Raw genomic sequence first — 57,050 nt, 5'->3', positions numbered from 1 at the left:
GAAGTTGAACGCGTCGTCGCCGTCGAGCTGCGACAGCGCCTTCAGGAACACGCGCTCGAGCAGCGCGCGGCGGCGGTTCTGCAGCGTGTCGAACAGCGCCTGCTCGTTGGCGTCGCGCACGTGCAGGCGCGTGTAGGCGTCCAGTTCGTCGTTGCTCTGCTTGAGGAGCGTATGCAGTTGCGCGATTTCCGCCTTGGCCGGCTGGCCCGCGCTGATAATCTGCGCGATGTCGCTCATGCGTTCGCGCAGCACGAGCATCCGCTCGGAGCTGGTCTTCAGGTGCAGCAGCGACGCGGTATCGTCGCGGTACATCGCCTCGAGCGAGCCATTGCTCACGTAGAGGCCGGCGATGCATGCGCCGACCACCAGCACGAGCAGCACGGTATAGCCGGCGATGGTCGCGACGAGTCCGCCACGGATGGTGAATTGTTTTCGCATGACGTTCCCTTGCGCCGACCACGCGCGGCCAGCGGCGGATGTGGATTCCGGATCACGAAAGACGAGCGCTGCATCGCAACACGCGGCGCGTGGGCTACGAACGGGTTAACGGCAGGGCCGGCGGGAAGGTTTTATCTGCACGCGACGCGAATCTTGACGATTGCGACAAATTGGGCGCGGAAGATGCGTGCAGCCGGTGCGTTCGCTGTCGAGCGAAGCGGTGCTGGCGGAGCGCCGCGGGCGGAATTCGGGCAACTGCGGACGGAAAGCGGAACCTTCGGAGCGCGCGCTGCACCGCTACCATCGGCTATCCGTCGTTGGCCAGCCTTGAACGAATCCCGTCAACCGGGAAGTCGCGCTGGTGCGTGGCAATCTGCCATGTGTTTCCCCACGGATCCTTCACCATCGCGCGCCTGTCGCCGTACGGCATGTCGGCTGGAACTTCGAGCGAGATCGCATTCGCTGCCATCGCTCGCCGATAGGTCGAATCGGCATCCTCGACATAGACGTACAGAAACGCCGGAATCGGATCGCGCAGACCGTCTCCGCCGCTGATCATCACGACGGAATCGCCGATCCGGATTTCGGCAGGCAGCCCGGCGCGGAATTCGCCCTGTGCGCGAAACACCGTCCGAATGAATTCGATCAGGTTCTCCGGATCCCGGACGACGATTCGAGGCGTGATGGTATGCCATCCATCAGGCTGAAATTTGGTCATGTCGCGCTGCCTCCGACGAGATTTCCCGGGGTATTGTCCTCCGGGCGCCGAAGGTCTGCAAAGGGAGAGGCAACGGCCGATTGCGTTCGTCGGCAACCGGCATGGTTCAGTCGCCTGTCGGTTCCACGATCTTGCGAAATAAGCATTCCTATTCGTACCGCCTCGACTTCTCCTGATTCTCGTTACCGCGACAGATTCGATCACGGATGGCCCGGCGAGCCTCCAGCGTCGTTTCGGGCAGTTGGTGGCGATGCGGGTGCGCGGCACGCGGCGCCCGGCACCGCTACGTTTTTCAGTAGCAATCGACACCGATCTCGTTGACCATCGATGTGCGCGGTTCAATCGGCGCGCTAACCGCTAGAATTGCGGTTTTAGCCCGGAATACGCCCATGTCTTTTGCCTCGCTTGGCCTGATCGATCCCTTGCTGCGTAATGTGCAGGACCTCAATTACCAGACACCTACGCCGGTGCAGGCCAAGGCGATTCCTGCTGTGCTCGGTGGCAAGGACGTCATGGCCGCGGCACAGACCGGCACCGGCAAGACGGCGGGGTTTGCGCTTCCGCTGTTGCAACGGCTGGTGCAACACGGCCCGGCGGTGTCCAGCAACCGCGCACGTGTTCTGGTGCTGGTGCCCACGCGCGAACTGGCCGATCAAGTGCTGCAAAGCTTTATCGATTACGGCAAGGGCCTCGACCTGCGATTTCTGGCCGCCTACGGCGGTGTGAGTATCAACCCGCAGATGATGAAGTTGCGCAAAGGCGTGGATGTGCTCGTTGCCACGCCGGGCCGTTTGCTGGATCTCAATCGCCAGAACGCCGTGCAGTTCGATCAGGTACAGACGCTGGTGCTGGATGAAGCCGACCGCATGCTGGATCTGGGCTTCGCGCGCGAACTCGACGCCGTCTTTGCCGCGTTGCCCGCCAAGCGCCAGACGCTGCTGTTCTCCGCCACGTTTTCGGACGAAATCCGCACGATGGCGGCGGGCATTCTGCGCAGCCCGGTCAATATCAGCGTCAGCCCGCCCAATGCCACGGCCAGCAAGATCAAGCAATGGGTGGTGCCGGTGGATAAAAGGAACAAGCCCGACCTCTTCATGCACCTCGTGGCCGAGAACAACTGGGAGCACGCGCTGGTGTTCGTCAAGACCCGCAAAGGCGTGGATTACCTGGCGGCCATGCTGGATGAAGCGGGTTATGCGATCGACACCATCCATGGCGACAAACCGCAACCCGCGCGCCTGCGTGCGCTGGAGCGCTTCAAGACGGGCGAAGTCAATATGCTGGTCGCCACCGATGTGGCTGCGCGCGGGCTGGATATCGACGACCTGCCGCTGGTGATCAACGTTGATCTGCCGATCGTGGCGCAAGACTATGTGCACCGTATCGGCCGTACCGGCCGCGCGGGCGCCAGCGGCGTGGCGGTGTCCCTGGTGTGTGCCGATGAAGCGCCGCAACTGGCCGCGATCGAAGCGCTGATCCGGCAAACGCTGCCCCGTGAAGAAGAGCCGGGTTTCGAAGCCGAACACCGCGTGCCGGAAACCAGCGCTACGGGGCAGATCATCAAGAAACCCAAAAAGCCCAAGAAGCCCAAAGTGCCGCAAGCTGCGTCGGGCGCCATGCAGGCGCCCGGCAAAAAACCGCGCCCGCAAGGTGGCGAAAACAAGCGCAAGCCGGCGGCGCAGCGTGCTGTAGCCGCGGGGAAAGGTACAGGTTCGTCCAGCGGCAACCCATTCAGCGCGCAGAAGCCACGCAGCAAACCCGCCGGCAAACCGGCTGCGGGTTCACGCAAGCCGGCTGGCAAACCCGCTGGCGGCCGCGGCAAGCGTCAACCCTGATTCGTTGGGATGAGTCACGCCAGCCTCGCAACAGGCCGGCGGTTTGCGGCCCCCGCTGGCAGGCCGCGGCGCGGCTTCGGCGCGCATCGGGTCGACGGATAACGGCACACTGTATCCAGGATTCGCAACAACTTCGCGGCCGAACGGACGTTGAAATCGTGCGCAGCGAGCGCCCGATCGAGGCCGTCTCCGGCGAATGTGCCCGCTTCTCACACGAAAGCCGTCATTTGATCGGCATCGCGAACTACCGCTTAGGGTCGTTCGGAATCACCGACCGGCTTAGGCTCTTCCTAACCTGCGCGCCATGCCAGGCATGGCGCGCAGCCACGCAGGGCCACATCGCTTCACCCGCAAGACGGACCGCCCGGCAACACAGTTACAAGATAATTATTGACGCTGGCACTACCCGGCGGTTAGTGTGTGCATCGAAGTTCAAGAAGTTCGATTGCTGTTCATCAATTGCTCGCTCCTCAGCGGTATTCGTTGTCCTCTCCCTCCTTGACGCTTCATGCGCTCTTCAACAGAGCAAATCTCCGTATTTTTTTCTCAAGGATTCTTCATGGATACCGGTATCGTCAAGTGGTTCAACGACAGCAAAGGCTTTGGCTTCATCACTCCGGACAAGGGCGGCGACGACCTGTTCGCACACTTCTCCGAAATTCGGGCCGACGGCTTCAAGACGCTGGCTGAAAATCAGAAGGTGAGCTTCGAAACGAAGCAAGGCCCGAAGGGTCTGCAAGCGGCCAACATCCAGCCGCTGTAAAGTTTGAAGAACCCGGCCTCCCGAAACGGACGCCGGGTTGCAGCGACACCCTCGCGGAGCCTTTTTCTCCCAAAGTTGGCGCGATCGCTCTTAGCTGCATCTGTTTATTCAGCAGCTTGCCAAGCGCCACACGCCTCGTTGCACTTCATTCTCCCCTCTGGCTGCAAGGCCCTTTTTTCGCTTTCCGACTGCTTCAGATTCAGCTCGCAATGGCTTTGAATCGGCGCACCCGTGCATATTTCGCACGGCACGCGCGCATTCGCACATCATTATTAAAATTAAAATGCAGAACAAACGAATTCAACAATACAACGGCTATGCCGTCCAACCCTCGGCGCATCGTTTGCCCGACGGTAGTTTTTCATCCAACCTGCTGCTCGAACGCACCGATAGCTCGCGCGCCGAAGGCCGCTACCAGTTCTATTCGCTCGATTACTTCACGAGCGAAGCGCAGGCGCTGCAGCACTCGACACGCTGGGCACGCAACTGGGTCGACACGCGCGGTTGAAGGCAGCGCCCCAGTGCCGGACGCCCAACGCATCTGACGCACCAGGGCGCGCTCGACAAAGCGCGCCCAAACATCACTCGAACCGATCGGAAGTCGACCTAAAGAACGCGCTCCAGCGCGTCGGCGAACCTTGCAACCGCACCTTCGACGTCATGCAGTTTTTCCAGGCCGAACAATCCGATGCGGAAGGTCTTGAAATCTTCAGGCTCGTCGCATTGCAGCGGAACGCCGGCCGCGATCTGCAAGCCGACATCGGCAAATTTCTTGCCGGATCGAATGCCGTCGTCGTCCGTGTAGCAGACCACGACACCCGGCGCCTGAAAACCTTCAGCCGCCACGCTCCTGAAACCCTTGTCGGCCAGCAGCGCACGAATGCGCTTGCCGAGCTCGAGCTGCTCCGCTCTCACCTTGTCGAAACCGTATGCGTCGGTTTCCTTGATCACGTCGCGCAGCGTCGCGAGACTGTCCGTGGGCATCGTCGCGTGGTACGCGAACCCGCCGTTCTCGTACGCTTCCATGATCTGCAGCCATTTGCGCAGATCGCACGCGAAGCTGGTGCTGGTGGTCGCATCGATTCTTTCGCGGGCGAGCGGGCTGAGCATGACCAGTGCGCAGCAGGGTGGCGCACTCCAGCCCTTTTGCGGCGCGCTGATCAGGACATCGACGCCGCTGGCCTGCATGTCGACCCAGACCGTACCGGACGCGATGCAATCCAGGACGAACATGCCGCCGACGGCATGCACGGCGTCGGATACCGCGCGCAAATACGTATCGGGCAACATCATCCCGGATGCGGTTTCGACATGCGGCGCAAAGACCAGATCCGGCTTGTGCTCCCTGATCGCGGCGACCACTTCGTCGATCGGGGCCGGTGCATAGGCAGCCTGCCTTCCCTGTTCGACCGGGCGCGCCTTCAGCACCGTCGTTTCGGACGGAATGCTGCCCATGTCGAAGATCTGCGACCAGCGGAAACTGAACCAGCCGTTGCGGATGACCACACACTTCTTGTTCGTCGCGAACTGCCGGGCGACGGCTTCCATGCCGAACGTGCCGCTGCCCGGGACGACGACGACCGACTTCGCGTTGTAGACCTTTTTCAGCGAAGCGGAAATGTCGTGCATGACGCCCTGGAAGAGCTGCGACATATGATTGATCGATCGGTCGGTATAGACCACGGAATATTCGAGGAGCCCGTCGCGGTCGACATCGGGAAGTAAGCCTGGCATGGTCGTCTCCGATACAAGATGAACAATGGCGTCGGGGCGAGCCGTATCCGTGACGGGGTACCGCTGCACCGATGCAAATTCGTTTTTTTCTCGATGAAAGCCGATTCTAACGAAGGCCGCCTGCAACTTGGCGCATATTTTGTCTGGTCTCTCGCGCACGCTTGAAGTTGCGCGGCGGCGGCCGGAGCGAAGCGCCGGCGGCCTGCGAAACGGCGCGCCCCCATGCGCGCGCAGCGACGGTATTGAACGGGAGATCGAGAACCACCGAGACGCCGGCCTGCAACACGGCGCGGACGTGATCGGCGATCACATTCTTGATGCGCGTTGCACATCGAACATAGTCGTCGATCGACAGAATCTCGCCCGGATAAAGGCGAGCAAGCGGGTTTGAGGCCAAGGCCGCGCGACAACGCGACCACACCATTCTTCCAACGCGTCCGCGTCACGCCGCCCCACCACTCTCCTTCGGAAACACCCCCTTGCTCATCGCATCCAGTTGCCGGACGATCTCCGAACGCAACTCGGCCGATACCTCGACGCTGTCGAGCAATTCCGAAATCCACAGCCCGTCGGCCGCAAGCCGGCAGATCATCAGCGTCGCCGCCCGCTCCAGCGGCACGGGATCGGGCCGCGTCCATTCCCGCATCGGCACCGACCATCGCGCGCGCGTCTCCTGCTCGGTAATCATCGACGCGACCAGCACGCGCAGCACGTCGGTACTCGCCGCCGGATTGGCCGCGTCGAGCACCGCGTGCAGATAAGCCCGCGCCGCCGCGCCGTCGCCGCCGGGATCCGCCGCCGTCCGCGCGGCCATTTGCGCGGCGAACCGCTCGGTCGCCTGCCCGAACAGCGCATCCAGCAGCCCCTGCTTGTTCGCGAAGTGATATTGCAGCGCGCCTTTCGTCACGCCGGCACGCTCGGCCACCGCATCGAGCGTCAATGCAGCCACGCCGTGATGCGTCGCAATCTCGGATGCGGCCGCCAGCAATTGCGCGCGCACCTGATCCGGCGCTTTTTTCCGCCGCACGCCGGCAGCGGCGGCAGCCACCGGAGTAGATGATCCTTCGAATGCCCGTGCAGCGGCCGTTCCAGCCGGTTCGACAGGCGCGGACACATCGTGTGGCGCGGGTTCAAGGCGTTTTTTCATGGTGCGGATGTTAGCACCCGAGGGTCTCGATATAAACATTCCGGCTGGATGGTATGATCCGCCGCATGAACAAACCCGCCCCATCCCCCTGGTCCGCGCTCGACACCGCCATCGCCCGTGGACGCGACGCGCTCGTGCGTCTTCAGCAGCCCGACGGCAGCTGGTGCTTCGAACTCGAATCCGACGCGACGATCACCGCGGAATACATCCTGATGATGCATTTCATGGACAGGATCGACGACGTCCGCCAGCAGAAGATGGCGCGCTACCTGCGCGCGAACCAGCGGCTCGACACGCATGGCGGATGGGATCTGTACGTCGACGGTGCACCGGACGTGTCGTGCAGCGTGAAGGCATATTTCGCGCTGAAGGCGGCCGGCGACAGCGAACACGCGCCGCACATGGTCCGCGCGCGCGACGCGATCCTGAAGCTCGGCGGCGCGGCGCGCTCGAACGTGTTCACGCGCATCCTGCTCGCGACGTTCGGCCAGGTGCCGTGGCGCGCGGCGCCGTTCATGCCGATCGAAATCGTGCTGTTCCCGAAGTGGGTGCCGATCTCGATGTACAAGGTCGCGTACTGGGCGCGTACGACGATGGTGCCGCTGCTCGTGCTGTGCTCGCTGAAGGCGCGCGCCCGCAATCCGCGCCACGTTTCGATCCGCGAGCTGTTCGTCACGCCGCCGGACCAGGAGCGTCACTACTTCCCGCCCGCGCGCGGCATGCGCAAGCTGTTCCTCGCGCTCGACCGCACGGTCCGCCATCTCGAGCCGCTGATGCCGAAGCGCCTGCGCCGGCGCGCGATCCGCCACGCGGAAGCGTGGTGCGCGGAACGCATGAACGGCGAGGACGGGCTCGGCGGCATCTTCCCGCCGATCGTGTACAGCTACCAGATGATGGAAGTACTCGGCTACCCGGACGATCATCCGCTGCGGCGCGATTGCGAAAACGCGCTGGAAAAGCTGCTGGTCACGCGGCCCGACGGCAGCGTGTATTGCCAGCCGTGCCTGTCGCCGGTGTGGGACACCGCATGGAGCACGATGGCGCTCGAGCAGGCGCGCGGCGTGGCAGTGCCGGAAGGCGGCGAGCCGGCCGGCGCGCTGCGCGAACTCGACGAACGGATCGCGCGCGCGTACGACTGGCTGGCCGGGCGCCAGGTGAACGACCTGCGCGGCGACTGGATCGAGAACGCGCCGGCCGATACGGCGCCGGGCGGATGGGCCTTCCAGTACGCGAACCCGTACTACCCCGACATCGACGACAGCGCACTCGTCACCGCGATGCTCGATCGCCGCGGCCGCACGCATTGCGACGCCGACGGCACGAACCCGTATGCGCCGCGCGTCGCGCGCGCGCTCGACTGGATGCGCGGGCTGCAATCGCGCAACGGCGGCTTCGCGGCCTTCGACGCCGACTGCGACCGCATGTACCTGAACGCGATCCCGTTCGCCGATCACGGCGCGCTGCTCGATCCGCCGACCGAAGACGTGTCGGGCCGCGTGCTGCTGTGCTTCGGCGTGACGAAACGCGCGGACGACCGTGCGGCGCTCGCGCGCTGCATCGACTACGTGAAGCGCACGCAGCAGCCCGACGGCAGCTGGTGGGGCCGCTGGGGCACGAACTACCTGTACGGCACGTGGAGCGTGCTGGCCGGCCTCGCGCTTGCCGGCGAGGACAAGTCGCAGCCGTACATCGCCCGCGCGCTCGACTGGCTGCGCGCACGGCAGCACGCGGACGGCGGCTGGGGCGAGACGAACGACAGCTACATCGACACGAAGCTCGCCGGCACCAACTCCGGCGAGAGCACGTCGAACTGCACCGCGTGGGCGCTGCTCGCGCAGATGGCGTTCGGCGACTGCGAATCCAATTCGGTGAAGCGCGGCATCGCGTATCTGCAGTCGGTGCAGCAGGACGACGGTTTCTGGTGGCACCGCTCGCACAATGCGCCGGGCTTTCCGCGCATCTTCTATCTGAAGTATCACGGCTATACCGCGTACTTCCCGCTGTGGGCGCTTGCGCGTTATCGGCGGCTTGCGGGTGCTGCGTCATCGCCGGGCTCGACCGTGCGCGGTACGATGGCAGTGGAAACAACCGACACGGCAGTCGCCTGAGCGACGCCGCGCCGGCGCGCTCCACTCCACCCAACTCGACGAAGCATGCCGATCATGATCGACGTTTCATCCATTACCGACGCACTCACCCCGAGCGGCGAGCCGACGCAGTACCGCGTGTCGCCCGAGAAGCTGATTTCGGGCGATCCGCTGCAAACGCTCACGCCCGGCTTCGCGAGCCCGTGCGGCCGTTTCTCGACCGGCATCTGGGAAAGCACGCCGGGTTGCTGGCATGTCGCCTACACCGAAGCGGAATACTGCGAGATCCTGGCAGGCACGTCCGTGATCACCGACCTGGAGGGCAACAGGAAGACCCTGCGTGCCGGCCATCGTTTCGTGATTCCGCCGGGCTTTCGCGGCACGTGGGAAGTCGTCGAGCGCACGCGCAAGATCTTCGTCGCGTACGACGAGCAACCGCCCGAGTAAGCGGCGGCGCTTCGTCCGTCGCTGGAAGCGTTACCGGCCGTCGCCGAGCGACTCGAGAATCCGGTATGCCGTCTTCACGCGATCCTCGATCGGGAAGCTGCGGTTCGCGAGCATCACGATCGCGATCCGCTTCGCGGGGACGAACGCGACATACGTGCTGAAGCCGTTGGTCGAGCCCGTCTTGTTGATCCATGTGTCAGGGTTCGGCGCGAGCGGCGGCTTGATCGCGCTGGCCGGCGTCGCATCGAACAGCATCTTCGGCGCGTTGCCTTCGAGCAGCGTCGGCAGCGCGACCGGATACGGATACTGCTCCCAGATCAGATCCTGCGTCAGCGGCCCCGCGCGGAAATAGCCGGTGTGCGTGCGTTCGATCGCGCGCTGCAGCCGCGGCGCCGTTTCGACCAGCCCCATGTTCGCCTGCACGAAACGCAGCAGGTCGGCCGCCGTAGTCCGGACGCCGTATGCTTCCTGCCACAGCATGCCGCCCGTCATCCGGATCGGCTTGCCGTCCTGCGTATAGCCCTGCGCATAGTCGGCCGTGCGCGCATCGGGCACGTTGATATACGTGTGCGTCATCCCGAGCGCGGGAAAGAGCCGCTGCTCCATCAGCACCGAGAAATCGCGGTTCATCGCCTTCGCGGTCAGCCACCCGAGCATCCCGATCGCGACGTTCGAATACGTGCGGCGCGTGCCCGGCGCATACGCAGGCTGCCACGCGTCGAGATAGCGGATCAGGCCGGCATCGTCGCGGATGCTGTCGGGCACCTGCAGCGGCATGCCGCCGGGCGTGTGCGTACCGAGCTGGAGCAGCGTCACGCCGCCGAACGGCTTGCCCTGCAGCGCGGGCAGGTACTTGGCCGCCGGGTCCGACAGCGACAGCTCGCCGCCCTCCTGCGCGTCGGACGCGAGCGTCGCAGTCAGCGTCTTGCTGACGGAGCCGATCTCGAACAGCGTGTCGCCGGTGACGGGCTTGCCGGTTTGCGTCGACATCACGCCGTAGTCGAACACGTAGGGCTTGCCGTCGGCGACGATGCCGATCGCCATGCCGGGAATGGCGTACTGCTTCATCAGCGGCGCGACGTGGCGGGTCACGGTTGCGTGGATGTCGTTCTGCGTGAATGCGGCCGCGCGGCCGGCCATGGCGGTGGCGCACGCGGCGACCAACAGGGTCGCGGCGAAGCGTGTCGCGTTGAATCGCATGGTTGCGGTTCCTTCGATATCGGATGGTTGCATGGACAACAGATTCGGCCGCGCCGCGCGGAAATCACGGCGGCCGGCCTGTCGAAGCAGGACTATCCATTACCGGCCGGCCGCGAACAATCGACGATATGTTGCGCGAGCCTAAAGAAAAACTTATGAGATACGCGAAGCGCCGGATTGCAACGCGGCAATCGCGAGCCGTTCGCCGGCTTGCCGTAAAAACCTGTCGGTTTTAACAGCATTCAATCCGACGGCCGAATGGCGCTGCACCGAAAATCGATGAAAAAGAGATAAGTCTTGTCAGATCGGCAACCGCCGGCGCGCCGCGCGATTGATTCGCCCGCGCGGATCGCAGTAAACTCGCGGCAGCAAAAAATAAAATCCATCCTGAGAGAAACCATGAATCGCCATTCCTCGATCGCCCGCTCCCGCGTCGTTGGCCGCTGCGCGGCCGCGTGATCTTCACGCGTCGACCGACCTGCATCGGGCACCCGCGATACCGCCGCGTATCGCGCCCGCATGCCCTCCAGCACACAAGCCAAAAACCTCCAGGGTGCCGCCCGCGGACGCCCTGCCTGACCGGAGAGTGACCCCGTGACCGAAACCGTCGTCGCGTCCGCCTATCGGCCGCGCGATGTCGTCAACGCGCCCGACATCAAGGCGGCCATCGCGCGCCGCAGCGCCGAGCGCGGCGATCCGGCCGACATCCGCGCGTGGCTCGGCAACCATTTCTTCCGCTGGGTCGTCGGCGCGTTCGAGCAAGCGCAACCGCTCGATTCGCTCGCCGATTACCGCGCACTCGTCGGCGCCGACCGGCCGGCGCCCGACTGGCTCGTGCGCCGGTTCCGCGCGCAACCGGCATCCGGCGGCGCCATCGGCGCGGCGGTCGAGCCGAAGCCGCTCTACTTCATCGATCCCGAGCACATGCTGCTGATCGACCGCGAGCGCGTGCTGGTCGAATTCCTGCGCTCGCGCGCCGGCACGCGGCTCGCGCAGAAACTGCAGCGCATCACGTGCGCGATGGCGCTCGACATGTGGGAGCGCGAACACCAGCGGATGCAGGCGCGCCGCGACAAGGGCTGGGTGCCGAGCAGCGGCCTCGCGCTGCGCGAGGTGCTGCGCACGCCGAACGGGATCGTCTTCGAATTCGCCGGCGATCATGCGGCGCTGCGCGAGGAGCTGGCCTACGAGTCGTACTACATGCAGCACTGTCTCGGCCAGTTCGCGGATCGCCGCCGGCTGCGCGGCGGATACGGCGAGCAGTATGCGCAAGCCGCGCAGGACGGCCGGCTGCGCCTGTTCACGCTGCGCGGCGCGGGCAACCAGCCGCACGTGACGATCAGCCTGTCGGTGACCGGCGACGGCCTGCGCGTCGACCAGATCAAGGGCAAGCAGAACCGCCATCCGGTGCGCCGCTACGCGGACGACGTGCGCCAGTTCCTGCGCACGCTCGCGCCGCGCGGCGAGCGTCATCCGGATTGCGAGGGCATGGGCCTCGTGTTCGAGCCGGACACGCCGGGCGCGGCCACCGGCGAATGGACCTTCGTCACCGACGTGCGCTCGCCCGATCATCTGCTGAGCGTGATGAGCGAGAACTTCCACCTGATCGAGCATTTCGCGCAGCCGCCGGCCGTGCTGCAATGGCTGCTGCTGCGCAACGCGCCGTACGCGCTCGGCCAGCTCCGGCAAATCGATCCGGCCGTCGCGGCGGCCGCGCGCCACGCGTTGCCGGACGATGCGCTGCCGGCCGCGCGCGAACCGGATACACCTCGGGCCGCGGCCGCCTTCTCGATCGAGGGCATTCCGATCGATCCCGCGCTGTGCGCGGCGTTCGCGCTGCCAGCGACGGCTGCCGGGAGCCCGTCATGCTGAAACTGCTGATCGGCGCGGCCGCGCTGTGGCTCGTGTGGTACGTGTGGCGTTCGTTGCGGATCGCCGCGCGGATGGTGCGCGAAGTCGACGCCGACCAGGCCGCGGGCACCGACCGCGCGGTGCCGGTCCGGCAGACCGCCGCGGTTTCGCTCGCCCGCACGCTCGCCGACCAGGCGCCGCCGAATCGCCGCCGCTGGTCGCTCGCGCTCGCCGACATCCTGCTGATCCGCAACGGGCTGCGCTGCGATTGCGACGACCTCGTGTACGCGCTGCCCGACACGCAGCGCGAACAGCTCGCCCGCCAGTTGCGGCGCGAACTCGACCTGCCGGCCGACCTGCCCGAGTGGCAGATCGTGCAGCGCGTTCCGCCGATCCTCGCGGGCTGGATACGCGGCGTCGGCCGCTCGCACGAAGGCTTCTACGAACAGCTTGCGGCCGTCGGGCGCGTGCGCGACGCGCTGGCGTTCGATTGCGCGCGCACCGCGTTTCTCGTGCGCTGCATCGCGCTGCTCGGCTGGGCGTCCGAACCGCAGGCGTGGGTGGTGCTGCTGCTCAATGCGCAGCGCGCGCAGGACAGCTTCGACAGCTGGGAAGACTTCGGGCTCGCGTATGCGCGGGCGCGCCAGCACTGGTTGCGCGGCAGCGGCCAGGACGGCCCCGCGTCGTCGCGCGCCACGCAGGAAGTGCGCGAGCACCTGCGCAATCCGTCCGGAAACTGGCTTTCGCTGCCGTGGAAGCGCTACCGCATCTTCGATCCCCAACCCGTTTCGTCATGACCGCCGACACCGACATGTCCTCCGCTCCCGCCGCCCTGATTCCGCCCGCGAAGTCCCGATGGTTCATCTGCGACGTCGACGCGCTGCTGCGCGCGGGCGATTTTGCCGCGCTCGACACGCAGCTCGACGCCGCGCTCGCCGCCAGCTTCGCCGACCGCACGGCCGAAGCGCTGTACGTCGACGCGCTGCCGGCCGACCTGCAGCCGTGCATCGAAGCCGGCGCCGAAGGCCTCGCGCGCCTGCGCGCCTGGCAGGCCGCGAACCCGCAATCCGCGCACGCGTGGCTGTGCGAAGCGCATTACTGGCACCACTGGGCGTACGAGTACCGCGGCTCCGGCTGGGCCGGGACGGTGACCGAAACCGGCTGGATCTGCGCGCATGCGTGCGCCACGCTGACGATCGTCGCCGCGCTGCGCGCGCTCGTGCTCGCGCCGACGATGTGGAGCGCGCCGAAGGTGATCTTCACGAGCGTGTCGTCGTTCGACGAACCCGAGTGGCTCACGCAGCTCGTGCAACAGCGCCGCTGGCCCGTGACCGAGCTGCACCTGAACGTCGGCGCCCACGACGAGGCCACGCGCGCCGAACTGCAGGGCATGCTCGCGCGTTCGGGGCTGAACCCCGACGTACCCGTCGCCTGCCCGGCGGAATTTCCGGAAGCGCTGCCCGGCCCCGTCCAGGGCAGGAAGCTGCGCAAGGGCAAGTGGTACTGGATGGAAGCGACGCTGCACATTCACCCGCACCAGTTTTTCTCGATGCGCACCTTCATCTGGTACATGCAGCCGCGCTGGGGCGGCTCGCACGACCACGTCCGCGCGTTCGTCGATTCCGACGCGTGCGCGCACCTCGACGCGGTCGAGAAGGACCGGCTGCGCCACGAGATCTGGCGCGACGACCATATCGGCAATACGCTCGATTCGAATGACGACGACGACGATGCACGCCGCGCAATGGCCGCGACGCTCGCGCGCGCCAAGGCCGCGCTGCATCCGTATCACCGCTGGGAAACGCTGCACTGGCTCGCGCACAGTCATTTCATGCGCAGCGAATACGAACAGGCTTACGCGCGCCTTCAGGAAGCCGAGCGCGATCAGCCGATCGACGACAACCACGCGATGGCAATGGGCGTACGGCTCGCGCTCGACCTCGATCCGCAGGGCACCTGGCTGACCGGCGCGATCGAGCGCGCATCGGATGCGCGCGCATGCACGTCGGCGATGATCCTGCGCGGCTACGCCCATCGCACCGGCACGTTCGGCTTCGCGCAGGACGACGCACGCGGCGATGCGTGGCTCGAAGCCGCGCGCGTGAACGAGCCGGGCTCGCTCGCATGGAACCAACTCGCGTCGGCGATGCGCGACGAAGGCCGTCGGCCCGCCGATGCGGTCGCGCTGTGCGAGCTCGGCTATGAAGCGGGCGGCGATTCGTGCGGCTACCTGCTCGGCTGCTTCTACGAAGACGGCATGCACGTCGCGCAGGATCTGTACCGCGCCGCCCATTACTTCCGCGAGTCGGTCGACGACGGCGGCAACATGGCCGCGTACCAGCTCGCGTTTGCGTACTATCACATCGCGGGCGCCAGCAAGGACGAAGCCGAACGCGCGCGCATGCAGGTCGAAGCCGTCGAGGCCGCGCGCATGGCGCACGAGATGGGGCATACCGAGGGCCTCGAGACGATGCTGATGTTCATCGCCGACGTCGACGATCTCCCGTCGCGCCATCGTTACGTCGACGAACTGCGCCGCCATGCGGAAGGCGGCCATCCGGCGGCAATGGCCGCGCTGTCGTCGATCCTGGCCGACAGCCGCGACAAGTCGCTCTACAACTATCGCGAAAGCGTGCGCTGGATCATGGGCGCCCAGGCGATCGCGCCGGACGACGAATACGTGCGCAACATCACGCGCCTGCGTCACGAGGACGGCATGCTCGGCAAGCTGCTGTACAAGCTGCACCGCAAGCAGATCAAGGCGCACGAGATTCCCGGCAACGACAACGCGATGGTCTGAGCACGGGCGACCAACGCGCGCGCCCATCGACGGCGCGCGCGGCCCGTACGAGCGGTCAGCCCGGCAGCCGGTCGAGGAAGGCCAGCATCGCCGCGTTGAATCGCGCGGGCCGCTGCAGCGGCGCGAAGTGGCTCACGCCGGGCAGGATCGTCAGCGTCGCGCCCGGAATCGTGCACGCCAGATACGCCGCATGCTCGGGCCGGATGAATTCGTCGTGCTCGCCCTGCACGATCGTCACCGGCACCGAGATCGACGCGAGATCCTGCGTGCTGTAATCCGGTTGCGTACGCATCATTTCGCTGACGGCCGAAACGAATGCGTCGAACTGGTCCGGCGTTGCGGACAGTTGCGCGTAGTCCTTCCGGTGCCGCGCGAAGCAGCGGTCGATCAGCGGGCCCGGCACCATTTCCTTCGTGCCGCCCGGGTCCATGTTGCACGCGAAGAAGAACACGCCGGCCGCGCGCTCCGGCGCGCGGGCCGCCAGCACGAGCGCGGTGCATGCGCCGTCGCTCCAGCCGACGAAGCGCGCGCGGTCGACGTGCAGCGCGTCCAGGACAGCAAGCACGTCCGACGCCATGCGTTCATAGGAATACGGTTGGTCGTCGCGCGTGCTGCGGCCGTGGCCGCGGCTGTCGATCAGGATCGCGCGGTAGCCGGCCGCGAGCAACGCCGGCACCTGGTTGCCCCAGTTGCCGCCGTGGCCGAGGCCGCCGTGCAGCAGCACGACCGGCGGGCCGTGTCCGAACGACGCGTGCCAGATGCGCGCGCCGTCGTGTTCGATCCATCCTTCGGCATCGGCCGCCGACAGCGGCGTGCCGCCGTGCGCGTCGAAGCGGACGAGTTCGTCGTCGTCGAGTTCCGCATGCATCGTTCTGCCGTCCTTTCGAGGGAGACGAGCTTGCGATTGTAATGCGTGCGGCCGACGCGGCATTGACGGCCGCGCGCAGCCGGAAACCGTCAGGCCTGCGTCGACACCAGCCCGCCCGCCGACGAGCCGCCCGACTTCTCGATCGCCGCCGCGAGCTGCGAGATCGCCGTCGCCAATGCCGCCGAGATCGCGCTGGCTTCCGCGCTCAGCGACTGCTGTTCGACCGCCGCGGCCGGGTCGTCCTTCGCGCGCTGGGCCGCGCTCGCCATCTGCCGCTCGAGCGTCGCGAGCTGCTTCTGCAACCGCTCGATCAGCGCCTTCAACTGGCTGACTGCCGGGCTTTCCGACGACGCGCCCGATGCGCCGAGCGTTTCGCCGGTGCCGCCGGTCGACCCCTTCGTGCCGCTCGCGCCGGTGGTGCTCGTGGTGCCGGTGGTGCCAGCGGTATCCGTTGAGCCGTCGGCGGATGACGTCGCGGCCGATGCGCCTGGGCTGTTTGCTGTAACGCTGCCGTCCGCCAGCGGGGATCGCGCGGTTGTGGAAAAATCGATCTGCATCGTGTCGGTCCGTATGTCGGTAAACAAATCGTGACGGGGTGGCATGAAATGCCTTCCGACTCGTTTACGGCATTCGTCATACGAAACTTGAGCATCGGGGTCGGACGGATTCTTCGATAGATCGCAGCACTCAAGTCGCGAAAGGGCCAGATTGGCAGCAAAACGACGCTGGTAAAATTGCCGCTTTGCCGGGCGGATCCGCGCGTCGACGGCCTGCGGGCACGGTCGCGGAACGCCGCCGGGTTCGACTCCCGCCCTTCCGGGCGCGGCACGTGTGCGTGCCGCGCCGCCGTCGCGGCTTCGCGGGTCGCCCTCTCCGTCCGCCTTCGTGCACCGCTCGCCGGTCGAGCGGCGAACGCCGTGCGGCACTCACTTCATTACGCATTCGAGGAACACACGATGGCCCGCATCGGCGCCTTCTGCATCACGACGTGGCTTGCCGCCGCGATTCTCTACTTCGGCCAGCATTCCGTTGCGATGATTGCGCTCAGCGGTGTCGTCGTATTCGGCGGGTTCGATCTGCTGCGGCCGTAACGCGCATCGCGACGACGGCGCGCACGCTGCTCGCGCAACATCACGGGCTTGAATTCGGCTCGTTCACCCCGGAGCTGCACGTCGTCTTCGATCGTGCGACCCGCCGCTTGCTGCGTTGCAGCGGCGTCGAAGCAGGTCGCGCATCGACAGGCGCCCCGCGCGTCAGCGTGGCAACGTCCTCAACGAAGACGGCCCGCCGGTCAACGCGATACGCTTGCCCGTATCGCGCAGCTTGCCGCCTTCCACCGCGTAAAGCGCCAGTTGCCGCTCGACATTGAACTGCACGATCACGTGCCGGCTGTCGGCGGTAAACACGATGCCCTGCGCGGCTTCGCCGCCGGGCAACTCGCTGGTCTGCACGGCGTGCCCGTCACGGATCTCGAACAGCAGCACCTTGCCGAGCTTGTGGCGGCCCGGATTGTCGGGCGTCAGGTTCGAGCCGTCCATCGCCTGCACGGCGATCCATTTCCCGTTCGGCGAAATCGCGACGCCTTCAGGCAGCGACGGCACCGTCAGGTACTGGACCGTCCGGAACGGCACGCGCGACACATCGATCAGCGCGACCGTATCGGCGTCGCCCGCGAGCGTGCCCGTATAGCCCGGCAGCCCCGCGAGCCCGACGTTGCTGACGACCGCCCAGCGGTTGTCGCTCGACACGTCGATCGTGTAAGGCGCGACGCCCGTGCTCAGGCGCGCGCCGCTGTCGGTCACCTTGCCGTCGTCGACGTTCAGCACCGCGACGCCCTGCTCGTCGCGCAGCGACACGAGCGCATGCTTGCCGTCGTGCGTGAAGCTGATCCCCGCGAGCCGCTTCTTGCCGATCTTCAGGTTGCCGTCGAGCGTCACGTGCGTGCCGTCGATGCGCAGGATCGATACGCTGCCGTCGACATTGGCGACAAGTGCGAGCCGGCCCGACCGGTCGATCGCGATCCCTTGCGGATGCGTGCCGAGCTCGATGCGCGTGATTGCGGGCGGTGCGGCGTCGAGATTCACGACCTGCAGGAACGTGTCGAACACGAGCTGCTTCGCGGCCGCGTCGTAGCGCGTCGGCGCACCGACGAGCGCGAGCTTCGCGTCGGGCGTGATCGCGACGGCCTGCGGCGGCCCCTGGATGCCGTTCTCGACGTCGACCTGCAATGCGACTTTCGGCGGGAACGTGCTGGCGTCGAGCAGCGTCAGCGTGTCGGCGGGCGGCGACGCAAGGAAAGTGTCGCGGCCCTCGACGCGCTGGTACTTGCCGTCGTTGCCGGACACGATCCAGTCGGCGGCGTGCACGGCGACGGCCGTCGTGGCGAGGGTCAGCGCGGCGAGCAGGCGCGCGCTGCGCAGGCGGAAAGGATTCGAATGCATGGCGGTCGATTCTCCGGATCGGTTGCGGACGCAATGGATTGCACGACCCTGCTGCTCGACGGGCCGCTGCCATCGCATGATGCCCGAAAGCATGCAAATCCGGCGTCTCGCGCCCCGCTCCGTCAGGCCGCCGGTGACGCGCCCTGCCCCCACCGATCGACGTTGTCGAGCGGATACACGGGCCGCGCAAGCCGCTCGTAGCGAAACAGCCCGTAGTCCGAGCCCGTCACGCCGCGGCTGTCGCATTCGACCAGCGCAGCCGCGATCGGCACGAACACCGGCCGGCAATACATCCGCGATTTCAGCAGCAGGAAGCGCGCACGGCGCGGGTCGACGCCGACGCTCTCGAACACGCCGAGATCCCACGGCTCCTGCGTGCGCTCGGTGACGACGAGCGTCGCCGCGCCGATGTCGAGCACGGCCGTGCGGCCCATGTATGCGCGCTGGCCCGTGTAGGTCGGCCCCGTGATCACGTATTCGCCGTCGGTAATCGCGCGCACGACACCGGTCGCGCGAAACGGCTCGCGCCGCACGCCGCCGTGCGACGGCAGCCGGTTGCCGACCGGCACCGTGACGGTCGCGCCGACACCCGCATCGATCAGTGCCGCGACGGTTTGCGGGTCGCACAGCGGCCCGCTGACGATGCCGTCGAGCCCCTGCGCGAGCGCTTCTTCGAGCAGGTCCATCGTGTCGCACGGGCCGCCCGACATGCAGTTGTCACCGTGATCGAGCATCAGCACCGGGCGGTCCGCGCCGCGCGCGAGCGCCGCGGCCTGCGCGACCGATTCCGCGAGCGGCGCGCTGCGGTAGACGAATTCGTCGCGTGCGTCCCAGATCTGCCGCGCGATACGTTCGGCGACGGCATCGGCCGCCGCGCGGTCACCGTCGCCGACCACGACGACGCTGATGCAAGGCGCGGGAATATCCGCGAGCGAGAAACCCGAAAGCACCGACACGGCGAGCACGCCGCCGACCTCGGCCTCGGCCGCGCGCGCGGCCTCCACCGCGCGCCGCATCGCGCCTTCGGCGCTCGCGCTGCGCAGCGTCGACGTCATCAGCGGCGGTTGCCGCCACGCAAGCACCGGCCGTGCGCGACCATGAAGCCGGTCGAGCAGCACGCGCGCCGCGTGCTCGCCCGTCTCATACATGTCGACATGCGGATAGGTCTTGAAACTGACGATCACGTCCGCGTGGTCGATCATCTTCTGCGTGACGTTCGCGTGCAGGTCGAGCGCGACCGCAATCGGCGCGTCGGGCAGCGTCGCGCGCACGCGCGCGAGCAGGTCGCCCTCGCCGTCCGCGCTCTGCTCGGCGACCATCGCGCCGTGCAGGTCGAGCATCACCGCATCGCAGCCGGGCGCGGCCGCGACGATCGCGTCGCAGATCGCCGCATACGCATCGGCCGCAACCGGCCCGCTCGGGTTCGCGGCCGCCGACACCGGCGTCACGATTTCAGCGCCTTCACGCGCGGCCGCATCGATGAACGCAGCCATCGCGGTGCGCATCCCGTGGTTCGCGCGATACGCGTCGTCGCCCCAGTCGGGGCCGTTGCGGCCGAACGCGGCAAGCGGCGTCGGCACCGGCGAGAACGTGTTGGTCTCGTGGTTCATCCGGGCGATCAGGATCTTCATCGTGCGCCACCTTCCGCGATCCCGGCAGCGCCCAGCATCGCCTGCAGCAGCACGTTGCAGCCGGCTTCCAGATGCGCGGGATCGGCATCCTCGATCTCGTTGTGGCTGATCCCGTCCTTGCACGGCACGAAGATCATCGCGGTCGGCGCGACGCGTGCGAGATACACGGCGTCGTGGCCCGCGCCGCTGATCACGTTCATCGACGACAACCCGAGTGCGCTCGCGCCGGCCCGAACCTGCTCGACCAGCGTCGCATCGAACGGCTGCGGCGGAAAGTACACGACCTGCTCGACGTCGATTCGCATGCCGGCCGATGCGCCCAGGTCGGCGCACGTCGCGCGCAGTGCCGCATCCATCGCCGCGAGCGTCGCATCGTCGGCCGCGCGCAGGTCGACGGTCAGCGTCACGCGGCCAGGAATCACGTTGCGCGAATTCGGGTACACGTCGACCCAGCCGACCGTGCCGCGTCCGTGCGGCGGATGCGCGCGCGCGATGCCGTTCACCGCGCGCACGAGATCGGCCGCGACCAGCAGTGCGTCGCGCCGCAGCTCCATCGGCGTCGGGCCCGCGTGCGCCTCCATCCCGTGCACGGTCACGTCATACCAGCGCTGCCCGAGCGCGCCCTCGACCACGCCGATCGTCGTGTCGTGCGCCTCCAGCACCGGCCCCTGCTCGATATGCGCTTCGAAATACGCGCCGACCGGATGCGCGTCGCACCCATCGTCCGCGTCGTCCACATCGCCCGCATAACCGATCGCGACCAGCGCGTCGCGCACCGACACGCCGTCGCGATCGCACTGCGCGAGCGCATGGTCGAGCGTGAACGCGCCCGCGAATACGCCGGAGCCCATCATCACGGGCACGAAGCGCGAGCCTTCCTCGTTGGTCCAGACGGCGACCTCGAGCGGCGCACGCGTGCGCACGCCCGCATCGTCGAGCGTGCGCAGCACTTCGAGGCCCGCGAGCACGCCGTAGTTGCCGTCGAACTTGCCGCCGGTCGGCTGCGTGTCGATATGGCTGCCCGTCGTCACGGGCGGCAGGTCGTCGCGTTCGCCCGCACGCCGCGCGAAGATGTTGCCGATCGCGTCGACCCGCACCGTGCAGCCGGTTTCCTTCGCCCATGCGACGAACAGGTTGCGCGCGTCGCGATCGAGTTCGGTGAGCGCGAGTCGGCACACGCCCCCTTTGTCGGTCGCGCCGATCCGCGCGAGACGCATCAGGCTGTCCCACAGCCGCGCGCCGTCGACGCGCAAGCCGGACGCCGCGACGCCCGGTGTCGAATCCTGAACTTGCATCGATGGAATTCCTCGCAATGAAAAGGCACGGCGCTTACGCGACACCGACGCCCAGATAACGGTCCTTCACCTCGTGATCGGCGGCGAACGCCGCGTTGCTGCCTTCGTAGACGATCACGCCCTGTTCGATCACGAAGTGGCGGTCCGCAAGCTGCGTGCACACTTCGAGGTTCTGTTCGACGAGCAGGATCGCGACGCCGGCCGCCTTGATCCGCTTCAACTGCTCGACGATCTCCTCGACGATCACCGGTGCGAGCCCCTCGACCGGCTCGTCGAGCATCAGCAGCCGCGGGTGGTTCATCAGTGCGCGGCCGATCGCGAGCATCTGCTGCTCGCCGCCCGACAGCTGCGCGCCGCCGTTGCGGCGGCGCTCCTTCAGGCGCGGAAAGATCCGGTAGATGTCGTCGAGCTGCCACGGCGAATCGCGGCGCGCGCCGAGCCGCAGGTTTTCCTCGACCGACAGCAGCCGGAAAATCCCGCGATGCTCGGGCACGAAGCACAGGCCGCGCGCGGCGATCCGGTGCGCGGGCTGCCCGGCGATCGGTTGGCCCGCGAACGTCAGCGTGCCGCCGGTCGGCGCGACGACGCCCGCGATCGTCTTGAGCGTCGTCGACTTGCCCGCGCCGTTGCGGCCGAGCAGCGTCACCGTCTCGCCTTCGTTCACGTTCAGCGTAATGCCCTGCAGCACGTGGCTCTTGCCGTAGCACGCATGGACCTCCTTCACGTCGAGCATCATGCGCGGCCTCCCGTGATCATGTTGCCGAGATACGCACTGCGCACGCGCTCGTCGCCGCGAATCGCGTCGGGTTTGCCTTCGACCAGCACGCGGCCCTGCTGCATCACCGTGATCGTGTCCGAGATGTCCATCACGATTCCCATGTTGTGTTCGATCAGCACGACCGTGTAGTCGTCGCGCAGGCCGCGGATCAGCGCCTTCATGTCGTCGAGATCGTCGATCCCCATGCCCGACGTCGGCTCGTCGAGAAAGATCGCGCGCGGCCGTGCCGCCAGCGCCATCCCGACCTCGAGCCGGCGCTGCTGGCCGTGCGACAGCACGCCGGCCGCCGTGTCGGCGAAGCGCTGCAGGCCGAGCCGCTCGAGCACGTCGTCGACGATGCCGCCGTGCGCGAGCGCACCGCGCGGCGGCGTCCACGGATTCAGCGCGCGCCGCGATTCGACGCCCTGTGCGGCAACCCGCAGGTTCTCGCGCACGCTCAGGTTCGGAAACAGGCTCGTCACCTGGAACGAGCGTGCGATGCCGCGCCGCACGCGCTTGTGATCGGGTTCGCGCGACACGTCGTGACCGTCGAACAGGATCGAGCCCGACGTGATCGGCAGCGTGCCCGTCAGCGTATGGAACAGCGTCGTCTTGCCCGCACCGTTCGGGCCGATCACCGAATGCACGGTGCGCGGCATGATCCGCAGGTCGACGCCGCCCAGCGCCGTGAACTTGCCGTAGCGCTTGACGACGCCGCGCGCCTCGAGAATCGCTTCGCTCATTGCTGCTCCCTGGCATCAGCCGCCGTGCCTTCGGTGCGCCGCAGCTTCGCCGCGACGCGTTCGCCCAGCCCCCACAAGCCGCGCTGCATGAACAGGCTGACCGCGATCAGCACGAGGCCGAGCAGCAGCAGCCAGCGCGGCCACAGCGTCGACAGCCAGTCCGCGAACAGCACGTAGAACGCCGCGCCGAGCACCGACGCGAACAGGTTGCCCGTGCCGCCGATCACCGTCATCACGAGGATCATCTCGCTCGTGTGATAGTCGATGTTCGACAGCGGCGCGATGCCCGTCATCAACGCGTGCAGCGCACCCGCGAGGCCCGTGACCGCACCCGAGATCACGAACGCCGCGAGCTTGAAGCGCTTCACGTCGTAGCCGGCCGCCGCCGCACGCGCCTCGTTGTCGCGGATCGCGAGCAGCGTACGGCCGAACACCGAGCGCGACACGCGCAGCAGCAGCCAGAACACCGCGACGAACAGCACCGCGACGAAGCCGTAGTAGCGCCACGGCGAATCGAGCGGGACGAACGGATGCCCGAACGCGGCGAGCGCGGGGCGCGGGATGTCGAGCAGCCCGTTGTCGCCGCCCGTGACGTCCGGCGTCGTATAGGCGAGAAAGTAGAACAGCTGCCCGAACGCGAGCGTCAGCATCACGAAATAGGTGCCGCGCTGCCGGATCGAGAACCAGCCGACGAGCGCGGCCGCGACGGCGCCGAGCGCGGCGGCCGACAGCAGCGCGACGCTCACCGACGCGACGCCGCGCGTCAGCACGAGCCCCGCCGCGTAGCTGCCGAGCCCGAAGAAGATGCCCTGCCCGAACGACAACAGCCCCGTATAGCCGAGCAGCAGGTTGCAGCCGAGCGCGGCGAGCGCGAACACCAGCACTTCGGTGGCGAGCGAGCCCGAACTCAGCACGACCGGCAGCACGCACACGACGGCCACCGCAAGCCAGCCTTCCGGCCGCTGCAGCACGCCGCGCCACGGCTGCGCGCGTTGCGAGGCCGCCGCCCCCGGCGGCAGCGGTTTCGACGATTCGATCATGCAGCCCTCCCCAGCAATCCGTTCGGACGCAGCAGCAGCACGGCCGCCATCGCGACGTAGATCATCAATCGCGCGCCTTCCGGCCACAGCGTGCTCATCAGGCTCTGCACGATGCCGACCAGCAGCCCGCCGACGAGCGCGCCGAGAAAATTCCCCATCCCGCCGACGACGACCACGACGAACGCAACGCCGAGCGCCTCGATGCCCATGAACGGATCGACGCCGCGGATCGGCGCGGCGAGCACGCCCGCGAGTGCCGCCGTCGCCGCGCCGAGCGCGAACACGAGGCTGAACACGCGCGTCACGTTGATGCCGAGCAGCGAGACCATCTCCGTCGATTCGCTGCCCGCGCGCACCGTGCTGCCGAGCCGCGTGCCTTCGAGCACCCACCACAGCAAGGCGGCGAGCACGGCCGTGAACGCGATCACGAACAGCCGGTATTTCGGGTAGACGAAGCCGCCCCAGATCACGACGCCGTTCAGCGCGTCGGGCGGCGGCACGTTGTCGCCGAGCGGGCCCCATGCGAGGATCGCGCACTCCTGCAGCACGAGCGCGAGCCCGACCGTCGCCAGGATGTGGAATTCATGCTGCTGCGCGTACACATGACGCAGCACGAGTTTTTCGACGCCCCATGCGAACGCACCGACGACGAGCGGCACGACCGCGAGCGCAACCCAGAAATTCGCCGACCATTGCAGCGCCTGGTAGCAGAGATACGCACCGAGCAGGTAGAACGCGCCGTGAGCGAAATTCACGAAGCGCAGCAGGCCGAATACGATCGACAGGCCGACGGCGAGCAGGAAATACAGCATGCCCACGCCGATGCCGTTGACGATCTGCAGCAGATAGACGTTCATGGCTTCCGTGTCGGAAAGGAAGGTAACGGACGTCCGCGGCGCACGACGGCCGCGGACGCATGCACGGCGTCACGCGAGCTTGCAGCCCGTCTTGTCGACCGGCAGGAACGACTGGCCCGAGCTGACGATGTCGGCATAGTCGTCCGCGCTCTTCATCCGGCCCTTCGGCTTGCCCTTCAGCAGGTAGTAGTTCTTCAGCACCTGGTGGTCGGCCTTGCGGATTTCCTCCGGGCCCGTGAGGCCGTCGTACTTCATGCCTTCCATCGCCGCGACGACCTTCTTCGGATCGGCGCTGCCGGCCTTCACCATCGCGTCGAGCAGGATCTTCGAGCAGATGTACGAACCCGCGAGGCTGTAGTTCGGGTTCGCCTTGAACACGGCGTTCGTGCGCTTCACCAGGTCGCGGTTCAGCGGCGAATCGATGCCGTGCCAATACTGCGCGCCGAAATACACGCCGTCGCAGATGTCGGGACCGAGCGCCTCGAACTGCTCGAGGCCCGATGCCCACGCGAGCAGGATCGTGCAGTTGCGCTTCATCCCGAAGCTGACGGCCTGGCGCAGCGTGTCCGACGACTGCGAGCCGAAGTTCAGGATCAGCAGCACGTCCGGCTGCGCGGCCGCCGCGTTCGTCAGGTAGCCGCTGAACTCCTTCTCGGCGAGCGAGTGGTAGCTGTTGCCGACATGCTCGATGCCCTTCTCCTTGAAGATCGCTTTCGCGGCCGACAGCAGGCCGTCGCCGAACACGTATTGCGGCGTGATCGTGTACCAGCGCTTCGCCTTCGGCAGCATCTGGATCAACGGGCGCACCGTCTGCTCGATCGCGCCGAAGGTCGGCACCGACCAGCGGAACGTCGCGGCGTTGCAATCCTTGCCGGTGATTTCGTCCGCGCCGGCCGTGGTGATGAACACGCCGTCCGCCTTCTGGACTTCCTTGCCCATCGCCAGCGATTCGGACGACAGGATGCCGCCCGCGAAGAAGCGCACGCCCTTCTGCTGCGCGATCTCCTGCACGCGCCGCACGGCGGTCGCGGGCTTGCCCTCGGTGTCGAGCGCCGTATAGGCAAGCGGCGCGCCGAGCACCTTGCCGTATTGCTTGACGGCGAGCTGCATGCCGAGATCGGCGTACTTGCCGTTGGCGGCGAACGGCCCCGACATCGGCACCGGGCATGCAAGCTGGATGGTCGAACCCTGCGCGAACGCGGCACGGGACGACATGCTGCCGAGCGCACCCGGCACGGCCGACAGTGCGGCCAGTTTCAACAGTTCTCGGCGATTCAAGTTGACGCTCCTGATAAAGGGGGACACACGCGATGCGACCGACTGCCAAACCGTGCCCACGCCCTGCAGGATGCGCGCCGCCGGTTGATCCTATTTATCATGATAAATAGAATGAACCTGATGCTAGAGTTGATCAAAATTGGTGTCAATCAGGCAAAATTCCGTACCCTGCGCCGGAACGGATCGTCGACGATGACGCGGCGCGCAGTCAGACAAAGGAGTCGTGAAGATGGTCATGGACCGAGCCAGGGCGGGCCTCGCGGTCGAAATCAAGCAGCCGAAGCGGGCCGACCTGGTCGCCGAGGAGATCAAGCGGCTGATCACCGAGAAGGACCTGAAGCCGGGCGACCGCCTGCCGCGCGAAGCCGAGCTGCAGCAGCTCTATGCAGTGAGCAAGAGCACGATCCGCGAGGCGCTGAAGTCGCTCGAGGTGCAGGGGCTCATCAAGGTCACGACGGGGCCGTCGGGCGGCGGGATGGTCGTCGAGGTGCCGCTCGACCGCACGCTGCAGCTCCTGCAGAACTACCTGTTCTTCAAGGACGTGACGATCGACGATATCTATACGGTGCGAAAGCTGCTCGAACCCGAGCTGGCGGCGGGCGCCGTGCCGCACCTGAGCGAGCGCGACTTCGCGGCGCTGGAGTCGAACATCGCGTGTTGCGATGGCGCGTCGGGCGTGCACGACCGCGGCCACATGCTGCGCCAGCGACAGGAGGACACGACGTTCCACGACATCCTCGCGGCCGCGAACCCGAACCCGTTCCTGCGATTCAGCTGCGAGCTGATCAACGAGATGATCCGGCAGTTGATCGAGTTCCGGAACGATACGCCGCTCGTCGAACACAAGCGCTTCGGCGAAGCGAACGTATCGATCCACAAGGCGATCCTGCAGGCCGCACGCGAGCGCGATGCCGAGCGCGTCCGTGCGCTGATGGTCGAGCACATGACCGAGGCGCCCAAGCATGTGAAGCGGATGAAAGGCAAGCTGCGCGGGCGTCTGATCCTCGACTCCGAGATCCGCAGGCGGGCCGCCGCTCACGGTGCGGGATCCGATGCGGCCGCAACGGATCCCGAAGAGGGCTGAGCGTCGGCAAACGCCGTCTTTATCGCGCGCCGCCTTCCGTGTACCCCGTCGTGCCCTTCGTCTCCAGATACTCGACGAGGCCGAACTCCGCATACTCGCGCCCGTTGCCCGAGCGCTTGTAGCCGCCGAACGGCGCGGCCGGGTTCCACGCCGGATAGTTGATGTGGACGTTGCCGACACGCAGCCGTGCCGCGATCCGGCGCGCGCGTTCGAGATCCTTCGACTGCACGTAGGCCGCGAGCCCGTACACCGAATCGTTCGCGAGCGCGACGGCCTCGTCCTCGGTCCGGTAAGTCATGATCGACAGCACCGGCCCGAAGATTTCCTCGGTCGCGATCGTCATGCCCGGCGTGACGTTCGAGAACACCGTCGGCCGTACGTAGAAGCCGTCGCCGAGCCCGTCCGGCCGCCCCGGGCCGCCGGCGACGAGCGTCGCGCCCTCTTCGATCCCGAGCCGGATGAAGTGCTGGATACGGTCGAACTGCGTGCGGCTGACCACCGGCCCGATGCCCGTTTCCGGCGCACGCGGATCGCCGACGACGGTGCGTTCCGCCTCGCGGCGCGCGGCCTGCTCGGCCAGCGCCAGGTGATCCGCATGCACGAGCATGCGCGTCGGCGCGTTGCACGACTGGCCGCTGTTGCTGAAGCAGCTGCGCACGCCGCGTGTGACCGCATCGTCGATATCGGCGTCGGGCAGGATCAGGTTCGGGCTCTTGCTGCCGAGCTCCTGGTGCACGCGCTTCACGGTATCGGCGGCCGCCTTCGCGACCTCGACGCCCGCGCGCGTCGAACCCGTGAACGACACCATGTCGACGTCCGGGTGCCGCGACAGCGCATCGCCCGCTTCATGCCCGTAGCCGTGCACGAGGTTGAACACGCCGGGCGGCACACCGGCTTCGTGCAGGATTTCGGCAAACAGGATCGCGCTGAACGGCGCGATCTCGCTCGGCTTGAGCACCATCGTGCAGCCGGCCGCGAGCGCCGGCGCGACCTTGCACACGATCTGGTTGATCGGCCAGTTCCACGGCGTGATCAGCGCGCACACGCCGATCGGCTCGTGCGACACCAGCAGCGAATCGGTCTGCGTGCTGAAGCGGAACGACTGCAGCGCGCGGATCGTCTGTTCGAGGTGCGCGGTGCCGACCGCGGCCTGCATCGCGCGCGCGAACGCGATCGGCGCGCCCATCTCCTGGCTGATCGTTTGCGCGACCTCTTCGTAGCGGCGCCGATAGATCTCGAGCATGCGCTGCAGCAGCGCGACGCGCTCGTCCACGGACCAGCGCGAGTACGCGTCGAAGGCCTGCTTCGCCGCACCGACCGCGCGGTCGACGTCGGCCGCGCCGCCGATCCTGAGTTGCGCATACGGCCGCGCGGTGGCCGGGTCGATCACGTCGATCGACCGTGCATCGGCCGGATCGAGCCACTGGCCGCCGATATAGGACTGTTGTGCCGTTCGCATCGAATGCTCCAGAAAGGAAAGTTGGCGCGCTCAGTGCGTCGCCCGTGAGTAGGACTCGACGAGGATGTCGCGGATCTGCGCGACGAACCACACGATCTCGTCGCGCGACATCACGAGCGGCGGCGAGAACTGCACGATCGGCGTGCCTTCGTGATCGACGCCCGCGCGGCACAGCAGCCCCGCGTCGAAGATCGCCGGTGCGAGCAGCGTCGACACGAACGCCTGCGCGCCGATATCGGCCGACCAGCGGCGCGCGGCCTTGTCGGTCACGAGTTCGAGCGAGTAGTGGTAGCCGTCGCCGCGCACGTCGCCGACGCACGGCAGTTCGAGCAAGCCGTCGAGCGTCCGGCGGAACACCGCTTCGTTGTCGCGGACGTTCGCGAGCACACCTTCGCGCTCCATGATCGCGAGGTTCGCGAGCGCGGCCGTGCATGCGACCGGATGGCCGCCGTACGTCGCGCCGTGCAGGAACATCTGCTGCGGCCCGTCGAGCACGGTGTCGACGACCGCGTCGCTCGCGATCACGCCGCCGAGCGGCACGTAGCCCGACGCAATGCCTTTCGCGAACGTGATGATGTCCGGCTTCAGCCCGTAGCGCGCCGACCCGAAATATTCGCCGAGCCGCCCGAACCCGCAGATCACTTCATCCGCGACGAGCAGCACGCCGTGCCGGTCGCAGATGTCGCGCAGCCCGGCCGCGTAGCCGGCCGGCGGCGTCAGGCTGCCGCCCGCGTTCTGCAGCGGCTCGACGACGATCGCGGCGACCGTATCGGGCCCCTCCTGCACGATCAGCGACTCGATCTCGTCGAGCAGGTGGCGCGTGAACTGCGCTTCCGTCTCGCCCGCCGGACGGCCGTAGCGCTTCGTGTTGCCCACATGTCGCACGCCCGACATCAGCGGCTCGAAATGCTTGCGGAAGTTCGTCATCCCGTTCAGTGCCAGCGCGCCGAACGACGTGCCGTGATACGCGACGCGCCGCGCGATGAACTTGCGCCGCTGCGGCTCGCCGCGCGACTGGTGATACTGGCGCACCAGCTTGATCGCCGATTCGTTCGACTCCGAGCCGCTCGACGTGAAGAACACGCGGTTCAGGCCGTCCGGCGCGAGCGCCGCGAGCTTGTGCGCGAGACGGATCGCCGGTTCGTGGCCATAGCCCCAGTTGGTGGCGAACGGCAGCCGCACCATCTGCTCGCGGATCGCGTCGCCGATCTCCGCGCCGTGGCTGTAGCCGACCTGCACGCAGTACAGCCCGGCCAGCGCATCGAAGTAGCGCTTGCCGTTGCGGTCGACGAGCCAGCAGCCTTCGCCGCGGTCGAACACGGTCAGCGCGTTGTCGCGATACGCATCGGCGTGCGTGAAGTGCATCAGCAGGTGACGCTTGCCGAGCGCCTGCAGGTCCGCATCGAGATTGACGTCAACGGCGTTCATGGGTCGTTCCTCCTTCAGGGTTTCAAAACCGGCAGTGCGCGGCCGGTCGTTAATTCATCGACAGCGTCGGCGCCGGGCGCGTGAAGCCACGCGTCAGCCACACGAGCTGGCAGAGCCCGAGCACGAGCCAGCCGATGCCGACGTAGAACGTCTGGCGCGACAGCCCCGACCAGAGCCACACGTTCATCGCGAAGCCGATCGCCGGCATCGCGCCGAACGCGATCCAGCCCGCGGCATGGCGGTGCTCGGGCCGGCACAGATAGCTGCGCATCACGCACAGGTTCACGATCGCGAATGCGACGAGCGCGCCGAAGCTGATCATCGTCGACGCGAGATCGAGCGTGACGAACAGCGCGGACAGCGACACGACGCCGACCGCGAGCGTCGCGCGCACCGGCGTGTGCAGCCGCGCATGCAGGTGGCCGAACACGCGCTCGGGCAGCACCCGGTCGCGGCCCATCGCGAACAGCACGCGCGTCACGCTCGCCTGCCCGGCCATCGCGCTTGCGAAGCAGCCCGCCACGTACACCGCGACGAACAGCGCCGACAGCGTGCCGCCGCCGATGCGCCGCATCAGTTCGAGGCTGGCCGAATCGAGATCCTTGAACGCGTGCCAGTCGGGAAACACCACTTGCCCGATATACGCGATCAGCATGAACAGCAGGCCGCTCGCCAGTGTGCAGAGCAGGATCGCGCGCGGGACCGTGCGGCGCGGCTCGCGCGTTTCCTCGGACAGCGTGGTGACCGCATCGAAGCCGAGGAACGACAGGCACAGGATCGCGGACCCGGCGAAGATCGCACGCGCATCGCCCGACGACGGCAACGCGACGGCCATCGACAGTCCTTCGCCGCTCGCAACCCGCGCCGATGCGACGACGAAGATCGCGATGAACACGAGCTGGCTCGCGATCAGGATCAGGTTCACGCGATTGACGAGCCGGATGCCGACGATGTTCAGCCCGGTGACCAGCGCGATGCTCGCGACGATCCACACGCTGGCCGGCACGGCCGGGAATAGCTGCTTCATGTAGATGCCGATCGCGAGGTAGCTGATCATCGGGATGAACAGGTAGTCCATCAGCAGCGCCCAGCCGACCATGAAACCGGCCGACGTGCCGAAGTTGCGGCTCGCGAACGTATAGGCCGACCCGGCGCTCGGCATCAGCCGCGCCATGTGGCCGTAGCTGCGTGCGGTGAACAGCATCGCGACCAGCGTGACCGCATACGCGGCCGTCAGATGCCCGTTCGTCTCGCTCGTGACGATCCCGTAGGTCGTGAACACCGTCATCGGCAGCATGTACGCGAGGCCGAAGATCACCAGCGTGAACAGTCCGAGCGGATGCGCGTTGCGTCGTCCGGTTGCGTCGCATCGATGCGCGTGCGGCTCCGAGTCGTTCGCCGAAGCGACCGATGCGGATCGACCTGGCCTGTCGTTGTTCATGCTGTCCTCACGTGGATTTCGTTCATGACGTCAACACCCGTTTCGTCGGCAACGCGTGCATTGCACGATTCGGAAACGAGTGTGGTGCGCCAAAAAATCGACGACGAATGAGAAAAGCGGACGTAATCGAGGGATATTTTCGGACACATCGCCGCGCGTCGCGCCGGCCAGTCATGAATGGTGCTGTGCCGCACTGGCATTTTGCGGACATTCCGGCTATGTTCTACGCGATCCCGTCGCCGCATCCGCACCATGGACAGCCGCTCCCATCGAAACCAGAGCAGGGCCGAGCGCAGCCTGCGTTCGTCGCTCGGCCTCGCGCGTCCGGCCGGACGCCAGGAAGACATTCCCGCCACCGTCCATGCGATCGCAGTCGCGCTGGACGAGTGCCGCGTGCGGCGCATCGACGGCGCCGCGCTGCTCGAAGGCACCGGGCTCGGCGCGGACGAAGTCGCGTCGCCGAACCTGCACGTGAATCGCGGCCAGGAGCAGCGCTGTTTCCGCAACCTGCTGCGCTGCAGCGGCGTGCCGTCGATCGGGCTGTCGATCGGCGCGCGGCTGCACGTGTCGACACTCGGCCTCGCCGGCTACGCGATGCTGATCAGCGGCTCCGTGATGCAGGCGTTCCGCTGCATGAGCCAGTTTCCGCTGTTCATGGGGCTGTATTTCGATGTGCGTATCGATGCGCACGCGGACGGCATGAGCGTGACGATCGGCCGCTACAACGGCGAGCCCGATCTCGAGGTGTTCCAGGTCGACATGTGCCTGTCCAGCCTGCGCCTGATCGTGTCCGATCTCGTCGGCAAGCCGGTCTGGCCCGAGCAGTTGCAGCTCGCGCGCCGCACGCCGCGCAACGCGGCCGACTATGCGCGCCACTTCGGCTGCAAGGTCGCGTTCAATGCGGGCGACAACCGTCTCGTGTTCACGTCCGTGAACGGCACGGAAACGCCGCGCCTCGCGAACGAAGTCAGCTTCAACGCGCTGCACTACCAGTGCGAAGCGCTCGAACGTCAGTGGGCCGCGTCGGTCGGCACGCGCTTCGCCGATCGCGCGAAGGAGCTGATGGCGCGCGACCTGTCGCGCTTCAAGTCGATGACGTCGCTCGCGGATGCGCTGCACCTGACCGAACGCACGCTGCGCAGGCGGCTCGACAAGGACGGCATCACGTTTCAGTCGCTGCTCGACGAAGTGCGTCACGACGAAGCGGTGCGAATGCTCGACGACCACACGCTGACGGTCGCGGCGATCGCGGAACGTCTCGGCTACAGCGAGCCGCGCAGCTTCCGTCATGCGTACCGGCGCTGGACCGGCAAGACGCCGCGCGCCGCGTCGGACGTCGACGCGTAAGCAGCACCGGTTACGGCTTCATTGCCGGCATCGGGATTCTTTGCGCACGTAAATCCATGACCCGCGCCTGAATGGAATCGTGCTCGACATGCCGGTCAATCGACAACCGGGTAACGCGTATCGATCGCGCATCGAAAAATCCGAACCCCGGAATGAAAATCGCAAAGAATCGACTCGCGTAGAATGCCCGCAATAATCAATCCGAACGCGGCCACGCCCCGATTCCGCTCGCATCGACGCAATGCGAAAGAGGCCCTTGGCATCCGCTGACGCCGCCGCGTAATCGGGCGAGCGCAACCGCGACGATCGTCGACCGACGAAGCCACCATGAGCAAACCGATCCTGTACCTCCTCGCCGGCAACGGCAGCGCGGCCGACTGGTGGGACGATGCGCTGCCCCACTTCCGCCGCTACCAACCCGTGCCGCTGGAACTGCCGGGCTTCGGCGACAATCCCGCGCCGCCGTGCGAAGACCTCGCCGCCTACGCGCAAGCGCTGCTGGACGCGACCGAACCGGGCCACGCGATCATGGCGGTCGGCGTGAATGCACTGCTGGTGCTGCACGCGTTGCAGCGGCGCTCCGGCCACTTCAGCCGCAGCGTGCTGCTCGCGCCCGTCGGTGCATTCCTGTGGGAACGGCGCCTGCCGAAACTGATGGCGCCGAAGCCGCTGCGCAAAGCGATCCACTGGCTGCTCTCGCACTACCCGACGCTGTTCGCACGCAAGTTCTCGAACCAGACCTGGACACCCGCGCAGTACCGCCGCATGGGCGCCGGTTATGCGCGCTGCCGCGCGTTCCTGCCGCATTGGGATCTCGTGCGCGCCGATACCGCGCTGCCGCTGCTCGAATGGATCACCGATCGCATCGAACTCGTGTGGGGCGACCAGGACAACGTGCTCGGCGTGCGCCAGGCCGCCGCGTGGTCGGCGATCCTCGCGCGCGCCGACCTCACCGTCACGCTGCAGGCCGGCTGGGGACACTATCCGTGGATCGATGCACCGGCAACCTTCGCGCAGTGGCTCGAAGCAGGCGACGCGGGTTTCGTCGCGCACACGAAAGGCGGACGCCTGGCGCTGGCCGCGATGGCCGGGCTGCCGGTGCCGCCCGCGCTATCGCTCACCCGCGCCGACGACCCGCGCCTGCCCGGCTTTCTCGCGAGCCAGCCCGATGCCGAGTGGGCGATCCGCTCGTCGAGTCACGGCGAAGACCAGGCCGATGCGGCCAACGCCGGCCTGCACACGACGTTCCTGCGCGTGCCGGCGTCGCAGGCGGCCGCACGCGTGGCCGAGCTGCTCGACGGCGGACTCGAGGAAGCGGTCGTGCAGCGCTTCGTCACGCCCGTGCTGTCCGGCATCGCGTTCGTGCGTCATCTCGCGGTCGAAGTCGAATGGGTGCAGGGCCACCTCGAAACGCTCGCCGACGGGCAGGCGAGCCCGCAGCGCGCGATCCTGTCGCGGCTCGGCGAGCCTTGGCAGAGCGGCACGTTCCCGACCGCGCACGGGTTGACCGCGACGCAACTGTGGACCTTCCTGCAACGCGTGCTGCGCGCGTTCCATTACGTGCCGGGCGACGTCGAATGGGCGTGGGACGGCACGCAACTGTGGCTGCTGCAGTACCGCCCGATCAGCAGCTACGGCTGGCACCGGCACCTGACCTCGGCCAACATCGCCGAGATCCTGCCGCCGCAGCCGAGCCGGCTGGTCGAGTATGCGCAACGCCGCGCGGCCGGCAGCATCCCGGCCGTCATGGCGCGCTGGGACGCACGCGTGCTGCAGGACAACGAACCGTTCACCGCGCTCTATGGCGGCGCGTCGTACATCAACAACGACCTGTTCCTGGCGCGCCTCGCCGACTGGGGCGTATCGGCCGGCAACTACAGCGGCGAGATCGGCGGCGCGACGCCGCCGCTGCGCTGGCGACCGCTGCGCCTGCTGCGATCGCTGCCGGTGTTCTGGCGCATGCTGCGCGTCGCGCGCACGCACCTGCCGACGCTCGAGCACGGCTTGCGGCGCTTCGACCGGGAACTCGCGACGCTCGTCGAGCAGCGCGCCGACGGCCGGCAACTGGCCGACTGGTTCACGCGCTTCTACGTGTTCGTCGTGCAGGGCAACCTGTGCATCGCGGCATCGCTCGCCAGCAGCGGCGGCGCACTGTGGGGGCGCCCGCCGACCGTGTACGGCCAGCTCGACGACAGCCCGCACCGCTTGCCGTGGGAAACCGATCCGGGCACCGCGCGGCCGGCGGCCACCGACCTGCCGTTGCAGGCGTTTCCCGACTGGCCGCTGCCGGTTCGCGTGCTCCATACGCTCGGCGCGCCGGGCATGCGCGGCTGGTATCTGCAGGTGCGCGAGTGGTATCGCGACAACCTGATGCGCGTGTTCTTCCGCCTGCATCATGCGATGCCAGCCGCCGATCGCGACGCGTGGTTCGCGCCTCATCCCGAGCGCCGCGAACGCAACGGCAGCTTCTGGCAGGACGGCAGCGAAGGCACCGACGAGGCGACCGGCTTCATGATCTATCCCGGCCACACGCAGGGCGTGCTCGGCCACGACATCCTGCTGGAAGACACGCTCGACCCGGGCCGGCACGCGCAGTACCAGGCCGCGCGCGCCGTGATCGCGCGCATGGGCGGCCGGCTGTCGCACGGCGCGACGCTGCTGCGCGAGCTGCGCAAGCCGTCGGCCGTGCTGCCGCGCGTCGACGCGGCGTGGGTCGGGCGCGAAGTGCGGCTCAGCGACGGCCGGCTGACGCTGGTCGAATAAGCGCGGTATGCCGCCCGCCGGCGTGTCGAAGGGGCCGGCGCCGGATGCGCTGGAACAGGCGAGCGGGGATGGACGCTCTGTCGCGGAACGGGCTGCGCGATCCGTTCGCGCAGTACGGCATCCAGCAGGACGTGCGCGCGGGAATGGAAGTCAGCGATCCGAAGACGACGTGACGCGTCGCGGTTGGCGACAGCCGGAATCGGCGCTCAGCGCTGCGGCGTGCGGACTTTCCCGTCGACCTTCAATATGCGCCTGTCGTGCGCGGCCTCGTATTCGACCGTCTGCGCAGGAGTGACGGCGCCGTACGACCGGCCGTTCACATAGACGATGCCGTCCCGCAGTTCGACCCGATCGCCGTCGACCGTCGCGGTGGCCCGTTCGCCCTGCAGCACCGCGCCCGAGCAGCCGGCGGTCGAAAAGCTGCGAACCGACGTGCCCGGCATCGCGGCGTTCCCGCCCTGGTCCGCCGCATGCGCCGCGCTGCAGGGCGGCGCATCCATGCTGCCGGCAGCGTGGAGCGGTCCGGCGCCGATGCCGGATCCGGCAAGCAACGCAATCGTCATCGGCAACAGCTTGTTCATGGTGATCTCCGTGGTCCGTGGACCTGGATCGACAACGATGCATCCCGTCCGGTTGATGGCCCGCGGTTGCGCAACCGGATCGACGATCGGTCGCCCCCTGCCCGCAGGTCGACCAAATGCATCGAGTATGCATCCACGTCACGACACTCCGCCATCTGCGCCGATACCATTCACGGCCCCAAACGGCCAGCTTGCTCGGGCCCCTTGATCGATTTCAACGCCGCTCCCCCGACGGCGACCGAAGGGGCCACCGCTTCACCGAAAATCCACCTTGATCAAGTTGCGATCCGCAACTATTATCGATTGCGACACGCAACCTTTTCAGGCAGACCATGGATCTCATCGACGCTCCCGCCAAGCCTCGCGAAGCGACCATCCTCGAGCTTCGCGACTTCTCCCGCAAACTGGTTCGCGAGCTCGGCTTCATGCGCGCGACGCTGGCCGACAGCGACTGGGCGCCTTCGGCCGTTCACGCGATCCTCGAGATCGGGATGGCGCCCGGCATCAACGCCCGGGATCTCGGCAACATCCTGCGCCTGGACAAATCGAACACGAGCCGGCAACTCGCGCGGCTCGAAGCCGCCGGTATCGTGGAGCGGCGCGTGTCGAGCGAGGACGCGCGCGCGACCGAGCTGACCCTCACCGCCGAAGGAAAAAAGCTCCGGAAAAGAATCGACCAGTTCGCGACGGACCAGGTGTCGAATGCGCTGCGCCGCATGGTTCCGGCCGACCAGCAGACGCTGCTGCGCTCGCTCGCGCTGTACGCCGATGCGCTCGCGCAAGACAACGCCGCCAAGTCGCCCGCCGCGGCACCCGACACGCCGCAGATCCGCGAAGGCTACCAGCCGGGCTGCATCGGCGACATCGCGAGCCTGCACGCGCGCTTCTATTCGGAGCACTGGGGATTCGGCGCCTTTTTCGAAAAGCGCGTGGCGACCGAACTTGCCGAGTTCGCGGGCGCGCTGCCGGCCGACGGCAAGGCGCTCTGGCTCTGCCAGGAGGACGGGCGGACACTCGCGTCGCTCGCGATCGACGGCAACCCGGCGACCGGCGTCGCGCATCTGCGATGGTTCATCGTGAACGACGCGTTGCGCGGATCGGGCATCGGGCGCCAGTTGCTGACGCAAGCCATGCGCTTCGTCGACGAGCAGCGGTTTCGCGAAACCTGCCTGTGGACGTTCAAGGGCCTCGATTCGGCGCGCCATCTGTACGAGTCGTTCGGCTTTACGCTGACCGGCGAGTCCGCGGGCACGCAATGGGGAACCGAGGTGGTCGAGCAGCGTTTCAGCCGGCCGGGGCCGGCCGGTTGCTGAACTTCAACCGGGATCGACAGCCTGTCGATCGACGGCGTCGCCCGGCGCACCAACATTTCGCGGTGCGCGATACCGAACGTGCGATACCGCGAAATCCGGATACTGTTTGCCCCGAACACTTCACATGACCATGGATCACCTGACAAACCGCGGAGTCTCCATCACCGGCCGCACGCTGGATCGCGCCGAATTGCTGCATCTCGTCGAAGGCTCGCCGGCCCCCCTCCATCTGGAGGACTGCGACCTCGAAGGCGCGGACCTGTCGCGCCTGGATTTGCGAGGCGCGCGATTCGAGCGATGCGCGCTCGCGGAAGCGTCGTTCGTCGGTGCCACGCTGGCGCAGACATCGTGGATCCGGTGCCGGGCCCGCCAGGCCAGCTTTGCATCGTCGGATCTCGAGGACGCCGTGTTCCAGTCATGCGATCTCAACAATACGAGCTGGCGACGCAGCAAGCTCAGCTCGGCCCGCTTCAAGGAATGCCGGCTGACCGGGGCCGATTTCGAGGAATGCAAGTCGCTCGGCCTCGAATTCGAGAACACGTTGCTGGTCGGCGCAAACCTGCGGCGCTTTTCATTCCGGAAGACCCGCCTCGTGGCACTCGACTTCTCGGACGCCGATCTCGCCGGTGCGGACTTTCGCGACGCCGTTTTCGAAGGCGGCAGCCTGCGCAACGCGCATCTGAACGATGTGAAGTTTGATGGTGCCGACCTGCGCGACGTGGATCTCAGCGGTACGCCCAAACTGCTCGCGTCCGGCGTCCTTCGCGGCGCGACCGTCTCCTATGACCAGGCGGCGATGCTGATCGAGAATCTCGGGATTCGGGTCGCGTAGAGGCCACGCAGGGTCACGCAGACACGTTCGCGCCCGGTTCGTCGCCGCGCGGCGGGCAGGTCGCAAGCCGTCGAAGCCGAACGCGTGAACTATCTCAGCGCCTGCGCCACCTGCGCCTGCTCCGGCGCAAACGCGTCTTCCACGAAGCGGATCACGTCGTCGAGCGACGACGTGCATGCGGCGCCGGCAGCCAGCTCCCGAAACGCGCCATCCGGCCCGAAGCAGACGAGCGGCTTGCCCCAGCGCCGCGCGAGCGAAATCTCCTCGGCCGTGCCGTGGCCACCCGGCAGCGCGACGATCAGGTCGCTGCTCAGCACGTTCACGTAGTTGCGGTTGATCGTCCGCGGATCGGCGCCCGGCTCGCGGCGCGGCAGCGGCGTGAGGATCGGGATGTCGACGAACGGATGCGGATAACCGTCGAGCGGCACGAAGCCCGCGAGCGGATCGGCCTGCGTCGGCAGGATGCCGATCGATCGCCCGGCCCGCCCCGGCACGCCGGCGAACGCGCGCGCGACCGCCAGCATCACGCCCTGCCCGCCGCCCGTCAGCAGGTTGAAGCCGGCCTGCGCGAGCCACGCGCCGAGCGGTTCCGAAAACGCGAGCCACGGGTCCTTGCCCGAGCCCATCACGCCGATCGTTTTATTCTTTGGTCGCATCGTGGTTTCCGGTGATGTCGTTGCGATGGGTGCGATCGCATCGGGTTCCGACCGCAAGCGGGCCCACACCCGCCGCGCTCATTCGAGCTCGACGCCCTTGAGCTCGGGGACCAGGAACAGCGTCGCGACCATGTCGAGCACATAGAGGCCGGCGAGCAACGCGATGGCCGTCTGGAACGAGTAGTGCGCGGCCAGTGCGCCGACCGCGACCGGCCCGAAGCCGCCGACCGCGCGGCCGATATTCCACAGCACGTTCTGCGCGGTCGCGCGCGCGGCCGTCGGATAGCCTTCGGACATCAGCGCCCCGTAGCCGCCGACCATCCCGTTGACGAACATCCCCATCAGCGCGCCGGCCCACAGCATCGCCGTCGGGTCCGACAGCCGCGCATACGCGATGACCGTCGCGACCGAGCCGAGCTGGTACAGCAGGAACGTCGGCTTGCGCCCGATCCGGTCGGCCAGTTGCCCGAACACCCAGACGCCGATCATCATCCCGACGACGGTTGCCGCCGTCCACAGCCCCGACTTCGTCAGCGAGAAGCCCATCTGCTTCGACAGGAAGGTCGGCAGCCAGATCATGATCCCGTAGTAGCCGAAGTTCTGGACCGAACACAGGATCACGATGCCGAGGCTCGTGCGCGCGGTGCGGCCGTCGGCGACGAGCATGCGGAACGCGTTGGCCTTCGGCTGCGCCGCGCGCTGCACGAACGCTTCCGGCTCGTGCAGCTTGTTGCGCATGACCCACGCGAGCAGCGCGGGCAGCACGCCGACCACGAACATGCCGCGCCAGCCGATGTGGAGCAGCAGGAACGGCGTCAGCAGCGCGGCCAGCAGCACGCCGGCCTGCCAGCCGAGCGCGACGTAGCACGACACGCGTGCACGCTTGCTCGCCGGCCATGCTTCGGCCGCGAGCGCCATGCCGATCCCGAACTCGCCGCCCAGCCCGATGCCCGCGATGGTGCGGTAGACGAGCAGATCCGAGAAGCCGCGCGCGAACGCGCACAGGCCGGTAAAGACCGCGAACAGCAGGATCGTCCAGGTCAGCACGCGCACGCGCCCGTAGCGGTCGCTCAGCGCGCCGAACACGATGCCGCCCGCGACCGCGCCGATCAGCGTCCACGTGACCAGCGCGCCGCCCTGCCCGGGCGTCAGTTGCAGCGCCGCCGTGATCGCGGGCAGCATGAAGCCGAGGATCAGCAGGTCGAAGCCGTCCATCGCATAGCCGATCGCCGATCCGGCCAGCGCCTTCCACGCGTAGGGGCCGACCTGCTCCGCGCGCGGGGCCGACGAGCCGTCGAGCGCCGGGGATTTGATGTTTGCTGCCATGGTGTCCTGCCACGAAAGTCCGGCGACATTCTAAGGCCTGTGCCCGCGCATGACGGGCCGGCGAACGTGCCGATGCGCGGCGATGCGGGCGCGCGTCGCCCTCCGCTCCCGTCCGTCATGCCCGCATGGTCGGCGACGAGTCAGGATGCGCCGCGCGCCCGCTTTCCGGGACGGAGAGCGGGAATCGGCGGGCAATGAACGGGAAAACGGCGATCCGGTGTCGGCGGCAAGGCCGGCGATGTCGCGATCAGGCCGGACACCGAACGAAAGACATTGTGCTGGCCGGGTGGTGCCGGCCGGCCCGCGCGCGCGAACCGGACGGCGCCGCGGCGGGCTTCAGCCCTGATCGTCCCCGGGCCACCAGGTCTTGGCCTCGCGATCGACGACGAGCGTGTCGAGATCCTTGCCTTCGAGCCATTTCGGCCGCGGGCCGCGGCCCGACCACGAGCGGCCGGTCGTCGGATCGTAGTACTTGGCAGGCGCCTTGCGTTTTCGCTGGACGATGTAGCCGAGCGCGCTCAGCACTTCCTGCTGCGTGATTCCCAGAAGCTCGACCTGTTCCTTGAAGGCCGCGAGCGCGGCCTGCTTCTCCTTCTGCTTTGCGTCCGACAGCTTGATGTTCAGGTCCCGAAGTTGTGCTTCGAGTTCCTGCAGAGCCTGGGTCATGTATTCATCCTCTTTGGGCATGTTTTTGCAAAAAACTCCGATGGCCGAACCTACCACGAAGTTCCGCCGATCGGTGCTGTCACATATGCGAATCGTTTGGCCGAGCCGGCATGGTTTGCGCGATGCGCACGAAACGACGTCGCGCGTCAAAAACAGATCGGGTCGGGCCGGCAGCGCGCGGCACGCCGCGTACGAATGCACGGCGAACGGCTGCGGCAGGTCATGCGCCGCACCTGACACCGGCGCGGCATGGCGCGAATGATAGCAGTGCGCGTCGTCGTGTTGCACGAGTTGCGGGCCGGAGCCTGAACGACGTGCCCGACGTGCCGTTTGCCGGCCGAAGCCGATGCCTGCCAGGACGCCTTACCGGCCGACGCCGTGAGCATCCCACGCGATCCGGTCGAACAGCGCGCGCAGCTTCGCGCCGCGCGCCGCGTTCAGCGCGGCCGCATGCGCGACGCGTCCGGCGAGATGCGCGCGGAAATCCGGGTGTGCGTCGCGATTCTGCGACGCCGGTCCGCGCCGGATGCAGTTGGTCAGGATGGCCTTCAGGAGATCGAACTCATCGCGCGCCAGATTCGGATGACGATTGACGACCACGCCGGCCAGCTGCTGTCGCGTGCCGCGCCGCATTACGCGGGTCTTGCGCAGTTGCAGCGCGAAGCCCTCCTCGAGCGCGATCGCGGCAACCCTGACCTGCAGCCGCTCGACTTCGCGCGCGAGCGCGCCGCCGCCCGAAAACGCGAGATCGTCGGCATAGCGCGTATAGGTCGCATCGAGCGAACGCGCGAGCGCGGCGAGCCGCATGTCGAACCGGAATGCGCCCAGGTTCGCCAGCGCCGGCGACGTCGGCGCGCCCTGCGGCAGGTGCCGGTTGCGGTAGCGTTGCCGGGCGATCCAGTCGAGCCGCTCGCGCAGGTCCGGCGCGAGCAGCTGCGCCGACGGCACACGGTTGGTGCACAGCCCGGTGAGCGTGCGCGCGACTTCGGCCGGATACCCGAGCGCGACGAACAGCGCATGGACCCGCGCGGCGCGCACCGACACGAAGAAATCCGCGAGATCGAAGCGGACGACGACGTCGCGATCCGCATGCGGCGCCGCAAACGACACGATCCCGCGCCCCTTGCGAAAGCCGTGTACCGCGCCGTGCGGCGCAATGCGATCGAGCAGCCCGTGCAGGATGCGGCGCTGCGCTTCGCGCAGCCGTCCCTTCGGGATCTCGACCACGCGGCACCCGCCGCTGCGCTTGTCGATCGCAGCGTACGTGTAGTGATGCAGCGGCGTCGTGCCGCCGCGTGCGTCGACGCGCCAGTGGTCGGACAGCCAGTCGAGTTCCGGCACGCTCACGCCGAGCCAGGCGGCAAGATCGCCGGGCGTCGCCCAATGCGGCACGTCGCAGCCGGCAAGCGGTGCCGGCAACGGCTGCTGGACCGGCGGCCGACGCACGACGCGGATCACTGCCGGCCGGTCGTCGCCGTACCACGCGCGCACGAACCCGGGCGCATCGGCCAGGTCCGCCGCAAGCGCATCGATGTCGGCGTCGGCCCAGTTCGAGCCGAAGCGCGCGAGCGCGGCATCCGCGGTTTCGTGCGCCCACGGCGGCGCATCGCCGAGTACGACCGCCATCCGCGCAACGATGCCGCCGCGTTCGGGCGAACCGGCCAGCATCGCTTCGGCAATCACGCGGACGGTTTCGCGCAGGAATGAGTGCATAGCCAGAGATGGGCGGGACGATGAGTCAACGTGACCGGTACTGCGAGGGGCTGCGTTGCGCGACGCGCAACGGATCCCCTTGCGACGCATCGGGGTGTCGATCTCATCCACGGGGTAGCCCCGTAGTCCTGGAACATCGGCTGCCTGTTCCGGGCGTGTGCTTGACCCACCGCCCCGCGTCGGGACTTTAAAGGCCGGGACGACGGGATGTCAAACCCGGCGGGCAGGCCCGCGCCGCAGCCGCGCGAGCGACTTCGACGAAATCTTCGAGCCATTTCAGTTGCATGGCTTGGCGCCTAGGTGCGCGGGGAGATGCCGCGCGGTGTTTGCGATTCGCACTTGCGGCGAATCGGCAGGCCAGCGTCGGGCGTGCGCCCCAGGCCGCGGATGGCGCCCGATCCTACGGCACCTGCGGCGCATCGCGCAGCACCGTGCGCAACGCGATATCGAACGGCGTCGCGTAATCGATCCCGAGTTCGCGCACGCGCGACGCGTCCAGATGGCAGTCGTACGGGCGCGGCGTCGCATCGGTCGGCTGCTCGATCGGCGCGAGCGATGCGTCGATGCCGAGCGCGGCCGCGATCCGCTGCGCGATGTCGTACTTCGTCATCGGCTCCTCGCCCGACCAATGACGGATACCCGTGATGGACGCGCCCGCGAGATGACGCAGCGTCAGGTCGCGGATGACTTGCGCGACGTCCGGCGTGTAGGTCGGATAGCGGATCGCCCATGCATCCATGCCGACCGCGTCGGCACCCGGGCGCGCGGAAGCGACGATCGCGGGGACGAGGCTCGTGACGGCCGATTCGCTCCAGTCGGCGACCGGGCCGTAAAGCAACGGCAGGCGCAGCACGCACGACAGCGGCGATGCGGCGAGGAGCGCAGCTTCGCCTTCCAGCTTCGTGCGGCCGTAGATGTTCAGCGGGTTCGGCGTGGCGTCTTCACGGTACGGGGCCGCCTTGCCGTCGAATACGTAGTCGGTGGAGATGCCCAGCGTCCATGCGCCATATCGCGCGGCGAGCGCGCCGATGCGGGCCGGCGCGGTGACGTTGATGGCGCGCGCGGCGGCCGGGTCGCGTTCGCAGACGTCGGGGCGGCGTTCGGCTGCGCAGAGGATGACGGCGGCCGGTTTGCGGGTTTCGAAGAGGTGTTCGAGGGCCGGCTGGTCGAGCGCGTCGAGTCGGGCGATGTTTTCCGGGGGCAGCGCGAGAAGTTTTGCGCCTGTGCTTTGCGGGTTCCGGATGGTCGCGAGCAGCGTCAGCGACGATTCGCGGGCCAGCGACGCTGCAACCGCGCGGCCGAGCAGGCCGGAGGCGCCGATGACGACGATGGTCGGGAGTTCGGTCGACGAAGTTGGGCTTGGCATGGGCGGCGATTCCGGTGACGTGGGGAGGCGCGAGGTCGCGTTCGGCGTTCGCGCTGCGGTCGTCCGGAGGATAGCGGAAAAGGCGCGCAACCGATCAACGACAAACGACCCTCGAACCGTACTATGCGGAATCGCCACCCGACGCACGCAACTCCGGAGCCATCGGCGATTCGCCCGCCACCCGAAAGACAAAGCCCGGCACACTTCCGCGCGCCGGGCCTGCCACACTGCACTGAAACTTCGCGCCGATTTACTTCCGGTCGAGCGAATACCGTCCCGGCCCGGTCAGCGCGAGCAACAGCAACCCGCCGATGATGCTGACGTTCTTGTAGAAGTTGATCATCGCCATGTACTGGTCCATGCCCTGCAGCGCCCAGTAGCGATGGCCGATCAGCGCGGTCGCGAGCGTATAGGCGGCGAACACCAGCGCGAGCGGACGCGTATAGAAGCCGATCGCGATCAGCAGGCCGCCGGCCAGTTCGACCGCCACCGCGATCACGGCCGCCAGTTCCGGCGCCGGGTTCCCCGTCGACGCCATGTACGCGACCGTGCCCGAGAAGCCGTTCAGCTTCTGCCAGCCGAACAGCACGAACAGGATCATCAACAGCACGCGAGCCGCCAGCAGCAGCTCGTCCTTCTTCGACTCCAGCGAAACGTAACGCATAGCAATCACCCTTGAATTGACGGTTTGATGCATCCGGCGCCGATGCGCGCCGAATCGGCACGCCAGGTCGGCAACGGACCACTCCTCGCACGATCGGACAGCGGACCGGACGGCCCGCCGCCGAAGAATCCGTCCGATTGCGCCGTTCCTGGCACGCTCCGGATCGGTTCTGGCGAAGCACGGGTGCAGTCTACTGTCTCATCAGGAATCATCAATCCTCCATAAAGCGATTCGCTGTCTCACTTAAGTAGACAATCGAACGCAACAAGGCCGTTACACAGCGGATGACGGGCAGCGCAAACGATTTTCGGCCCCGTGCAAATCGCTCCGTTCTCGTGTTTCCAGATCAGGAGAACTGTTCCTCTTCTTCCTGGCCACCTTATTCAATTGATATTGTTGGCGCCAATTGACACATGCCGGTCACAACAACTCGTGTCAACAGTTATTTTTCGACATGTTCTACGCGCGGTTCATTCGCCATTGATTCGGTGTAGTAATTCGATCGTCTTTACAGTCAGCCAGTGATCTTTTTTTCGATCAAAGACACACGGATCGGGAATGAAAATTGGTAACCGGAAACGTTTCACGTACGCGTGGCCCGATATCCCATGTAGCGTGATATCGCCTACCTGACAAGTTTGCGGCTCGATACCGACCAAGCATGGCGCCTGCTCCACGCAGCCCCTCCGCCTGACGTTTAGCGGCATGGACGAAAAACTCCTCATCAAACATTCACGCTTTCAGAAAGTTTTTAACTCCAACAAAAATCCCCCAATAAATACAATTTAAATCATGCGCTTGCGATAAAAAATCGCAATTCACCATCTCACATCCATCCACCCACCACCCACAATTTCCTCAACAAACATTACAAAAAATTACGAATTAATGCCGGTTTAAATATACGATGACCCACCGATTCGTTCTTACGTTTCCCCGACGCCTCCCGTGAACCCCGGAATGCGTCGCGCGGGAGGCAGCATGCAGGCGAATCGCGACGAGGCCGCCCGGATCATAGCGAGCGGACTCGACAGCCGTTCGAAGCAGGATCGCCTTTCAACCGGAGCCCACCCATGCCAACGAACACGCCCGTGAATAACAGCGCGAACGCGAACAGCCTGATGCAACAGGCGGCGCAATCGATCATCAACGGCTCGACCGGCAATCCGTCGATGGACGTCGGCACGCTGGTCAAGACGCTGGTGAACGCGAAGACGGCCGGCCGTGCCGCGACGCTTGCCGCGTCGCAAGCGACCGGCAGCACGCGGATTTCCGCATTCGGCGCACTGTCGTCGGCGCTGGGCGCGCTCCAGGCGGGCCTGACATCGCTGACGAACGGCGGGCTGCAGTCGACGTTCAACGCCGTCGCGAGCGGCAAGGGCCTGACCGCGACGGCGGGTGCGGGTGCGGTCGCCGGCACCTACACGATCGGCGTCACGCAGATCGCGACTGCGCAGGCGCTGTCGTCGGCGGGTTTCAACGGGACCAAGGCACTCGGCACCGGCACGCTGACGCTGTCGCTCGGCAGCCAGTCGTTCAAGGTCGAGGTCGGCAGCACGAACAACACGCTGTCGGGCATCGCGGCCGCGATCAACGCGGCGTCGAACAACCCGGGGATCAGCGCGACGGTCATCAACGGCACCGACGGCGCGCACCTCGTGCTCGCATCGTCGAAGACGGGCGCGGCGAACGCGATCAGCGTCGCGGTCGGCAACGTGGCCAACGACAACGGGCTGTCGAGCCTCGGCGTCACGTCGACGGCCGACACGGCCGGCGGCGCGTCGAAGATCGAATCGGCGAACGGCGCGGCCGCGTGGCGGCAAAGCGCGGTCGCACAGGATGCGAAGTTCACGATCAACGGGATCGCGTCGACCAGCGCGAGCAACGCGGTGTCGGGTGTGCTGACGGGCATCACGCTGAACCTGTCGGCGGCCGCGGTCAGCGCGACCGATACGCAGACGCTGACGGTCAGCACCGACACGAAATCGCAAGCGGCGACGATCACGAATTTCGTGAGCCTGTACAACACGGTCGTCAAGACGATGGGCGCGCTGACGAGCTACACGGAAGGCGCGAGCGCACAAGGCGCGCTGATCGGCGATTCGACGTTGAACACGATCCGCAATTCGCTCGCATCGAGCGTCGCGCGCGGCGTCGACAGCGGCGGCACCGGGAAAGGCGGCGGGCAAGCGAACCTGCTGTCGATCGGCATCAAGCTCGAGCGGGACGGCACGCTGAGCGTCGACAGCGCGAAGCTCGGCGACACGCTGTCCGCCAACCCGACGGCGGTCGCGCGCCTGTTCAACCCGACGCACGGGATCGGCACGCGCCTGACCGAGCAGATCACGCAATTTACGAAGAAGAACGGAATGATCGACGTGCGCACGACCGCACTGAATGCCGATCTGAAGCGCATCACGCAGCAGCAGTCCGATCTGTCCGACTACGCCGCGCAATTGACCAGGCAGTACCAGGCGCAGTTCACGGCACTCAACACGCTGATGGCCAGGATGAACTCGAACTCGCAGTACCTGACGCGTTTGTTCGGCGGCGCAAACAGCAGCGGCACGCTGGCGAAAAGATGAACGGCCGGGCCTCGCGGTGACCGCTTCGGCGGTTCCCGCGCCATGGTTCGAGCGGGTCGAGCCGTCAGCCGAGCCCCTCGACGCGGTCGGCGAACAAATCGATTGCACGCGACACCTGACGCCCGAAATAGCCTGGCCGTTCGCGCTCGTATGCGCGCAGCAGCGTCGTGCATTCGCGCTCGGCCCAGCGCCAGACCGGGCCCTGCTTCGCGAATACGGGATGATCGTGCAACTCCGCCGGCACCGCGTGCTCGTCCTCCCAGCCCCAGAAATACGCCTGGTACGCGCGGGCGAACGGCATCCCCAGAGTGTTCGCGACGGTCTCGTCGTGGCGCAGCGTGAAGTCGACGATCTCCTTGCGCACGCGACCGCCGACATCGTCGTGGCGCGCTTCAATCCAGCAGTGATACCGCGCGAGGTGCGACAGATGCCGCGCGGTGCGGCGCCGCTCGCGCGTCGTGCACAGCGCGTACAGGTTGCCGCCGCCGAAATCCATCACTTCGCCGCCCGCGAACGGCCGGTAAGCCTTGCCGGTCAGCAGCGTCAGCACCTGCGCGCCGACGATCGCGTAGTCGGCGCACCGCATGTAGCCGCTGCGCGTCGTCGCTTCCGATACGCTCCGATGAACGACCTCGTCGATCACGGCATGCAGCATGGCATCCACCGGCGCCGCCAGGATCGGTGGCTGGCTAGTCGTCGTCACTGGTTGCATCGGAAACGAATACGGATTCAACGGTTCATCGGTAAAAAACGCTCCGAGGCATAATATTACGAACCATTACAAGAACCGATAGACGGATTGAGCAGATTTGTATGCTTTTGTCGTGCGGTGACGGAGCATGCCGGACAGGTCACCGGACGCCGCCAAAGCAGTACGCAGCGCGGTAGTCGGACGCGCGTCGGCGCCGCGCTCGTGGAGCGCGGGCGGGTCGATTTTGTGATGCGGTGGATGGAGGCCGGACGGCGTGTCTGCGGTGTGCCGCCGTTCGTGACAACGGGCATCGTGCCCGTCCCGGCCGGCTACCGTGGGGGTGTGGCCGCGGCAGGCGGCATTGCCGCCACCGATGTATTCTGGAATCCCGATGGTTTGGTTACGTTGCGCGCCCGACACGGACGCGCGCCGGGTACATACCATCCGGGACGTTGCAGGTACGCCGTCAGCACTGCACGGCGCGACGCATTCGCAATGCATCGCGAGACGCCGACTTTTCTTGCGGCAAGCATGCGGCGCTGTCGAGCGTGTCTCGATGCACGCGTGCAAAAGCGGCCGACTGCGCGGCACGCCATCCCGTCGCGCGCCGCCTGCTCCACACGGCGCGCCGTATTCGCTATTGCGCGGCGATCCGCCGGCGGAAATGCTCGGTACCGGCCACGATCTTGTCGAGTACCGCATCGAGCGCCCAGAATCGTTCGCGCACGTCGTAATCGATCGCGCGGCATTTGATCGACCCGAAGGTGCCGATCCGCTGATGGTAGATCTTCGCCATCGCCGGATAGCCCAGCGCTTCCGACACCGCCGACACGACCAGGAACGTCGACAGTTCGTCGGCCAGCGCCGGGTTCGCGTCTCCTTGCGTGCGCAACCATCGGTAGAGATCCGGATGGAAGTTGGTGAACACGCCGTTGAAGCCCGCGGACCCCGCCTTCATCGCGTCCCACGCAATCGCGGCGTTCGCGTTCAGGATCTTCAGCGGCGATCCCGCGGCGAGCGCGACCCGCCGCTTCACCGTCTCGAGGTCGCAGCTCACGTCCTTGAGCATCACGAACCGGCCCGTGTCGATGCACGCGCGCAGTTCGTCATCCGAAAGAAGCCGCCGGTAAGGCGCCGGACACTCATACAGGCCGAGCGGCAGATCCGACGGCAGTCGCGCGAGCAGCCTGTGCAGATGGTCGAGCAGCGCGGCGCTGCCCTTGCGCTGCGGATCGAGCCGGTTGGTCACGAGCACGACGCCCTGCGCACCCGATTCGGCCGCCGCGCACAACTCGGCGACCTGTGCGTCGAGATCGTCGCTGATGTGCCCCGATGCGACGACGGGCACGCGCCCGGCCACCCGCTCGACCACGAAGCGCGCCAGTTCCGCACGTTCGGCAAGACTCAGGAACTGCATCTCGCTCGATTGCGCGACCGCGAACAACGCATCCGCGCCGTGCGCCAGATACCATTCGATGAGCCGCTCGAGCCCCGCGTAGTCGATCGCGCCGGCATCGTCGAACGGCGTCAGCATCACCGGTACGATCCCCTCGATGGTCACGTTCGCTTGCTGCTGGTGTTGCATCTGTTTCTCCTTCCTTCAGTGAATGCGTGTACAAGCTGCGTGCTCAGGCCGGCAACGGTCCGTGCGCGGCATTCGCCGCCTGCTCGGGAATCGGCTTGCGCACCAGCAGCAGGTAAGCCATCGCACCGGCGAACGCGATCGCTGCGGCGGTCAGCAGCGCGGGCACGAACGACCACTTCTGCGCAATGATGCCCGTCAGGATCGGCGCGAGCGCGCCGCCGATGAAACCGCCGAAATTCTGGATCGCGCCGAGTGACGCGACACGGCTCGGCGGCGCGGCCGCCGTCGCGAGCGCCCACGAAGAGGCCGACGCCGCGTTGGCAAGAAATATCACGACCGAAATGCATGCGAGCGCAACCGCATTGCTCTGCACGAGCGCGGCCGGAATCGTGAACGCGACCATCCCGAGCATCGCGACCACCACCGCATTGCGCCGGCTCACGACCGGCGAACGGCTGCGGCGCGTAACCACGTCCGACAGCCAGCCGGCGACCAGCGAGCCGACGAACCCGCACAGGAACGGCACCGACGCGGCAAACCCGGTGCGGATCAGGCTCATGTGCCGCTCCATCGTCAAGTACCCGGGCAGCCAGGTCAGGTACACCCAGTTCAGGTACACGGAACCGAAAAAGCCGATCAGCATCCCCCAGGTCGTGCCGTGCGAGAACAGGCTGCGCCATTCGGCGAAGGTCAGCTTCGGCGCCGCGACGACGCTTTGCGCATCGGCATCGAGATAACCGCGCTCCTCCGCAGTCAGTTGCGCGCGCACCGGATCGCGGTACAGCGCAAACCAGACGACGGCGACGACGAGACCCGCTGCGCCCGTCGCAATGAACGCCCAGCGCCAGTCGAACGATGCGACGAGGATCGACAGCAGCAACGGCGCGAGCGCGGTGCCGAGCGGCGACGCGGCGTTGAAGATCCCGGTCGGCGTGCCGCGCGCACGCAGCGGGAACCAGTTGCTCACCACCCGCGCGGCCGACGGGAACTGCGGCGCCTCGCCGATGCCGAGCACGATGCGCGCGACGATGAACCAGCCGAAGGTGGACACGATGCCGCCGGCCGCCTGTGCGATCGACCAGACGATCAGCCCGATGCCGAGCAGCCGGCGCGGACCGATGCGGTCGACGAGCCCGCCGACCGGAAACTGGCACAGCGCATAGCTCCACGAGAACGCCGACAGCAGCAGCCCCATCTGCGAGAGCGACAAGCCGAGATCGCCCCGGATCGCCGAGCTCGCGACAGCCAGCGTGCCTCGATCGAGATAATTGACGATCCCGCTCGCCATCAACAGCGCGAGCGCGATGCGTTGCCCGCGCCGGATACGCGGCGGCGCGTGCGGAACAGTCTGGTTTTCGCTCATTACGTTTGTCTCCATGTCTCGGGTATCGGCCGGTTCCGGCCATTCCGTCGCTTGCGGAATTCAGGTATCCATACGTGTCACTTCTTCGCGCGTCGGGATCGAGGTCTGCGCGCCGTAACGCGTGACGCTGATCGCGGCCGCACGCTGACCGAAGCCGATCGCGTCGTCCATCGAAGCGCCGTCTGCGCGGGCGGCCGCGAACCCGCCGACGAACGTGTCGCCGGCCGCGGTCGTATCGACGGCCGTCACCGACATCGCACGATGGCGGCCGTTCCCTGCGCTGCCGCGCCAGCACACGCCGCGCGCGCCGAGCGTGACCAGCACGTTGCCGACGCCCTTCGCGCACAGCGCATCGGCGGCGCGCACGGCCGACGCATCGTCGCCGACGGCGATGCCGGTCAGCGACTCGGCTTCGGTTTCGTTGACGACGAGGTAGTCGACTCGCGCCAGCAACGCGTCGAACAGCGGCTGCGCAGGCGCGGGATTGAGCAGCACCGGCGTGTGGTGCGCGCTTGCACAGGCAATCGCGTGCGCCACCGTCGCGATCGGCACTTCGAGCTGGCATACGAGCAGCGCCGCCCCGGCGATCGTTTCGCGCGCCGCGTCGATCCGGCCGGCATCGAGGCACGCATTCGCGCCGGGCACGACGACGATGCTGTTCGCGCCGCCGTCGTCAACCGTGATCGCGGCAACGCCGGTCGACGTGCCGCCGATACGATGCAGGTGCGTCACGTCGATCCGTTCAGCCGCGAGCGCGCCGTGCAGGCGCGCACCGAACGCGTCGTCGCCGACGCAGCCGATCATCGCAACCGACGCACCCAGGCGCGCGGCCGCAACCGCCTGGTTCGCCCCCTTGCCGCCGTGAATGGTCTGGAATTCAGTGCCGAGCAGCGTCTCGCCCGGCACCGGCAGGCGCGGCGCACGCGTGACGAGGTCGATGTTCACGCTGCCGACGACAGCGATATGCGGTGAACGGGCGCTGTTCATTTCTCGATGTAACCGCTTACATTTGAGGTGGACAAAACGGCCGGGAAGGCCGTCGTCGATGAAAATTCCGCAATGCGGATGAAGTATGGGTCTGACATAATACGGAACAGCATCAAGATAGCGCTTACATTCTCACAAGATCGAATCGGGATGCAAGCGGGACCACCATGAATCGAGGGTAAACAATGACGCTTTTGACAGCGCGCTGCGTCGGCACCCCCGCCACGCCGGGAGACGGCCGATGAGCACGCCCCCGTCCCGCGGCGGCGCGACGCGGGCGCGACGCGGCAGCGGCCGCTCGGTGCTCGGTGACGTCGCGAAGCTGGCCGGCGTGTCGACCGCGACCGTCTCGCGCGTCTACAACGATCCCGGCAAGGTGTCGGCCGACGTGCAGCAGCGCGTGCGCGACGCGGCGCGCGCACTGAACTGGATTCCGAATGCGGCCGGCCGCGCGCTCGCGTCCACGCGCACCCACATCACCGGCGCGATCATTCCGACGCTCGACGACCAGGTGTTTGCGTCGCAGGTCGCGGGCATGCAGACCGTCATGGCCGAGCACGGCATCACGCTGTTTCTCGGCTGCTCGAACTACGATCCCGCGCAGGCGCTGGCGCAGGTGCGCGCGATGCTGTCGCGCGGCGTCGAAGCCGTATCGCTGGTCGGTGAAGCGTATCCGCCGGAATTGTTCGAACTGCTTGCGATGCACGGCATGCCGTACGTCGTCACGTACGCGTATCGCGACGACAGCCCGCACTGCTGCATCGGCTTCGACAACCGCGCGGCGTTCGCGCGGCTCACCACGCACCTGCTCGACCTCGGCCACCGCGATTTCGCGATCATCATGCAGCCGTCGGCCGACAACGACCGTGTGCAGGCTCGCCTGCGCGGCATTCACGACACGCTTGCCGCGCACGGGCTCGCGGTGCGCCCCGTGCATCAGCACGAAGGCGCGGCCACGATCGCGTTCGGGCGGGCGAGCCTGCGCGCGATTGCCGACAGCGACGCGGCGACGCGGCCGACGGCCGTGATTTGCGGCAACGATGCGCTCGCGCTCGGCGCGTTGCTCGAGGCGCAGGCGCTCGGCATCGACGTGCCCGCGCAATTGTCGATCACCGGGTTCGACGACATCGCGCTCGCGCGCGAAATTCGGCCGCCGCTGACGACGATGTGGGTCGACACCAATGCGATCGGGCGGCAGGCCGCGCATGCGTTGCTCGACGCGCTCGAGAACGGCGCAACGGGGCCCGGTCGAGCCGTCATGCCGGAGTTGCGGATACGGGAATCGGCCGCGCCGCCGAAGCAGGCGCAGGCGAGCGCATCGCGCAAAGAATGAAGACGCGTCGAGCGGCTCCGGCCGCCCCGCGCGCTCACTGCATCACGTCGATCGGCAGCGTCTTGTCGAGAGTGTCGTGCCACGCCTGGATGGTCTTCGGCACGATTTTCTTCCACGCCTGCGCGTTCGAGTAATAGCGCATCCGGACCTTGTTCTGCGCATCGAACACGAGCAGCCCGATCCACAGATCGGTGCCGCGGCTCATCACGATCGCCGCGTTCGTCGTCGCGATGCCGCGCACCCAATACGACTTCACGCGCGTGTTGAGTCCGTCTAGATCCTTTTCGTCGGCGCTGTAATTGACCATGTCGACGAGCGTCGGGTAGTCGGCGCCAAGCAGCTTGTGCGCGATCGCGTTCTGCGTCGCGTCGGTCACGACCTTGAGGGACAGCAGGTCGGCCTGCGGCTTGGCCTGGAACTGCGACGCAGTCACGTAGTCGCCCGCGTAGACGACGCCCGCGCCGGCGCCGCAATCGAAATCCGCACCCTGTTGCGTGACGCGGATGCGTCCGCCCTTCCGGTCGAAATCGAGCCGGCATTTGTCCTTGCGGTAGGTGCCGCTGTCGCCGTGCAGCACGATGTCGCCGTCGAGCCCGCCGGTATTCGCGCCGTTGTTGGCGCTCAATTCGAAATGCAGGCGAGGCGCGGTGCCGGTCAGCGTCAGCACGCCGCCGAACGACGGGTTGTCGCTCGTCAGGTACCACGTCTGCTGCCAGCGGTCGGCGGCAAGCGGCATGCCGTTCAGGCTCGCGAGCCGTTCGCGATAGCGGTCGCCGAGGCACGGCGCGTCGGTGCCGCACTGATCGCGCTGCTTGAGCCACTTCAACTGCGCGGCCTTCAGCGCGGCCGTATCGCCGCCTTTCGCAAGCGCCTTCTTCCACGCGGCCGACAGGTCGCCGTCGAGCTTCGATAGCGCGGTGTCGGCGCAGATCGTCTTCTCGGCCGGCGAAGCGGCCTTCGCGCAGTCGAAGCCGGCCGCATGCGCGGCGATCGGCAACAGCGTCAGCAGCGCGGCCGCCGCGATGGATCGCAGGCGCATGTACCGCGCATCACCTGCGGGAGTCGCGGTTTGCCCGCGCGCGTTCGATCGGTTCTGGATGGTCATCGGCTTGGATCGTCGCTGGGTCGCGCGCCTGTAGAAGCTACCTGCACGCGACATTCAAGGTAAAAACGCCCGGCCCGACATGCGACGCATGCCGTCGCCCGCCGAAGCGTAACCCGAATGCGCGACGCCGATCAATCGACGTTCGATGTCGGTGCAACCGTCCCGGTGGCCGCGCTGCGTTGCACGATGCCGTCGCGCAATGCGGCTTCCGCAGCGGTATCGATGATCCCGATGAAGGCAATCACATCACCCCTTCGTCCTCCGTCGACGAGAACCAGACGCGCCGCGCGGCGACCTGTTCCTGAAACGGCTGAAGCCTGCAACCCGCACTCCGAACGACTTCATGCACGTGGCCGGCTCCCCGCCCACGCCCGTTGAAGGAGATCGCGAAGCGGCACTGCCTCAACGGGGCGCGGGTTCCAATACGGGTTGGACATTGCCACCTCGCAAGCGCGGTCGAGGTCCTGCTCGCGCATACCGATTTCGCCCAGGCCGCCCGGCACGCCCAGTTCCCGATTCAGTTCATAGAGCCCGTCCGGGGCGCTCTGCGCATCGAGTGCCCGCGCGATACGTGCCATCGCATCTTCCGCCACCGGGCTGTTGTACGCCAGCGCGTGCGGCAGGACGATCGCATGCGTCTCGGCGTGCGGGAGGTTGAACGTGCCGCCCAGCGTGTGACACAGCTTGTGGTGCAGCGCCATGCCGACCGTCCCGAGCACCATGCCGCACAGCCAGGCACCGTAAAGCGCGTCGCTGCGCGCCTCCATGTCTCGGTTCTGCTTCTTGATGCCCCGCAGCCCCTTTGCGAGCGAACGGATACCCTCTTCCGCCATCAACGCCATGACAGGATTGCCGTCTTTCGCATACAGCCCTTCCGCCGCATGCGCGATTGCGTTCAAGCCGCTGACAAACGATAGCTGCGCGGGCAACCCGACCGATAGCTCCGGATCGTAAAGCACCGTTCTGGGCAGCACGTTCGCGTCGCGCCCGGTCCTTTTCAAGCCGTCCTCGGTAATGCCGAAGATGGGCGTCATCTCCGAACCGGCATAGGTGGTCGGAATCGCGATGATGGGCAACGACGACTCGAGCGCAATCGCCTTGCCGAGCCCGATCGTCGATCCACCGCCGATGGCGATCGCGCAGTCGGCGCCGACTTCCTTCGCGTATGCGCGGGCGCGACGGGCATTCTCGATGGGCACATGCATCTGCGCGCCATCGAACACACCCGCGCTCGCCGGCCCGAGCAACGCGGCGACCGATTCTGCCTGCGCTTTCTGCTGCGGCGTACACAGAACGATCGCGCGGCGCGCACCCAGCCTCTCGACCTCCTGCTGGACCAGATTCATGCTGCCGGCGCCAAAAATCACGCGCGACGCATGCGTCGTATACGTAAAGTCGTACATGAAAAGCCCTTTCGCTATGTATCAGACCGATGGAGACATCAGACGTAGTCGACCTGATGCCGCGAAATCCGGCAGTCGCCAAGCACCTGCTTGACTCTCAGATGTTCGGGGTGGGAAGCGTATGCTGCGAGATGCTCGACGCTCTCGAACTCGGTATACAGCACGACGTCGCACGCATAGTCGACCTTGCTGAAGTCCATACCCACTTCCAGTTTCGTCAGACCGGGAATCTTTCCTTCGAGGCTCTCGAATGCCGTTTTGACGAATTGCGCAGTTTCCCTCTTTTGTTCGGGCGTCTCGCCTCGAACGTCCCACATCACGATGTGCTTGATCATGTCGCTTCCGTCACTGATGCTTGTTCTCAGACCGGCGACACGTTTCCCGGAGTCGCCGCTGTCGGGGACCCGGATCATGACGCCTGTCGCATTGCTCGCTCGCGTGAAATCACTCACACGGACCGAGTCCTCCCGGTTCCCCTCGATCGGCGCCGCGTGTATCAGGCCTTGTTCTTGTTGTACACGTCGACGAACACGGCCGCGAGCAACACGACACCCTTGATGACCTGCTGATAGTCGACACCGATGCCCATGATGGACATGCCGTTGTTCATCACACCCATGATGAATGCGCCGACCACGGCACCCACTACCTTGCCCACCCCGCCAGATGCCGATGCGCCGCCGATAAAGCACGCGGCGATGACGTCGAGCTCGAATCCGGTCCCCGCCTTGGGCGTGCCGCTGTTGAGCCGGGCCGCAAAGATGATTCCCGCCAGCGCGGCGAGCACACCCATGTTGACGAACGTGAGAAAACTCACCGCGGGCACGCTGACCCCGGAAAGCCGTGCTGCTTTCGCGTTACCGCCGACCGCGTAGACCCGACGGCCGATCGTCGTACGGTTCATCACGAACGTGTACACCCCGATCAGCACACCCATGATGACCAGCACCGTCGGCAAACCCCGATACGACGCGAGGAGGTAGCAGAAGTAGACGATCAATCCGGTCAGCACGGCGTTCTTCGCGACCATCATCGGGAATGAACCGTTGCCCATGCCGTACTTCGCCGCGCTCGCGCGATGGCGAAGTTCGATCGCGAAGAACGCCGCGCCCACCAGGACGCCGAGCACGATCGACGTGACATGAAGATCCTCGCCGCGGAACACGTCGGGGATGAAACCCGAACTCACCGCCGCGAAGGCGTCGGGGAACGGGCCGATCGACTGGCCCTGCAGGACCAGATTGGTCAGCCCGCGAAACACCAGCATGCCGGCCAGCGTGACGATGAACGACGGCATCCGCCAGAACGCAATCCAGTACCCCTGCACCGCGCCGATGAGCGCGCCCGTCGCAATGCAAACGACGGTGGCCAGCACGTAGTTGACGTTGAACTGCACCATCAGCACGGCCGCAAGCGCGCCCACGAGGCC

General features: G+C 66.9%; 51 protein-coding genes (2 of these 51 cut by a window edge). 16 read left to right on the top strand and 35 right to left on the bottom strand.

Translation table 11 applies throughout. The features are described 5' to 3' along the window. Both MRS60_RS31165 and MRS60_RS31160 read right to left on the bottom strand, forming a co-directional pair. Positions 1-438, bottom strand: partial view of a methyl-accepting chemotaxis protein gene (locus tag MRS60_RS31165; protein WP_243567252.1) — the 5' portion only. 1,128 nt of this gene lie to the left of the window's left edge; 438 of the gene's 1,566 nt are visible here — the first part of the coding sequence; it begins with the start codon at positions 436-438; the stop codon falls past the left edge of the window. A gap of 307 nt (positions 439-745) precedes the next feature. Beyond that, positions 746-1,156, bottom strand: coding sequence for a VOC family protein (locus tag MRS60_RS31160; protein WP_243567251.1), 411 nt, complete (start codon positions 1,154-1,156; stop codon positions 746-748). Between the two features lie 389 nt (positions 1,157-1,545). Between MRS60_RS31160 and MRS60_RS31155 the strand changes: the two genes are divergently transcribed. The 3 genes from MRS60_RS31155 (at position 1,546) to MRS60_RS31145 (ending at position 4,262) form a co-directional block, all read left to right on the top strand. Further along, positions 1,546-2,991: a DEAD/DEAH box helicase gene (locus MRS60_RS31155; protein WP_175749236.1), complete on the top strand. Its 1,446-nt coding sequence runs from the start codon at positions 1,546-1,548 to the stop codon at positions 2,989-2,991. 559 nt (positions 2,992-3,550) lie between these two features. After that, the gene (locus MRS60_RS31150; RefSeq protein WP_105392005.1) at positions 3,551-3,754 is read left to right on the top strand and encodes a cold-shock protein; all 204 of its coding nucleotides are present in this window, start codon (positions 3,551-3,553) and stop codon (positions 3,752-3,754) included. A gap of 283 nt (positions 3,755-4,037) precedes the next feature. Next, positions 4,038-4,262: a hypothetical protein gene (locus MRS60_RS31145; protein WP_034182480.1), complete on the top strand. Its 225-nt coding sequence runs from the start codon at positions 4,038-4,040 to the stop codon at positions 4,260-4,262. A gap of 98 nt (positions 4,263-4,360) precedes the next feature. Here the strand turns inward: MRS60_RS31145 and MRS60_RS31140 are convergent, their stop codons facing one another. The 3 genes from MRS60_RS31140 to MRS60_RS31130 form a co-directional block, all read right to left on the bottom strand. Next, complete coding sequence (locus tag MRS60_RS31140; protein ID WP_131949429.1) at positions 4,361-5,488, bottom strand: aminotransferase class V-fold PLP-dependent enzyme; 1,128 nt, start codon at positions 5,486-5,488, stop codon at positions 4,361-4,363. A 106-nt stretch (positions 5,489-5,594) separates the two neighbouring features. Continuing rightward, the gene (locus MRS60_RS31135) at positions 5,595-5,885 is read right to left on the bottom strand and encodes an AAA family ATPase (RefSeq protein WP_175749238.1); all 291 of its coding nucleotides are present in this window, start codon (positions 5,883-5,885) and stop codon (positions 5,595-5,597) included. A gap of 45 nt (positions 5,886-5,930) precedes the next feature. Continuing rightward, entirely contained in the window at positions 5,931-6,635 is a 705-nt protein-coding gene (locus MRS60_RS31130) for a TetR/AcrR family transcriptional regulator (protein ID WP_175749317.1), read from the bottom strand. Between the two features lie 53 nt (positions 6,636-6,688). Between MRS60_RS31130 and shc the strand changes: the two genes are divergently transcribed. Both shc and MRS60_RS31120 read left to right on the top strand, forming a co-directional pair. After that, positions 6,689-8,743 (top strand): squalene--hopene cyclase, encoded by a 2,055-nt coding sequence (gene shc, locus MRS60_RS31125; protein ID WP_243567250.1) that lies wholly within the window; start codon positions 6,689-6,691, stop codon positions 8,741-8,743. Between the two features lie 54 nt (positions 8,744-8,797). Then, a complete protein-coding gene (locus MRS60_RS31120; RefSeq protein ID WP_051983775.1) occupies positions 8,798-9,169 on the top strand; it encodes a cupin domain-containing protein in 372 nt (123 codons plus the stop codon). A gap of 30 nt (positions 9,170-9,199) precedes the next feature. On the opposite strand, the gene ampC is transcribed toward MRS60_RS31120, so the two are convergent. Then, positions 9,200-10,369: a class C beta-lactamase gene (ampC, locus tag MRS60_RS31115; RefSeq protein ID WP_243567249.1), complete on the bottom strand. Its 1,170-nt coding sequence runs from the start codon at positions 10,367-10,369 to the stop codon at positions 9,200-9,202. Positions 10,370-10,963: 594 nt separating this feature from the next. Between ampC and MRS60_RS31110 the strand changes: the two genes are divergently transcribed. The 3 genes from MRS60_RS31110 to MRS60_RS31100 are packed head-to-tail and all read left to right on the top strand — an operon-like array spanning position 10,964 to position 15,020. Then, the gene (locus tag MRS60_RS31110) at positions 10,964-12,241 is read left to right on the top strand and encodes a hypothetical protein (RefSeq protein ID WP_243567248.1); all 1,278 of its coding nucleotides are present in this window, start codon (positions 10,964-10,966) and stop codon (positions 12,239-12,241) included. After that, complete coding sequence (locus MRS60_RS31105) at positions 12,235-13,017, top strand: DUF1266 domain-containing protein (protein ID WP_034182487.1); 783 nt, start codon at positions 12,235-12,237, stop codon at positions 13,015-13,017. Before MRS60_RS31110 ends, MRS60_RS31105 begins: the two co-directional genes overlap by 7 nt. A 14-nt stretch (positions 13,018-13,031) precedes the next feature. Beyond that, a complete protein-coding gene (locus tag MRS60_RS31100; RefSeq protein ID WP_243567247.1) occupies positions 13,032-15,020 on the top strand; it encodes a DUF4034 domain-containing protein in 1,989 nt (662 codons plus the stop codon). A gap of 55 nt (positions 15,021-15,075) precedes the next feature. Here MRS60_RS31100 and MRS60_RS31095 read toward each other — a convergent pair whose 3' ends face one another. Both MRS60_RS31095 and MRS60_RS31090 read right to left on the bottom strand, forming a co-directional pair. Then, the gene (locus MRS60_RS31095) at positions 15,076-15,888 is read right to left on the bottom strand and encodes an alpha/beta fold hydrolase (RefSeq protein ID WP_243567246.1); all 813 of its coding nucleotides are present in this window, start codon (positions 15,886-15,888) and stop codon (positions 15,076-15,078) included. Between the two features lie 89 nt (positions 15,889-15,977). Then, positions 15,978-16,445 carry a hypothetical protein gene (locus tag MRS60_RS31090; protein ID WP_034182490.1) on the bottom strand — a complete coding sequence of 156 codons (468 nt, stop codon included), beginning with the start codon at positions 16,443-16,445 and terminating at the stop codon, positions 15,978-15,980. A gap of 399 nt (positions 16,446-16,844) precedes the next feature. Here MRS60_RS31090 and MRS60_RS35000 point away from each other — a divergent pair, with 399 nt between their 5' ends. Continuing rightward, positions 16,845-16,979 (top strand): hypothetical protein, encoded by a 135-nt coding sequence (locus MRS60_RS35000; protein ID WP_006405345.1) that lies wholly within the window; start codon positions 16,845-16,847, stop codon positions 16,977-16,979. A gap of 162 nt (positions 16,980-17,141) precedes the next feature. On the opposite strand, the gene MRS60_RS31085 is transcribed toward MRS60_RS35000, so the two are convergent. The 8 genes from MRS60_RS31085 to MRS60_RS31050 all read right to left on the bottom strand — a co-directional run bounded on the left by MRS60_RS31085 (position 17,142) and on the right by MRS60_RS31050 (position 25,930). Next, positions 17,142-18,329, bottom strand: coding sequence for a YncE family protein (locus MRS60_RS31085; protein WP_243567245.1), 1,188 nt, complete (start codon positions 18,327-18,329; stop codon positions 17,142-17,144). 122 nt (positions 18,330-18,451) lie between these two features. Further along, complete coding sequence (locus MRS60_RS31080; protein ID WP_243567244.1) at positions 18,452-19,960, bottom strand: M81 family metallopeptidase; 1,509 nt, start codon at positions 19,958-19,960, stop codon at positions 18,452-18,454. Then, positions 19,957-21,255, bottom strand: coding sequence for a Zn-dependent hydrolase (locus MRS60_RS31075; protein WP_243567243.1), 1,299 nt, complete (start codon positions 21,253-21,255; stop codon positions 19,957-19,959). Before MRS60_RS31075 ends, MRS60_RS31080 begins: the two co-directional genes overlap by 4 nt. A gap of 34 nt (positions 21,256-21,289) precedes the next feature. After that, positions 21,290-21,991, bottom strand: coding sequence for an ABC transporter ATP-binding protein (locus MRS60_RS31070; protein WP_243567242.1), 702 nt, complete (start codon positions 21,989-21,991; stop codon positions 21,290-21,292). Beyond that, positions 21,988-22,755, bottom strand: a complete 768-nt coding sequence (locus tag MRS60_RS31065) for an ABC transporter ATP-binding protein (protein WP_034182495.1) — start codon at positions 22,753-22,755, stop codon at positions 21,988-21,990. Before MRS60_RS31065 ends, MRS60_RS31070 begins: the two co-directional genes overlap by 4 nt. Continuing rightward, positions 22,752-23,795, bottom strand: a complete 1,044-nt coding sequence (locus MRS60_RS31060) for a branched-chain amino acid ABC transporter permease (protein ID WP_243567241.1) — start codon at positions 23,793-23,795, stop codon at positions 22,752-22,754. Before MRS60_RS31060 ends, MRS60_RS31065 begins: the two co-directional genes overlap by 4 nt. Further along, entirely contained in the window at positions 23,792-24,652 is an 861-nt protein-coding gene (locus MRS60_RS31055) for a branched-chain amino acid ABC transporter permease (protein WP_072440443.1), read from the bottom strand. Before MRS60_RS31055 ends, MRS60_RS31060 begins: the two co-directional genes overlap by 4 nt. A gap of 69 nt (positions 24,653-24,721) precedes the next feature. Next, the gene (locus MRS60_RS31050; RefSeq protein WP_034182498.1) at positions 24,722-25,930 is read right to left on the bottom strand and encodes an ABC transporter substrate-binding protein; all 1,209 of its coding nucleotides are present in this window, start codon (positions 25,928-25,930) and stop codon (positions 24,722-24,724) included. Between the two features lie 229 nt (positions 25,931-26,159). On the opposite strand from MRS60_RS31050, the gene MRS60_RS31045 reads away from it, so the two are divergent. Beyond that, on the top strand, positions 26,160-27,014 hold the full coding sequence (locus MRS60_RS31045) for a FadR/GntR family transcriptional regulator (RefSeq protein WP_034182499.1): 855 nt from the start codon (positions 26,160-26,162) through the stop codon (positions 27,012-27,014). 19 nt (positions 27,015-27,033) lie between these two features. Here the strand turns inward: MRS60_RS31045 and MRS60_RS31040 are convergent, their stop codons facing one another. Genes MRS60_RS31040 through MRS60_RS31030 form a run of 3 tightly spaced genes read right to left on the bottom strand, consistent with a single transcriptional unit; the run spans position 27,034 to position 31,342 of the window. Further along, on the bottom strand, positions 27,034-28,473 hold the full coding sequence (locus MRS60_RS31040; protein ID WP_243567239.1) for an aldehyde dehydrogenase family protein: 1,440 nt from the start codon (positions 28,471-28,473) through the stop codon (positions 27,034-27,036). A 30-nt stretch (positions 28,474-28,503) separates the two neighbouring features. Further along, positions 28,504-29,901 (bottom strand): aspartate aminotransferase family protein, encoded by a 1,398-nt coding sequence (locus tag MRS60_RS31035; RefSeq protein ID WP_243567238.1) that lies wholly within the window; start codon positions 29,899-29,901, stop codon positions 28,504-28,506. 49 nt (positions 29,902-29,950) lie between these two features. Further along, the gene (locus MRS60_RS31030; RefSeq protein WP_243567236.1) at positions 29,951-31,342 is read right to left on the bottom strand and encodes an APC family permease; all 1,392 of its coding nucleotides are present in this window, start codon (positions 31,340-31,342) and stop codon (positions 29,951-29,953) included. A 252-nt stretch (positions 31,343-31,594) separates the two neighbouring features. On the opposite strand from MRS60_RS31030, the gene MRS60_RS31025 reads away from it, so the two are divergent. Together MRS60_RS31025 and MRS60_RS31020 are read left to right on the top strand one after the other, a co-directional pair. Continuing rightward, on the top strand, positions 31,595-32,689 hold the full coding sequence (locus MRS60_RS31025; protein WP_243567234.1) for an AraC family transcriptional regulator: 1,095 nt from the start codon (positions 31,595-31,597) through the stop codon (positions 32,687-32,689). Positions 32,690-33,016: 327 nt separating this feature from the next. After that, positions 33,017-35,452, top strand: coding sequence for a PEP-utilizing enzyme (locus MRS60_RS31020; protein ID WP_243567232.1), 2,436 nt, complete (start codon positions 33,017-33,019; stop codon positions 35,450-35,452). Positions 35,453-35,658: 206 nt separating this feature from the next. On the opposite strand, the gene MRS60_RS31015 is transcribed toward MRS60_RS31020, so the two are convergent. Next, positions 35,659-36,033, bottom strand: coding sequence for a S26 family signal peptidase (locus MRS60_RS31015; RefSeq protein ID WP_243567230.1), 375 nt, complete (start codon positions 36,031-36,033; stop codon positions 35,659-35,661). Positions 36,034-36,365: 332 nt separating this feature from the next. Here MRS60_RS31015 and MRS60_RS31010 point away from each other — a divergent pair, with 332 nt between their 5' ends. Both MRS60_RS31010 and MRS60_RS31005 read left to right on the top strand, forming a co-directional pair. Further along, on the top strand, positions 36,366-37,346 hold the full coding sequence (locus MRS60_RS31010; protein WP_105391988.1) for a bifunctional helix-turn-helix transcriptional regulator/GNAT family N-acetyltransferase: 981 nt from the start codon (positions 36,366-36,368) through the stop codon (positions 37,344-37,346). Positions 37,347-37,476: 130 nt separating this feature from the next. Beyond that, entirely contained in the window at positions 37,477-38,178 is a 702-nt protein-coding gene (locus MRS60_RS31005) for a pentapeptide repeat-containing protein (RefSeq protein ID WP_432207866.1), read from the top strand. An 89-nt stretch (positions 38,179-38,267) separates the two neighbouring features. Here the strand turns inward: MRS60_RS31005 and MRS60_RS31000 are convergent, their stop codons facing one another. The 6 genes from MRS60_RS31000 to MRS60_RS30975 all read right to left on the bottom strand — a co-directional run bounded on the left by MRS60_RS31000 (position 38,268) and on the right by MRS60_RS30975 (position 44,569). Further along, positions 38,268-38,834, bottom strand: coding sequence for a DNA-binding protein (locus tag MRS60_RS31000; protein ID WP_243567227.1), 567 nt, complete (start codon positions 38,832-38,834; stop codon positions 38,268-38,270). Positions 38,835-38,912: 78 nt separating this feature from the next. Beyond that, positions 38,913-40,160: an MFS transporter gene (locus MRS60_RS30995; protein WP_243567225.1), complete on the bottom strand. Its 1,248-nt coding sequence runs from the start codon at positions 40,158-40,160 to the stop codon at positions 38,913-38,915. A gap of 336 nt (positions 40,161-40,496) precedes the next feature. Then, complete coding sequence (locus tag MRS60_RS30990; RefSeq protein ID WP_034182616.1) at positions 40,497-40,826, bottom strand: H-NS family nucleoid-associated regulatory protein; 330 nt, start codon at positions 40,824-40,826, stop codon at positions 40,497-40,499. A gap of 363 nt (positions 40,827-41,189) precedes the next feature. Continuing rightward, the gene (locus tag MRS60_RS30985) at positions 41,190-42,539 is read right to left on the bottom strand and encodes a reverse transcriptase family protein (RefSeq protein WP_243567223.1); all 1,350 of its coding nucleotides are present in this window, start codon (positions 42,537-42,539) and stop codon (positions 41,190-41,192) included. A 400-nt stretch (positions 42,540-42,939) separates the two neighbouring features. Further along, positions 42,940-43,905: a dTDP-4-dehydrorhamnose reductase family protein gene (locus MRS60_RS30980; protein ID WP_243567222.1), complete on the bottom strand. Its 966-nt coding sequence runs from the start codon at positions 43,903-43,905 to the stop codon at positions 42,940-42,942. 250 nt (positions 43,906-44,155) lie between these two features. Beyond that, the gene (locus MRS60_RS30975) at positions 44,156-44,569 is read right to left on the bottom strand and encodes a DoxX family protein (protein WP_034182511.1); all 414 of its coding nucleotides are present in this window, start codon (positions 44,567-44,569) and stop codon (positions 44,156-44,158) included. Between the two features lie 1,073 nt (positions 44,570-45,642). On the opposite strand from MRS60_RS30975, the gene fliD reads away from it, so the two are divergent. Continuing rightward, complete coding sequence (fliD, locus tag MRS60_RS30970) at positions 45,643-47,154, top strand: flagellar filament capping protein FliD (protein ID WP_243567220.1); 1,512 nt, start codon at positions 45,643-45,645, stop codon at positions 47,152-47,154. A 64-nt stretch (positions 47,155-47,218) separates the two neighbouring features. Here the strand turns inward: fliD and MRS60_RS30965 are convergent, their stop codons facing one another. The 4 genes from MRS60_RS30965 to rbsK all read right to left on the bottom strand — a co-directional run bounded on the left by MRS60_RS30965 (position 47,219) and on the right by rbsK (position 51,780). Further along, entirely contained in the window at positions 47,219-47,866 is a 648-nt protein-coding gene (locus MRS60_RS30965; protein ID WP_034182617.1) for a hypothetical protein, read from the bottom strand. Between the two features lie 616 nt (positions 47,867-48,482). Next, on the bottom strand, positions 48,483-49,430 hold the full coding sequence (locus MRS60_RS30960) for a dihydrodipicolinate synthase family protein (protein ID WP_243567218.1): 948 nt from the start codon (positions 49,428-49,430) through the stop codon (positions 48,483-48,485). A 43-nt stretch (positions 49,431-49,473) separates the two neighbouring features. Further along, the gene (locus MRS60_RS30955; protein WP_243567217.1) at positions 49,474-50,793 is read right to left on the bottom strand and encodes an MFS transporter; all 1,320 of its coding nucleotides are present in this window, start codon (positions 50,791-50,793) and stop codon (positions 49,474-49,476) included. Positions 50,794-50,853: 60 nt separating this feature from the next. Then, complete coding sequence (gene rbsK / locus MRS60_RS30950; RefSeq protein WP_105391982.1) at positions 50,854-51,780, bottom strand: ribokinase; 927 nt, start codon at positions 51,778-51,780, stop codon at positions 50,854-50,856. Positions 51,781-52,021: 241 nt separating this feature from the next. Here rbsK and MRS60_RS30945 point away from each other — a divergent pair, with 241 nt between their 5' ends. Beyond that, complete coding sequence (locus MRS60_RS30945; protein ID WP_243567215.1) at positions 52,022-53,113, top strand: LacI family DNA-binding transcriptional regulator; 1,092 nt, start codon at positions 52,022-52,024, stop codon at positions 53,111-53,113. Between the two features lie 34 nt (positions 53,114-53,147). Here MRS60_RS30945 and MRS60_RS30940 read toward each other — a convergent pair whose 3' ends face one another. From MRS60_RS30940 to mmsB, 5 genes are all read right to left on the bottom strand, one after another. Beyond that, positions 53,148-54,218 (bottom strand): lysozyme inhibitor LprI family protein, encoded by a 1,071-nt coding sequence (locus tag MRS60_RS30940; protein WP_432207865.1) that lies wholly within the window; start codon positions 54,216-54,218, stop codon positions 53,148-53,150. Between the two features lie 131 nt (positions 54,219-54,349). Continuing rightward, positions 54,350-54,541, bottom strand: coding sequence for a hypothetical protein (locus MRS60_RS30935; RefSeq protein WP_243567212.1), 192 nt, complete (start codon positions 54,539-54,541; stop codon positions 54,350-54,352). A gap of 18 nt (positions 54,542-54,559) precedes the next feature. Then, positions 54,560-55,621: a maleylacetate reductase gene (locus tag MRS60_RS30930; RefSeq protein WP_243567210.1), complete on the bottom strand. Its 1,062-nt coding sequence runs from the start codon at positions 55,619-55,621 to the stop codon at positions 54,560-54,562. A gap of 38 nt (positions 55,622-55,659) precedes the next feature. Then, positions 55,660-55,956, bottom strand: coding sequence for a Dabb family protein (locus tag MRS60_RS30925; protein WP_243567209.1), 297 nt, complete (start codon positions 55,954-55,956; stop codon positions 55,660-55,662). Between the two features lie 161 nt (positions 55,957-56,117). Further along, positions 56,118-57,050 carry the 3' portion of a multiple monosaccharide ABC transporter permease gene (mmsB, locus tag MRS60_RS30920; RefSeq protein WP_243567208.1) on the bottom strand. 216 nt of this gene lie beyond the right edge of the window, so 933 of the gene's 1,149 nt are visible here — the last part of the coding sequence; its start codon lies beyond the right edge, outside the window; its stop codon occupies positions 56,118-56,120.

Origin of the sequence: Burkholderia pyrrocinia (assembly GCF_022809715.1) — a bacterium.
In the GTDB taxonomy this organism is placed as follows: domain Bacteria; phylum Pseudomonadota; class Gammaproteobacteria; order Burkholderiales; family Burkholderiaceae; genus Burkholderia; species Burkholderia pyrrocinia_C.
The sequence above is the reverse complement of the archived record's forward strand: the minus strand, read 5'-3'. Positions and strand labels throughout refer to the sequence as shown.

Bases quoted from the DNA above. Each gene is read 5' to 3' on its own strand.
- MRS60_RS31025 (WP_243567234.1), top strand. From the start codon at position 31,595: ATGGACAGCCGCTCCCATCGAAACCAGAGCAGGGCCGAGCGCAGCCTG.
- rbsK (WP_105391982.1), bottom strand. From the start codon at position 51,780: ATGAACAGCGCCCGTTCACCGCATATCGCTGTCGTCGGCAGCGTGAAC.
- MRS60_RS31015 (WP_243567230.1), bottom strand. From the start codon at position 36,033: ATGAACAAGCTGTTGCCGATGACGATTGCGTTGCTTGCCGGATCCGGC.
- MRS60_RS31060 (WP_243567241.1), bottom strand. From the start codon at position 23,795: ATGATCGAATCGTCGAAACCGCTGCCGCCGGGGGCGGCGGCCTCGCAA.
- MRS60_RS31120 (WP_051983775.1), top strand. From the start codon at position 8,798: ATGATCGACGTTTCATCCATTACCGACGCACTCACCCCGAGCGGCGAG.
- MRS60_RS35000 (WP_006405345.1), top strand. From the start codon at position 16,845: ATGGCCCGCATCGGCGCCTTCTGCATCACGACGTGGCTTGCCGCCGCG.
- MRS60_RS31040 (WP_243567239.1), bottom strand. From the start codon at position 28,473: ATGCGAACGGCACAACAGTCCTATATCGGCGGCCAGTGGCTCGATCCG.
- MRS60_RS31085 (WP_243567245.1), bottom strand. From the start codon at position 18,329: ATGCATTCGAATCCTTTCCGCCTGCGCAGCGCGCGCCTGCTCGCCGCG.
- MRS60_RS30975 (WP_034182511.1), bottom strand. From the start codon at position 44,569: ATGCGTTACGTTTCGCTGGAGTCGAAGAAGGACGAGCTGCTGCTGGCG.
- MRS60_RS30930 (WP_243567210.1), bottom strand. From the start codon at position 55,621: ATGTACGACTTTACGTATACGACGCATGCGTCGCGCGTGATTTTTGGC.
- MRS60_RS31140 (WP_131949429.1), bottom strand. From the start codon at position 5,488: ATGCCAGGCTTACTTCCCGATGTCGACCGCGACGGGCTCCTCGAATAT.
- ampC (WP_243567249.1), bottom strand. From the start codon at position 10,369: ATGCGATTCAACGCGACACGCTTCGCCGCGACCCTGTTGGTCGCCGCG.
- MRS60_RS31020 (WP_243567232.1), top strand. From the start codon at position 33,017: ATGAGCAAACCGATCCTGTACCTCCTCGCCGGCAACGGCAGCGCGGCC.
- MRS60_RS31090 (WP_034182490.1), bottom strand. From the start codon at position 16,445: ATGCAGATCGATTTTTCCACAACCGCGCGATCCCCGCTGGCGGACGGC.
- MRS60_RS30985 (WP_243567223.1), bottom strand. From the start codon at position 42,539: ATGCACTCATTCCTGCGCGAAACCGTCCGCGTGATTGCCGAAGCGATG.
- MRS60_RS31080 (WP_243567244.1), bottom strand. From the start codon at position 19,960: ATGAAGATCCTGATCGCCCGGATGAACCACGAGACCAACACGTTCTCG.
- MRS60_RS30940 (WP_432207865.1), bottom strand. From the start codon at position 54,218: ATGACCATCCAGAACCGATCGAACGCGCGCGGGCAAACCGCGACTCCC.
- MRS60_RS31130 (WP_175749317.1), bottom strand. From the start codon at position 6,635: ATGAAAAAACGCCTTGAACCCGCGCCACACGATGTGTCCGCGCCTGTC.
- MRS60_RS31160 (WP_243567251.1), bottom strand. From the start codon at position 1,156: ATGACCAAATTTCAGCCTGATGGATGGCATACCATCACGCCTCGAATC.
- MRS60_RS30990 (WP_034182616.1), bottom strand. From the start codon at position 40,826: ATGACCCAGGCTCTGCAGGAACTCGAAGCACAACTTCGGGACCTGAAC.
- MRS60_RS31145 (WP_034182480.1), top strand. From the start codon at position 4,038: ATGCAGAACAAACGAATTCAACAATACAACGGCTATGCCGTCCAACCC.
- MRS60_RS30925 (WP_243567209.1), bottom strand. From the start codon at position 55,956: ATGATCAAGCACATCGTGATGTGGGACGTTCGAGGCGAGACGCCCGAA.
- MRS60_RS31005 (WP_432207866.1), top strand. From the start codon at position 37,477: ATGGATCACCTGACAAACCGCGGAGTCTCCATCACCGGCCGCACGCTG.
- MRS60_RS30960 (WP_243567218.1), bottom strand. From the start codon at position 49,430: ATGCAACACCAGCAGCAAGCGAACGTGACCATCGAGGGGATCGTACCG.
- MRS60_RS31155 (WP_175749236.1), top strand. From the start codon at position 1,546: ATGTCTTTTGCCTCGCTTGGCCTGATCGATCCCTTGCTGCGTAATGTG.
- MRS60_RS31070 (WP_243567242.1), bottom strand. From the start codon at position 21,991: ATGATGCTCGACGTGAAGGAGGTCCATGCGTGCTACGGCAAGAGCCAC.
- MRS60_RS31105 (WP_034182487.1), top strand. From the start codon at position 12,235: ATGCTGAAACTGCTGATCGGCGCGGCCGCGCTGTGGCTCGTGTGGTAC.
- MRS60_RS31045 (WP_034182499.1), top strand. From the start codon at position 26,160: ATGGTCATGGACCGAGCCAGGGCGGGCCTCGCGGTCGAAATCAAGCAG.
- MRS60_RS30945 (WP_243567215.1), top strand. From the start codon at position 52,022: ATGAGCACGCCCCCGTCCCGCGGCGGCGCGACGCGGGCGCGACGCGGC.
- MRS60_RS31035 (WP_243567238.1), bottom strand. From the start codon at position 29,901: ATGAACGCCGTTGACGTCAATCTCGATGCGGACCTGCAGGCGCTCGGC.
- MRS60_RS31150 (WP_105392005.1), top strand. From the start codon at position 3,551: ATGGATACCGGTATCGTCAAGTGGTTCAACGACAGCAAAGGCTTTGGC.
- MRS60_RS30995 (WP_243567225.1), bottom strand. From the start codon at position 40,160: ATGGCAGCAAACATCAAATCCCCGGCGCTCGACGGCTCGTCGGCCCCG.
- MRS60_RS31075 (WP_243567243.1), bottom strand. From the start codon at position 21,255: ATGCAAGTTCAGGATTCGACACCGGGCGTCGCGGCGTCCGGCTTGCGC.
- MRS60_RS30965 (WP_034182617.1), bottom strand. From the start codon at position 47,866: ATGCAACCAGTGACGACGACTAGCCAGCCACCGATCCTGGCGGCGCCG.
- shc (WP_243567250.1), top strand. From the start codon at position 6,689: ATGATCCGCCGCATGAACAAACCCGCCCCATCCCCCTGGTCCGCGCTC.
- MRS60_RS31095 (WP_243567246.1), bottom strand. From the start codon at position 15,888: ATGCATGCGGAACTCGACGACGACGAACTCGTCCGCTTCGACGCGCAC.
- MRS60_RS30955 (WP_243567217.1), bottom strand. From the start codon at position 50,793: ATGAGCGAAAACCAGACTGTTCCGCACGCGCCGCCGCGTATCCGGCGC.
- MRS60_RS31000 (WP_243567227.1), bottom strand. From the start codon at position 38,834: ATGCGACCAAAGAATAAAACGATCGGCGTGATGGGCTCGGGCAAGGAC.
- MRS60_RS30980 (WP_243567222.1), bottom strand. From the start codon at position 43,905: ATGCCAAGCCCAACTTCGTCGACCGAACTCCCGACCATCGTCGTCATC.
- MRS60_RS31055 (WP_072440443.1), bottom strand. From the start codon at position 24,652: ATGAACGTCTATCTGCTGCAGATCGTCAACGGCATCGGCGTGGGCATG.
- MRS60_RS31030 (WP_243567236.1), bottom strand. From the start codon at position 31,342: ATGAACAACGACAGGCCAGGTCGATCCGCATCGGTCGCTTCGGCGAAC.
- MRS60_RS31010 (WP_105391988.1), top strand. From the start codon at position 36,366: ATGGATCTCATCGACGCTCCCGCCAAGCCTCGCGAAGCGACCATCCTC.
- MRS60_RS31065 (WP_034182495.1), bottom strand. From the start codon at position 22,755: ATGAGCGAAGCGATTCTCGAGGCGCGCGGCGTCGTCAAGCGCTACGGC.
- fliD (WP_243567220.1), top strand. From the start codon at position 45,643: ATGCCAACGAACACGCCCGTGAATAACAGCGCGAACGCGAACAGCCTG.
- MRS60_RS31100 (WP_243567247.1), top strand. From the start codon at position 13,032: ATGTCCTCCGCTCCCGCCGCCCTGATTCCGCCCGCGAAGTCCCGATGG.